At 56.6% G+C, this 56,283-nt stretch carries 54 protein-coding genes, 1 tRNA gene and 1 pseudogene (2 of these 56 only partly in view); 20 read left to right on the forward strand and 36 right to left on the reverse strand.

Annotated features, from left to right (window positions below; all coding sequences use genetic code 11):
* From G392_RS0100585 to hemW, 9 genes are all read left to right on the forward strand, one after another.
* Positions 1–69: the 3' portion of an ATP-binding protein gene (locus tag G392_RS0100585; RefSeq protein ID WP_027008649.1), read on the forward strand. Its footprint begins 1,551 nt before the window's first position; only the last 69 of its 1,620 coding nucleotides appear in the window; its start codon lies off the left edge, out of view; the stop codon is at positions 67–69.
* Positions 66–1,592, forward strand: coding sequence for a sigma-54-dependent transcriptional regulator (locus tag G392_RS0100590; protein ID WP_027008650.1), 1,527 nt, complete (start codon positions 66–68; stop codon positions 1,590–1,592). The genes G392_RS0100585 and G392_RS0100590 overlap by 4 nt, the downstream gene beginning before the upstream one ends.
* Positions 1,593–1,719: 127 nt before the next feature.
* A complete protein-coding gene (locus tag G392_RS11670) occupies positions 1,720–2,493 on the forward strand; it encodes a transporter substrate-binding domain-containing protein (RefSeq protein ID WP_051255494.1) in 774 nt (257 codons plus the stop codon).
* 29 nt (positions 2,494–2,522) lie between these two features.
* Complete coding sequence (purB, locus tag G392_RS0100600) at positions 2,523–3,893, forward strand: adenylosuccinate lyase (RefSeq protein WP_027008651.1); 1,371 nt, start codon at positions 2,523–2,525, stop codon at positions 3,891–3,893.
* 106 nt (positions 3,894–3,999) lie between these two features.
* Positions 4,000–5,034 (forward strand): phosphoribosylformylglycinamidine cyclo-ligase, encoded by a 1,035-nt coding sequence (purM, locus tag G392_RS0100605; protein WP_027008652.1) that lies wholly within the window; start codon positions 4,000–4,002, stop codon positions 5,032–5,034.
* A 188-nt stretch (positions 5,035–5,222) separates the two neighbouring features.
* Positions 5,223–5,681, forward strand: coding sequence for a chorismate--pyruvate lyase family protein (locus G392_RS11675; protein ID WP_034334180.1), 459 nt, complete (start codon positions 5,223–5,225; stop codon positions 5,679–5,681).
* Entirely contained in the window at positions 5,678–6,187 is a 510-nt protein-coding gene (locus tag G392_RS0100615; protein WP_027008653.1) for a DUF2199 domain-containing protein, read from the forward strand. Before G392_RS11675 ends, G392_RS0100615 begins: the two co-directional genes overlap by 4 nt.
* Positions 6,188–6,255: 68 nt before the next feature.
* A complete protein-coding gene (locus tag G392_RS0100620) occupies positions 6,256–6,591 on the forward strand; it encodes a YbaB/EbfC family nucleoid-associated protein (RefSeq protein WP_027008654.1) in 336 nt (111 codons plus the stop codon).
* A gap of 65 nt (positions 6,592–6,656) precedes the next feature.
* A complete protein-coding gene (hemW, locus tag G392_RS0100625) occupies positions 6,657–7,811 on the forward strand; it encodes a radical SAM family heme chaperone HemW (protein ID WP_027008655.1) in 1,155 nt (384 codons plus the stop codon).
* A gap of 201 nt (positions 7,812–8,012) precedes the next feature.
* Here the strand turns inward: hemW and dnaX are convergent, their stop codons facing one another.
* Positions 8,013–10,094, reverse strand: coding sequence for a DNA polymerase III subunit gamma/tau (gene dnaX / locus G392_RS0100630; protein WP_027008656.1), 2,082 nt, complete (start codon positions 10,092–10,094; stop codon positions 8,013–8,015).
* A gap of 103 nt (positions 10,095–10,197) precedes the next feature.
* Here dnaX and G392_RS13455 point away from each other — a divergent pair, with 103 nt between their 5' ends.
* Positions 10,198–10,374, forward strand: a complete 177-nt coding sequence (locus tag G392_RS13455) for a transferrin-binding protein-like solute binding protein (protein ID WP_156900744.1) — start codon at positions 10,198–10,200, stop codon at positions 10,372–10,374.
* Positions 10,375–10,452: 78 nt separating this feature from the next.
* On the opposite strand, the gene G392_RS11680 is transcribed toward G392_RS13455, so the two are convergent.
* The 3 genes from G392_RS11680 to G392_RS0100650 form a co-directional block, all read right to left on the reverse strand.
* Positions 10,453–10,929, reverse strand: a complete 477-nt coding sequence (locus G392_RS11680; protein WP_034334181.1) for a DUF4112 domain-containing protein — start codon at positions 10,927–10,929, stop codon at positions 10,453–10,455.
* A gap of 165 nt (positions 10,930–11,094) precedes the next feature.
* Complete coding sequence (locus G392_RS0100645; protein WP_027008658.1) at positions 11,095–11,727, reverse strand: hypothetical protein; 633 nt, start codon at positions 11,725–11,727, stop codon at positions 11,095–11,097.
* Positions 11,724–13,430, reverse strand: a complete 1,707-nt coding sequence (locus G392_RS0100650) for a biotin--[acetyl-CoA-carboxylase] ligase (protein ID WP_027008659.1) — start codon at positions 13,428–13,430, stop codon at positions 11,724–11,726. Before G392_RS0100650 ends, G392_RS0100645 begins: the two co-directional genes overlap by 4 nt.
* Before the next feature lie 183 nt (positions 13,431–13,613).
* Between G392_RS0100650 and truB the strand changes: the two genes are divergently transcribed.
* Positions 13,614–14,525 (forward strand): tRNA pseudouridine(55) synthase TruB, encoded by a 912-nt coding sequence (gene truB, locus G392_RS0100660; protein ID WP_027008660.1) that lies wholly within the window; start codon positions 13,614–13,616, stop codon positions 14,523–14,525.
* Positions 14,526–14,641: 116 nt separating this feature from the next.
* On the opposite strand, the gene G392_RS0100665 is transcribed toward truB, so the two are convergent.
* The 12 genes from G392_RS0100665 to G392_RS0100725 form a co-directional block, all read right to left on the reverse strand.
* The gene (locus G392_RS0100665) at positions 14,642–15,136 is read right to left on the reverse strand and encodes an Lrp/AsnC family transcriptional regulator (protein ID WP_027008661.1); all 495 of its coding nucleotides are present in this window, start codon (positions 15,134–15,136) and stop codon (positions 14,642–14,644) included.
* A gap of 28 nt (positions 15,137–15,164) precedes the next feature.
* Complete coding sequence (locus tag G392_RS0100670; protein ID WP_034334104.1) at positions 15,165–15,797, reverse strand: transglycosylase SLT domain-containing protein; 633 nt, start codon at positions 15,795–15,797, stop codon at positions 15,165–15,167.
* A gap of 142 nt (positions 15,798–15,939) precedes the next feature.
* Positions 15,940–16,470 (reverse strand): inorganic diphosphatase, encoded by a 531-nt coding sequence (locus G392_RS0100675; protein WP_027008663.1) that lies wholly within the window; start codon positions 16,468–16,470, stop codon positions 15,940–15,942.
* Positions 16,471–16,861: 391 nt separating this feature from the next.
* On the reverse strand, positions 16,862–17,626 hold the full coding sequence (locus G392_RS0100680; protein WP_027008664.1) for a TatD family hydrolase: 765 nt from the start codon (positions 17,624–17,626) through the stop codon (positions 16,862–16,864).
* Between the two features lie 185 nt (positions 17,627–17,811).
* Positions 17,812–18,393, reverse strand: a complete 582-nt coding sequence (gene metW / locus G392_RS0100685; RefSeq protein ID WP_027008665.1) for a methionine biosynthesis protein MetW — start codon at positions 18,391–18,393, stop codon at positions 17,812–17,814.
* Positions 18,394–18,855: 462 nt separating this feature from the next.
* Positions 18,856–20,550, reverse strand: coding sequence for an exodeoxyribonuclease V subunit alpha (gene recD / locus G392_RS0100690; RefSeq protein ID WP_245571895.1), 1,695 nt, complete (start codon positions 20,548–20,550; stop codon positions 18,856–18,858).
* A 4-nt stretch (positions 20,551–20,554) separates the two neighbouring features.
* Complete coding sequence (locus G392_RS0100695; RefSeq protein ID WP_027008667.1) at positions 20,555–21,313, reverse strand: formylglycine-generating enzyme family protein; 759 nt, start codon at positions 21,311–21,313, stop codon at positions 20,555–20,557.
* On the reverse strand, positions 21,303–22,049 hold the full coding sequence (gene rlmB, locus G392_RS0100700; protein WP_027008668.1) for a 23S rRNA (guanosine(2251)-2'-O)-methyltransferase RlmB: 747 nt from the start codon (positions 22,047–22,049) through the stop codon (positions 21,303–21,305). The genes G392_RS0100695 and rlmB overlap by 11 nt, the downstream gene beginning before the upstream one ends.
* Before the next feature lie 33 nt (positions 22,050–22,082).
* Entirely contained in the window at positions 22,083–22,481 is a 399-nt protein-coding gene (acpS, locus tag G392_RS0100705) for a holo-ACP synthase (protein ID WP_027008669.1), read from the reverse strand.
* A gap of 176 nt (positions 22,482–22,657) precedes the next feature.
* A complete protein-coding gene (locus tag G392_RS0100715) occupies positions 22,658–23,389 on the reverse strand; it encodes a pyridoxine 5'-phosphate synthase (protein WP_027008670.1) in 732 nt (243 codons plus the stop codon).
* Positions 23,390–23,422: 33 nt separating this feature from the next.
* Positions 23,423–23,929: a GAF domain-containing protein gene (locus G392_RS0100720; protein WP_027008671.1), complete on the reverse strand. Its 507-nt coding sequence runs from the start codon at positions 23,927–23,929 to the stop codon at positions 23,423–23,425.
* Between the two features lie 187 nt (positions 23,930–24,116).
* A complete protein-coding gene (locus G392_RS0100725) occupies positions 24,117–25,052 on the reverse strand; it encodes a Dyp-type peroxidase (protein ID WP_027008672.1) in 936 nt (311 codons plus the stop codon).
* Positions 25,053–25,237: 185 nt separating this feature from the next.
* Between G392_RS0100725 and ubiB the strand changes: the two genes are divergently transcribed.
* Positions 25,238–26,749 carry a ubiquinone biosynthesis regulatory protein kinase UbiB gene (gene ubiB / locus G392_RS0100730; protein ID WP_027008673.1) on the forward strand — a complete coding sequence of 504 codons (1,512 nt, stop codon included), beginning with the start codon at positions 25,238–25,240 and terminating at the stop codon, positions 26,747–26,749.
* A gap of 245 nt (positions 26,750–26,994) precedes the next feature.
* On the opposite strand, the gene purF is transcribed toward ubiB, so the two are convergent.
* From purF to plsY, 5 genes and pseudogenes are all read right to left on the reverse strand, one after another.
* Positions 26,995–28,458, reverse strand: coding sequence for an amidophosphoribosyltransferase (gene purF / locus G392_RS11685; RefSeq protein WP_034334184.1), 1,464 nt, complete (start codon positions 28,456–28,458; stop codon positions 26,995–26,997).
* A gap of 27 nt (positions 28,459–28,485) precedes the next feature.
* Positions 28,486–29,055, reverse strand: a complete 570-nt coding sequence (locus tag G392_RS11690) for a CvpA family protein (protein ID WP_051255497.1) — start codon at positions 29,053–29,055, stop codon at positions 28,486–28,488.
* A 7-nt stretch (positions 29,056–29,062) separates the two neighbouring features.
* On the reverse strand, positions 29,063–30,235 hold the full coding sequence (locus tag G392_RS12940) for an SPOR domain-containing protein (protein ID WP_027008674.1): 1,173 nt from the start codon (positions 30,233–30,235) through the stop codon (positions 29,063–29,065).
* 256 nt (positions 30,236–30,491) lie between these two features.
* Positions 30,492–31,790 (reverse strand): bifunctional tetrahydrofolate synthase/dihydrofolate synthase, encoded by a 1,299-nt coding sequence (gene folC, locus G392_RS0100750; RefSeq protein WP_027008675.1) that lies wholly within the window; start codon positions 31,788–31,790, stop codon positions 30,492–30,494.
* Positions 31,791–32,385: 595 nt separating this feature from the next.
* Positions 32,386–32,988, reverse strand: a pseudogene (gene plsY / locus G392_RS11700) (glycerol-3-phosphate 1-O-acyltransferase PlsY); the annotation flags it as partial.
* A 62-nt stretch (positions 32,989–33,050) separates the two neighbouring features.
* Here plsY and G392_RS0100760 point away from each other — a divergent pair.
* On the forward strand, positions 33,051–33,428 hold the full coding sequence (locus G392_RS0100760; protein WP_027008676.1) for a dihydroneopterin aldolase: 378 nt from the start codon (positions 33,051–33,053) through the stop codon (positions 33,426–33,428).
* 115 nt (positions 33,429–33,543) lie between these two features.
* Here the strand turns inward: G392_RS0100760 and G392_RS0100765 are convergent, their stop codons facing one another.
* From G392_RS0100765 to rfbA, 11 genes are all read right to left on the reverse strand, one after another.
* Positions 33,544–34,362, reverse strand: a complete 819-nt coding sequence (locus tag G392_RS0100765; protein ID WP_027008677.1) for a c-type cytochrome — start codon at positions 34,360–34,362, stop codon at positions 33,544–33,546.
* A 187-nt stretch (positions 34,363–34,549) separates the two neighbouring features.
* Positions 34,550–35,536 (reverse strand): DNA cytosine methyltransferase, encoded by a 987-nt coding sequence (locus G392_RS0100770; RefSeq protein WP_027008678.1) that lies wholly within the window; start codon positions 35,534–35,536, stop codon positions 34,550–34,552.
* Positions 35,537–35,540: 4 nt separating this feature from the next.
* Positions 35,541–36,383: an NgoPII family restriction endonuclease gene (locus tag G392_RS0100775; RefSeq protein ID WP_027008679.1), complete on the reverse strand. Its 843-nt coding sequence runs from the start codon at positions 36,381–36,383 to the stop codon at positions 35,541–35,543.
* Positions 36,384–36,467: 84 nt separating this feature from the next.
* Positions 36,468–39,053 (reverse strand): bifunctional aconitate hydratase 2/2-methylisocitrate dehydratase, encoded by a 2,586-nt coding sequence (gene acnB / locus G392_RS0100780; protein WP_027008680.1) that lies wholly within the window; start codon positions 39,051–39,053, stop codon positions 36,468–36,470.
* Positions 39,054–39,254: 201 nt separating this feature from the next.
* Positions 39,255–39,617, reverse strand: a complete 363-nt coding sequence (locus G392_RS0100785; RefSeq protein WP_156900746.1) for a hypothetical protein — start codon at positions 39,615–39,617, stop codon at positions 39,255–39,257.
* A 170-nt stretch (positions 39,618–39,787) separates the two neighbouring features.
* On the reverse strand, positions 39,788–40,606 hold the full coding sequence (locus G392_RS0100790) for a hypothetical protein (protein ID WP_027008682.1): 819 nt from the start codon (positions 40,604–40,606) through the stop codon (positions 39,788–39,790).
* Between the two features lie 17 nt (positions 40,607–40,623).
* The gene (locus tag G392_RS11705) at positions 40,624–41,043 is read right to left on the reverse strand and encodes a hypothetical protein (protein WP_156900747.1); all 420 of its coding nucleotides are present in this window, start codon (positions 41,041–41,043) and stop codon (positions 40,624–40,626) included.
* A 152-nt stretch (positions 41,044–41,195) separates the two neighbouring features.
* Positions 41,196–42,461, reverse strand: coding sequence for an alpha-hydroxy acid oxidase (locus tag G392_RS0100800; protein WP_027008683.1), 1,266 nt, complete (start codon positions 42,459–42,461; stop codon positions 41,196–41,198).
* Between the two features lie 91 nt (positions 42,462–42,552).
* Positions 42,553–43,098 (reverse strand): dTDP-4-dehydrorhamnose 3,5-epimerase, encoded by a 546-nt coding sequence (rfbC, locus tag G392_RS0100805; RefSeq protein ID WP_027008684.1) that lies wholly within the window; start codon positions 43,096–43,098, stop codon positions 42,553–42,555.
* The gene (gene rfbD / locus G392_RS0100810) at positions 43,098–43,985 is read right to left on the reverse strand and encodes a dTDP-4-dehydrorhamnose reductase (RefSeq protein ID WP_245571896.1); all 888 of its coding nucleotides are present in this window, start codon (positions 43,983–43,985) and stop codon (positions 43,098–43,100) included. Before rfbD ends, rfbC begins: the two co-directional genes overlap by 1 nt.
* On the reverse strand, positions 43,982–44,860 hold the full coding sequence (gene rfbA / locus G392_RS0100815; protein ID WP_027008686.1) for a glucose-1-phosphate thymidylyltransferase RfbA: 879 nt from the start codon (positions 44,858–44,860) through the stop codon (positions 43,982–43,984). Before rfbA ends, rfbD begins: the two co-directional genes overlap by 4 nt.
* A 109-nt stretch (positions 44,861–44,969) precedes the next feature.
* On the opposite strand from rfbA, the gene rluD reads away from it, so the two are divergent.
* The gene (gene rluD / locus G392_RS0100820; RefSeq protein WP_027008687.1) at positions 44,970–46,049 is read left to right on the forward strand and encodes a 23S rRNA pseudouridine(1911/1915/1917) synthase RluD; all 1,080 of its coding nucleotides are present in this window, start codon (positions 44,970–44,972) and stop codon (positions 46,047–46,049) included.
* Between the two features lie 189 nt (positions 46,050–46,238).
* On the opposite strand, the gene folD is transcribed toward rluD, so the two are convergent.
* The 4 genes from folD to G392_RS0100840 all read right to left on the reverse strand — a co-directional run bounded on the left by folD (position 46,239) and on the right by G392_RS0100840 (position 50,117).
* The gene (gene folD, locus G392_RS0100825; protein ID WP_027008688.1) at positions 46,239–47,090 is read right to left on the reverse strand and encodes a bifunctional methylenetetrahydrofolate dehydrogenase/methenyltetrahydrofolate cyclohydrolase FolD; all 852 of its coding nucleotides are present in this window, start codon (positions 47,088–47,090) and stop codon (positions 46,239–46,241) included.
* A 67-nt stretch (positions 47,091–47,157) separates the two neighbouring features.
* Positions 47,158–48,060: a recombination-associated protein RdgC gene (locus G392_RS0100830; RefSeq protein ID WP_027008689.1), complete on the reverse strand. Its 903-nt coding sequence runs from the start codon at positions 48,058–48,060 to the stop codon at positions 47,158–47,160.
* 29 nt (positions 48,061–48,089) lie between these two features.
* Positions 48,090–49,205: a tRNA guanosine(34) transglycosylase Tgt gene (tgt, locus tag G392_RS0100835; RefSeq protein WP_027008690.1), complete on the reverse strand. Its 1,116-nt coding sequence runs from the start codon at positions 49,203–49,205 to the stop codon at positions 48,090–48,092.
* 132 nt (positions 49,206–49,337) lie between these two features.
* Positions 49,338–50,117: an NADPH-dependent F420 reductase gene (locus G392_RS0100840; RefSeq protein WP_027008691.1), complete on the reverse strand. Its 780-nt coding sequence runs from the start codon at positions 50,115–50,117 to the stop codon at positions 49,338–49,340.
* Positions 50,118–50,247: 130 nt separating this feature from the next.
* Here G392_RS0100840 and G392_RS0100845 point away from each other — a divergent pair, with 130 nt between their 5' ends.
* From G392_RS0100845 to G392_RS0100875, 6 genes are all read left to right on the forward strand, one after another.
* Complete coding sequence (locus tag G392_RS0100845; protein ID WP_027008692.1) at positions 50,248–50,601, forward strand: winged helix-turn-helix transcriptional regulator; 354 nt, start codon at positions 50,248–50,250, stop codon at positions 50,599–50,601.
* A 68-nt stretch (positions 50,602–50,669) separates the two neighbouring features.
* Positions 50,670–50,746: transfer RNA gene (locus G392_RS0100850), tRNA-Val, on the forward strand.
* A 115-nt stretch (positions 50,747–50,861) separates the two neighbouring features.
* On the forward strand, positions 50,862–52,763 hold the full coding sequence (gene thrS / locus G392_RS0100855) for a threonine--tRNA ligase (protein ID WP_027008693.1): 1,902 nt from the start codon (positions 50,862–50,864) through the stop codon (positions 52,761–52,763).
* Between the two features lie 14 nt (positions 52,764–52,777).
* Positions 52,778–53,008 carry a hypothetical protein gene (locus G392_RS0100860; protein ID WP_027008694.1) on the forward strand — a complete coding sequence of 77 codons (231 nt, stop codon included), beginning with the start codon at positions 52,778–52,780 and terminating at the stop codon, positions 53,006–53,008.
* Between the two features lie 726 nt (positions 53,009–53,734).
* Positions 53,735–55,375, forward strand: a complete 1,641-nt coding sequence (locus G392_RS0100870) for a site-specific DNA-methyltransferase (protein WP_245571903.1) — start codon at positions 53,735–53,737, stop codon at positions 55,373–55,375.
* 17 nt (positions 55,376–55,392) lie between these two features.
* Positions 55,393–56,283 carry the 5' end (the start) of a restriction endonuclease gene (locus tag G392_RS0100875; RefSeq protein ID WP_027008696.1) on the forward strand. 1,704 nt of this gene lie beyond the right edge of the window, so 891 of the gene's 2,595 nt are visible here — the first part of the coding sequence; its start codon is at positions 55,393–55,395; its stop codon lies beyond the right edge, outside the window.

Here is a 56,283-nt window from a genome sequence, read left to right on the forward strand (position 1 = left end):
AAGGGCGATTTGCGCTATCTGCCCGAGAAAAAAGCCTTTGAACTGATTTTACCGAAAGCAGAATCATGACCCGACACAGTTTGAACCGCCCCGTTTTGGTGGTGGACGATGAAGCCGATATCCGCGATTTGATGGAAATGACCCTGATGAAGATGGGTTTGGACGTGGACACCGCCGAAGGCGTTGCCATTGCCAAGAAAAAATTGGACGAAAACAAATATTCGCTGGTGCTCACCGATATGCGTATGCCGGACGGCTCGGGCTTGGAGGTGGTGGAGCACATTACCGAAGGCGGACACGATACGCCCGTTGCCGTCATCACCGCCTTCGGCAATGCCGACCAAGCGGTGCAGGCTTTGAAAATCGGTGCGTTTGATTATCTGCAAAAGCCGATTACGCTGGCGCAGTTGCGCACGCTGGTGAAGTCGGCGGTGCGCGTGCAGGACGAAAACAACCGTCCGCTTGCCGCCGCGCCCGCACCGCCGCCCGTTGCCGATGCGCCGCCGCCGCGCCAAGCCGCCGCGCCGTCTGCCCCGCCCGTTTTTTCCGAGCAAAGCCGCATCGATGTGTTTGTCGAACCCGCCGCCGATGCCGCCGCGCACGGTTTGAAACACGAATACGACATTCCGCGCATTTTGGGCAAGTCGCAGCAGATTGAGGAAGCGCGCCGTTTAATTCGCAAGCTGGCGCAAACGCAAGTGCCGGTGTACATTTCCGGCGAAAGCGGTTCGGGCAAGGAGCAGGCGGCGCGGAGCATTCACGAGCTGTCCGAGCGGCGCGACAAGCCGTTTATCGCGGTAAACTGCGGCGCGATTCCGGAAAACCTGATGGAAAGCGAGTTTTTCGGTTACAAAAAAGGCAGCTTCACCGGCGCCGACCAAGACCGTTTGGGCTTTTTCCAGCACGCGCACGGCGGCACGCTGTTTTTGGACGAAGTGGCGGATTTGCCGCTTGCCATGCAGGTGAAGCTGCTGCGCGCCATTCAGGAAAAGACGGTGCGGCGCATCGGCGACGCGCAGGAAGTGAAAGTGGACGTGCGGATTGTTTCCGCCACCCACAAAAACCTTGCCGCGCTGGTGCAGGAGGGCAGTTTCCGCCAAGACCTGTTTTACCGCCTGAACGTGGTGTCGCTGCACATGCCGCCCTTGCGCGAAATGCACGAGGATTTGGAACAATTGATTGTGTATCTGCTGAAAAAACACCACGGCGGGCAGGGCGTGAAAATGACCGCCGCCGCCCGCGACGCGCTGCTGCACTACAACTATCCGGGCAACTTCCGCGAGCTGGAAAACATCTTGGAACGCGCCGTTGCCCTTGCCGCCAACAACGTGATTGACGTGGAAGATTTGCAAATCCACAGCGAGCCGGTGAGCTTGGCGGGCGAACACATCATCGCCGAAGAGCCCAATGCCGCACTGCCCGGCTTCCAAATGGGTCATACCCAGCTTCAAGACTATCTGGACGATGTGGAACGGCAGATTCTGCAACAGGCGCTCACCTACACCCGCTACAACCGCACCCAAGCGGCGAAAGTATTGGGCATCAGCTTCCGCAGCATGCGCTACCGGCTCGACCGCCTGTCCATCGAATAGGCGCAGATGAAGCGGATTGGCAACACCGTTGTGCCAATCGGCGGCGTTTTTGCGCCAACACAATGCCCGCCGCCGCGTTTGGCGCGATAATGCTACGGTTCGCATTTGAAAAAAGGAAACCGAAACCATGCGCCGGCATTTTTTCCTGCTGCTTTTGCCCCTGTTGGGCGCGTGCGGCGCGGGCGACAACGGTCAAACCGCTTCGCAAGCGTCCGCACTGCCCGAATACCGCGTGTTTACCGAACAATCCTACCCGCCGTTTATCATGCACGGCGGCAGCGAAACAAGCGGCTTCGAATACGACCTGCTCAACGCCATTGCCGCCAAACAGGGCTTCACCCTGAACTACACCCCGCATTTGTGGGCGGGGCTGTTCGACACCCTTGATGCGGGCAAGTCCGACATCTTGAGCGCGGGCATCACCATCACCGAAGCACGGAAAGAAAAAATGTCGTTTTCCGAGCCGTATTTTGAAACCGAATCCGCCCTGCTGGTGGGCAAAGACAGCCAAATCAAAAGCTTTGCCGACATGATGGGCAAAAAAATCGCCGTCAAAGAAGGCACTTCGCAAGACCAAACCGTCAAGCAATACCAAAAAGGCGTGGGTGAACCCGTGTATGTCGCCACCACTTGGTTCACCATTCGCGAAACCATGGCGGGCAATACCGATGCCGCATTGGGCGACTGGGGCGTGATGCGCTACTACACCAAACAACACGGCAAAGAATACGGCATCAGCGTGGTGCGCGACCCGAAAGCCGAAAAAGAACTGCTCGGCTTTGCCGTAAAAAAAGACAATACCCAACTGCAAAGCAAACTGAATCGGGGCTTGGCACAACTGAAGGCGGACGGCAGCTATGATAAAATCTACCAAAAATGGTTCGGCGATGCCGAAAAATAATTTCTCCAACCCGATAAAGTTGTTATCCCATGATTCACCCCCTTACCGCCCTTTGCCCGCTTGACGGCCGCTACGCCGCCGCCACCGAAACCCTGCGCCCCGTGTTTTCCGAATACGGCCTCATCAAAGCCCGCGTGCGCGTGGAACTGTCGTGGCTCAACGCCCTTGCCGCCGCGCCGCAAATCGCCGAAGTGCCGCCGTTTTCCGCCGCCACCCAAGCCGAAATCGCCGCCGTGATGCGCGACTTTAACGAAGACGATGCCGCCGCCGTCAAAGCCATCGAAGCCACCACCAACCACGACGTGAAAGCGGTGGAATACTGGCTCAAACAGCGTTTTGCCGACAACGCCGAAATTGCCCGTGCCGCCGAATTTATCCACTTCGCCTGCACCAGCGAAGACATCAACAACCTGTCGCACGCGCTGATGCTGCGCGAAGCACGGGACGCGGTGTTGCTGCCCAAGCTGGCGGAAATCACCGCCAAACTGCGCGACATGGCGCACGCCCTTGCCGAAGTGCCGATGATGAGCCGCACGCACGGCCAGCCCGCCACCCCCACCACGCTGGGCAAAGAGATTGCCAATGTGCTGCACCGTTTACAACGCCAAATCAAACAGTTGGAAAGCCAAGAGTTTTTGGGCAAAATCAACGGCGCGGTCGGCAATTACAACGCCCATTTGTGCGCCTATCCCGATTTTGACTGGGAAACGCATTGCCGCGACTTTGTGGAACAGGCTTTGGGCTTGACCTTCAATCCCTACACCATTCAGATTGAACCGCATGATTATATGGCGGAATTATTCCAAACCCTCAGCCGTATCAACACGATTTTGATTGATTTCAACCGCGATGTGTGGGGCTATATTTCGTTGGGCTATTTCAAACAGAAAGTCAAAGCGGGCGAAGTCGGCTCGTCCACCATGCCGCACAAAGTCAATCCGATTGATTTTGAAAATTCCGAAGGCAATCTGGGCGTTGCCAATGCTTTGCTTGGCTTTTTGGCGGAAAAACTGCCCGTGTCGCGTTGGCAGCGCGATTTGACCGACAGCACCGTGCTGCGGAATATGGGCGTGGCGGCGGGCTACACCCTGCTCGGCTGGACGGCGCACCTGCGCGGTTTGAACAAATTGGAAGCCAATCCCGCCGCGCTCGCCGCCGATTTGGACGCGACTTGGGAATTGCTTGCCGAGCCGATTCAAACGGTGATGCGCCGCTACGGTGTGCCGCAGGCGTATGAGCAGTTGAAAGCCCTGACGCGCGGCAAAGACGGCATCACGCCCGAATCCCTGCGCGAATTTGTGCAAACGCTCGCCGTGCCCGATGAAGCGAAAACCGCGCTGCTGGCGCTCACGCCCGCCGCTTACACGGGCAAGGCGGCGGCGTTGGCGAAACGGATTTAGACAAATTTCCGCCGATTCCGTATAATTGGCAAATTTTTCTGCTGCCTGAACCGCCCCGCGCGTTTCAGGCAGCGTGCGTAACAAAGCCTTTCAGGAAAGCCCCACCATGAAGCAACCCCTCAGCTACCGCGATGCCGGCGTGGACATTGCCGCAGGCGACCAACTGGTTGAAAACATCAAACCTTTTGCCAAACGCACCATGCGCCCCGAAGTGTTGGGCGATTTGGGCGGTTTCGGCGCGCTGGTGGAAATCAGCCGCAAATACCGCAATCCCGTGCTGGTGAGCGGCACGGACGGCGTCGGCACCAAACTCAAGCTCGCCTTTGCGTGGGACAAACACGACACGGTCGGCATCGATTTGGTGGCGATGAGCGTGAACGATATTTTGGTTCAGGGTGCGGAACCGTTGTTTTTCTTGGACTATTTCGCTTGTGGCAAACTGGACGTGGCACGCGCCACCGATGTGATAAAAGGCATCGCGGCGGGTTGCGAACAGTCCGGCTGCGCCCTGATTGGTGGAGAAACCGCCGAAATGCCCGGCATGTATCCCGAAGGCGAATACGATTTGGCGGGCTTTGCCGTGGGCGTGGTGGAAAAAGACCAAGTGATTAACGGACGCAACATCGCGGCGGGCGACGTGGTGCTGGGCTTGGCATCGGACGGCGCACACGCCAACGGTTACTCCTTGATTCGCAAAATCCTTGACCGCGCCAAGCCCGATTTGGACGCGCCGTTTGACGGCGGCAAAACCCTGCGCGAAGCCGTCATCGCGCCGACCCGCCTGTATGCCAAACCGGTTTTGCAGGTATTGAAAAAGTTTGAAATCAAAGGCATGGCGCACATTACCGGCGGCGGCATCACCGAAAACCTGCCGCGCGTGCTGCCTGAAAACCTCATGGCGCAAATTGATGCCGCCGCGTGGGAAATGCCCAAATTATTCCAATGGTTGCAACAGCAGGGGCAGGTGGACACGCAGGAAATGTACCGCACCTTTAATTGCGGCATCGGACTGATTGCGGTGGTGTCGCCCGAAGTGGCGGAACAGGTCGCCGCACTGTTTGCCGAATTGGGCGAAACCGTGTACCGCTTGGGCGCAATCCGCGAGCGCAACGGCAGCGAACATCAAACGCAGATTGTTTAAAATACAATTGGTTAATTAAAAAATCACGCCCGTCATTCCCGTGCAGGCGGGAATCCGATTAGGAACAAAACTATTGTTGATGAAACATCAGTTTGTTCGTCTTGAAAATGGATTCCCGCCTGCGCGGGAATGACGGCGGTTTCTATAACGGCTTGATGCGAATCTTGATAATGGATTACCCGAAACCTATGATTTGGCAAACGGACATTCCGCCGTGCGCCGCCGCTTTGCGCCGCATTGCCGTGCAGCAGTCGCTGACGCGGGCATTGGGCGAAGTGGCGGCGTTTTCGGTGCGGCTGCGGCATTTGGGCGCGGCAAACGGCGTGCCGCCGCATTTTGCCGATTGGCGTTTGCCCGCACAAAGCTTTGTCCGCGAAGTGGATTTGTGTTTGAACGGCGCGGCGGTGGGTTGGGCGCAAAGCCTGTGCGCGGCGGATTCGGCATGGCGGGCGGTGCTGGATTGCGGCAACACTTCGTTGGGCGCGAAGCTGTTTGGCGGCGGCGCGGCGTGGCGGCGCAGCGAATTGGCGTTTACCGCCGGTGCGGACGGCTTTATCTTGATGCGCCGCTCGCGTTTTACGGCGGAAAACGGCGATGAGTTATATTTGGCAGAAGGGTTTTTGCCGAATATCTTGGATTTTCTATGACTTATCTTTGCAGTGCTTGCGGGGAAACGCATGAAGATTGGCCGGCATTGGTGTTTGCGCAGCCCGACCCTTACCGTTGGCTGGGTGATGCGGAAAAAACGTCATTCCAAGCCGAATGCGACCGCAATACCTGCCGCATCGCCTATCCGCAGCAAACCGAATGCTTTATCCGCACCGTGCTGGTGTTGCCCGTGCAAGGTCATGATGTTACGCTGGAATACGGCGCTTGGTTGTCCGTTAGCGAACAAAATTACCACGATTACCGCGAGCATTTTAACGATAACGACCATTGTGCGGCGTATGTCGGCTATTTGGCGAATGCCTTGCCCGATTATCTGCAAACCTATGATGTGATTGCCAAAGCGCACACGCAGGGCGGCGGCTTGCGCCCCTTGCTGGAATTAAAGCCCGACCCAGACCACCCGCTTGTGCGTGATTTTTATCACGGCATCTCGTTTGCCGAAGCGCAACGGCGCGTGGACAAAATATTGGGTGCGCGGCGGTAAAACAGGTTATAATTGCCGATTTCTCAGGCTGCCTGAACGGGCGGCGTAACAGATTGAAAGGAATATTCATGTTTGGAAAAGCGGGATTGGGCGGGCTGATGCAGCAGGCGCAAAAAATGCAGGAAAACATCAAAAAAGCCCAAGCGGAATTGGCGCAAACCGAAGTGGTCGGCGAGGCGGGCAACGGCTTGGTAAAAATCACGGGAACGTGCAACCATGCCGTTCGTGCCGTGCATATCAGCCCCGATTTGATTGCCGAAGCCGCCGATGATGCGGAAATGTTGGAAGATTTGGTGCTGGCGGCGCTCACCGAGCTGCACGACAAGGCGGAAGCCACCACCGCCGAGCGCATGTCGCAATTTACGCGCGGGCTGCCGCCGGGCATGGGCGACTTTTTCAAATAATCCCGTTGTTTGGCAAACGGTATCGGGCAGATGCTGCGCGATGCCGTTTTTGTTTTGGAATCAAGATGCTGTTACTTTCTGACCTGCCGCCGCTTTCGCTCTACGTCCACATTCCATGGTGCGTGCAAAAATGTCCGTATTGCGATTTCAACTCGCACCGCCAACCCGCCGCTTTGGACGAAAACGCCTATATCGATGCCCTACTGATTGATTTGCAACAGGAATTGCCGCATATTTGGGGGCGCAGCGTGGACACCGTGTTTATCGGCGGCGGCACGCCCAGCCTGTTTCAGGCAGCCTCGATAAACCGATTATTGAGCGGAATCCGCGCCTTAATCAAACTCAATCCCGAAGCGGAAATCACACTGGAAGCCAATCCGGGAACGTTTGAAATTGAAAAATTTCAAGGCTTTAAAGAAGCAGGCATCAACCGCCTTTCCGTTGGCATTCAAAGTTTTGACGACAACAAACTGCGCGCGCTCGGGCGCATTCACTCCGCCGCCGAAGCCCGCACCGCCCTGCACACCGCCACGCATATTTTTGCACGGGTAAACGCCGATTTGATGTACGCGCTACCGCAACAAACGCCCGCGCAAGCCGTTCAAGATATTGAAATCGCGGCAGATTGCGGCGTTTCCCACATCAGCGCCTATCATCTGACTTTGGAGCCGAACACCGCTTTCGCCCACCGTCCACCGCAGGGTTTGCCGGTGGACGATGCCGCGCAGGACATTGAAGAAGCCGTTCACAATGCCTTGTTCAAAAAAGGATTTCAGGCATACGAAACCAGCGCGTTTGCGAAACACCCAAACCAACGCGCCCGCCACAATCTGAATTATTGGCAGTTTGGCGACTACATCGGCATCGGCGCGGGCGCACACGGCAAAATTTCCCACCACAACCGCATCGAGCGCACCGTCCGCAGCCGCCACCCGCAGGATTATTTGCGCGCCATGCACGGCAACCCCGCCGATGCCGTTGTCCGCCGCGACATTGCCAAAGCGGATTTGGCGGGCGAATTTATGATGAACGCGCTGCGCCTGCACGAAGGCGTGCCGTCTGCGTGGCTGCCCGAGCGCACGGGTGTTTCCGTTGCTGCCGTTGCCCGCGCCATTCAAACCGCGCAGCAAAAAGGTTTGTTGGACGGCGACCCGCGTTTTTTCCGCGCCACCGAATTGGGGCGGCGGTTTTTGAATGATTTGATTGGGCTGTTTTTATGAAATTTGTTTTCTGAAAATCAATGCAATATGAAAACGCCGCATCGTCATTCCCGCGCAGGCGGGAATCCAAGTCAAGGCACAACAAGCCTTGATAAAACATCGCTTGCCAAACATCGGGCGGTAGATTCCCGCCTGCGCGGGAATGACGGCGTTTTTGTATTATGCTGATTTTCAGCATAAAAGTTTAAATGATAACGCGCCCTAATCCCGCAAACACAGGCTTTCGGTGCGCCAGCGTGCCGAAAAGGTGTGCATGATGGTGCGTGCTGCCGCATCGTTTTCCAACAATTGCCGCGCCGTTTCGCGCCGTTCCGCCAAAATCCGCTCCCGCCGCAGAAACGGCGTTTCCCCGCAGTCATCGTGCCATTCGGTCAGGCAAACGCGCAGGTCTGTGCCGTATGCCTGCTGTAGAGCCTGTGCGATGCGCCCGATGTATTCCCGATTGTCCGCGTCTTTGGTTTTTTCAGACATCACCGCCAAAGTCAGCGTGTGTTGTTCCAGCGATACCCATGCCAGATGTTGCAACAGCATTTGCGCTGCCGCCACCTGTTTGCCGATGTGCGCCACAATGTCAAACCACGATTCGCGCTCAAGCGGGGGCGGGGCGCGTTCGGTATCGGGCACATCATCATGGTTGGTGTGTTGCGCTTGGGGTGGTTCGGGCAATGCGCCATCGTGCGGCATCATGCTGTGCGGAACGGTGTCGCCGTCATTGTCATCATACGGACGGGGCAAAATATATGCGTCATCGGGTGCATCATGGTTGGCGTGCTGCGCTTGGGGCGGTGCGGGCAATGCGCCATCGTGCGGCATCATGTCGTGCGGAACGGTGTCGCCGTCATCGTCATCATACGGACGGGGCAGGACGTATTCGTCATCGGGCGCATGGTTGTGCGGGGGTTCGGGCAAAACGGCGTGCTCGGCAGACGGTGTGTGCGGTGGGGGTGGGGCGGGGGCTTCGTCTTCGTCCCATGGCGGCGGGGCATCGTCCGCAGGGGCGGGCGGCGGTGCGGTTGCGCCCGATGTGTGCGGCACACGGCGGATTTCCTGCGGGCGCGGCGGCGGCAAATCTTGCGGGCGGAATTGTTTGCGCGGCACGGTGTCGGCGGACGGTGCAAGCCGTGCCGATACGGGCGGCGGCGCGGTGCGGAACGCCGTGTTTTCAATGTGTCCGTCCGCAGGCGTGTCTGCCGCCGCAAACGGCGCAAACGCCAACATCCGCAACAAAGTCATCAGCCAGCCCGCATATTCATCGGGCGCGAGCGGCAAATCCTGCCTTCCGTGCAAAGCGCATTGATAATAAAGCTGAATTTGCTCAGGGTGAAACCGCGCCGCCAAGCGTGCCAACTGCGCCTGTTCGGGATTGCCCTCTAGCGCGGCGGGAACGTGCCGAATCAGCGCCAGCTCCTGCAGCAGCAACGCCAATTCCGCCAGCACAGGCTCAAAGCCCGCCGCATACGCGCCCATTTCCCTTGCCAAAGCAATCAATTGCCCGCCGTCCTGTTCCGCCAGCGCGTCCAACAAAGCATAAAGCTTCCGGCGGTCGATGCTGCCCGTCATTTGGCGCACGTCCCGTTCGCGCACCGCGCCCGCACCCATGGCAATGGCTTGGTCGAGCAAACTCAAAGCATCGCGCATCGAACCGGCGGCGGCGCGGGCAAGCAGGTGCAAAGCGGGCGTTTCGTACGGCGTGCCTTCGCAATCCAGCACATGTGCCAAATGCGTTGCCACCTGTTGCGGCGTCATATTGTGCAGCACAAATTGCAGGCAACGGCTCAACACGGTAACGGGGACTTTTTGCGGATCGGTGGTGGCGAGAATGAATTTGACGTGCGGCGGCGGCTCTTCCAGCGTTTTGAGCATGGCATTAAACGCGCTTTTCGACAACATATGCACTTCGTCAATGATATAGACTTTGTATTTGCCCGAAGTGGGGGCGTATTGGGCGTTTTCCAGCACTTCGCGGATGTTGTCGATGCCCGTATTGGAAGCGGCGTCGATTTCCAGCAGGTCGGGGAAACGGTTTTGGTCGATGGCGCTACAGCTTGCACATTGTCCGCAGGGTTCGCCCTGCTGCGGCTCGGTGCAGTTGAAGGCTTTGGCGAGAATGCGGGCGATGGTGGTTTTGCCCACGCCGCGCGTGCCGGTGAGCAGATAGGCATGGTGCAAACGCCCTTTGGCAAGCGCATTTTGCAGGGCTTGGACGATGTGTTCCTGCCCGACCAAATCGGCAAAGGTTTTCGGTCGCCATTTGCGGGCAAGGGCTTGATAGGCGGAAGTCATGGGCGCGGAGCAAAAAACGGAAACGGCGCATTTTACCATTGTTTGGCACGCTTTCCGCAGCGTGGCAAAATCTGTCGAACGAATACTTTATATTTGCGCCCGAATGCGCCAACATGTAGTTTCAGATTTTGATTTTTCGCAGCAGGGCGGGCAGGTGATTGACGGGGCGTTTTTCGGTAAGGACGCGGCGGAACTGGCGGGCGTGTTCTACAAAAACAAAGACAATGCCAATACCGTAGGCGATTTTCTGGGCGCGTTTGGCGCAAACAAACAACAATAGCATTGATGTTGCGGGCGTGTGGTGATGATGCGCCCGCAAGCAATCCCCGAACTTCGGTTCGGGGATTTTTGCGTGGTTTCAAAACCATGCGGCAAGGGTGTGCCACAGGTGGGTGCTGGCTGCCCATGCCAGTTTTGCCAAGCAATACGCGGCAATCAGCAGCAGCACGATGAGCAGGGCGGAAGTCAGGGCGCGGCGGTTGATGTGGCGCAGGGTGGCGGGGTCGCCCGCCGCGTAGCCGTCTATCAGGGCAAGGTTGCGTTTGTTGTCTTTGTAGAAAAAGTCGAGAATGGCGCCGACAAACGGAATCATGCCGATAACGGTGTCTTTCAGTCCGTTGCACAAGACCACGAGTGTGAGCCGCCATGAGCGCAGTTTGACGGCGGCAACGTAGAGATAGGCAAGGTTGAAGCTTTGCCCGACCGTGTCGCCGACAACGGGAAACAGTCCGATGATGCCGTCCAAACGGTAGTCGTCCAGATAGCGGCTGATGTGTTTGCAGGCGCGGTAGCTGCGGCTGCGGGCAAGCTCGGGGTGGCGGGGGTGTGGGGGCATGGTTGGGTTGAAAAAGGGGAATGCCGTCATTTCCGCGAATGCGGGAATCCACTGTGCCATGCTTGGCAAGCGATGTTTTATCAAGATTTGCTTGAGTTTATTGTTGGATTCCCGCCTGCGCGGGAATGACGGTACGGTGTTTTATCGGTTCAATGAGGATACGCCCTAGTGGTTGCAGGGGGTGCGGCTGAGTTGTCCGTAGCGTCCGACCACGCCTTGAATTGCGCCGGCTTCTTGGTCGTTTACCGACATGAACAATACGTTCATGCGGGCGGAGCTTTGTCCTTCGCCTTCACCGCCGCCTTGTACCACTTGGCGGCTGGCGGCGTGCGGGTATTTGCGCAGCAGCCCTTTGATGCGGTGGTAGTCGTCTTCGGGAATGCTCACGCGGGCGGAGCAGGCTTTGTATTGGACGCGGGGCGTGCCCAAGCGTTCGACCGGTTCGCTGCCGCTTCCTTGTATGCTGATGTTGCGGACGGCGGTTTTGGCGGGTTTGTCGGCTTGGGCGCGTGTGGTATTTTTGCCACTTTGTTGGGCTTGGGCGGCGGTTTGGCGTTTGCCCTGCGGCTGGACGTGTGTGCTGTTGCCGTTGCCGGTGATGGCGCGGACGGCGCTGGCGTTTTGCAAATCGCCGGTGTTGATGATGATTTGCGGGGGCGATACGACAACGGGTTGTTGTGGGGCGGCGCTTTGCTGTGGTGCGGGTTCGGGCAGGTATTGCTTGAATACTTTGTTGCCGATGATGGCGGCAAAAACGATGATGTTGAGCATTACCAAAATATAGAACAGGTGTCTCATGCTTGTCCAATCCAGTTGAGAAGTCCGAAAACCACTAAATTATCTACAATTTTAACGCTGTTGTCTAAAGTAAATTGTTCGGGCAGGGCGCGGGCGACTTTGGCTGCGCCGCCGCCGGTGATGATGACATCTACCGCTTCGCCGCCGCAACGCGCCTGCAAACGGCTGTGCATCAGCATCAGCGAGCCGCACACTGCGTCCATCATGCCGCCCGCCAGCGCGTTGGCGGTGGTGGTGGGAAAAGGAAACAGTTTGCCGGGGGCGCGGTTGAGGTTGGCGGTTTTCAGGGCGAGCGATTCTTTCATCAGGTGGAAGCCGGGCATAATCGTGCCGCCGAGATAGTGGTTGTCGGCGGTGAGCGCGTCCACCGTTACCGCCGTGCCGCAGCTGACCACCACGCAGGCGTTGCTGCTGAAGCGGCGGCTGCCGAGTATGTTGAACCATCTGTCGGCACCGTGTTCAAGCGGGCTTTGGTAGTGGTTGTAGATGCCCAAGCCGCGTTTCATCGAGCCGAGCCATTCGATGCGTACATGCGGCAGTTGCGCCGCCACCATTGCCTGTTTCGCCGTGCCGCACACCGCCGCGCCCACCACGCGCTCGATGCCGCCGCCGTATTGCAGCCATTCTTGGTTGAGCGCGTCCAAATTGCGATAGGGGGCTTGGTTGGTGGCGGTGATGTGGCCGTTTTCCACCCACGCCCATTTCAGGCGGCTGTTGCCGCCGTCCAGCAGCAGATAACGCACGGGCGCGGGCGCATCGCCGTTTTCAAGCTGTTCGGGCAGGCGCAGGCTGGTTTCGCCGCTTGCCACGCTGATTTCGCCCTGTTCGGTAAGCAGTTGCAGCGTGCCGTCCGCCGCCACGCCGAGTACACGCCCTTCGTGGCGGATTTCGCCTTCGTGCAGAATGGCGACTTCGCGTCCTTGGTCGCGGTGCGCGGTTTGGTAGGCTGCCTGAAAGGGGGCGAAACCGTGTCCGTCAAACTGCGGCAGACTTTGGTGCAGGCGGTTCAACACCGCGTCCAAAAGCTGGGCGGGCAGGATTTTGGCGGCGCACACCGACTGCACGGAAGCGGCGTGTTCCACCGTTTTCGGCAGCACGAAATTGATGCCGATGCCGATAACGGCGTGGATTTGTTCATCGCGGCGCACGGTTTCAATCAAAATGCCGCCCAGCTTGTCCAAGCCCGACACCAAATCGTTCGGCCATTTGATTTGCACAGGGCAGCCCAGCGACACCAAAGCATCGCGGCACGCCAACGCCGTTACCAATGCCAACGCGCCCAATTCCGCCCGTTCGCGTCCGAAGGTGTAGCCGATGCTGAACATCAGGCATTCGCCCGCACGGCTTTCCCAGCCGCGCCCCTGCCGTCCGCGTCCGGCGGTTTGGTGGTGGGCGACCACCACGCGGCGGTGGACGGCTTCGCCGCGTTTGACCGCGTCCAGCAAAACGTCGTTGCTGGAGGTGGTTTCGCGCAGCACGTCCAAGCGGAAATGCGGGTGGCTGTGGTCTTCGGGCAGCAGCGCGAGCGGGCGCACCAACTGCCAGAAGCCGTCTTTTTGGCGCAGCAGTCCGCGAATGTGCGGCGGGGTTTGCTGCCACAGCGCGTTGAGGTGTTGGGGTTGGCGTTGGGTGGCGTGCGCCAGCTCGGTGATGTGGTGGGGCCGGTTGTCGGCAAGAATGGTGAGAAGCGAATGCAGGGGCATGGGATACAACAATAGCAAAAAATCTGAAACCCCTTATTTTAACCGATTTTGGCGCATTCGGGCGCGGTGCGTGTGCAGCTATGTTTGGCAAACGCGCCGATTTGTTCAACAATACACATTTTTGGAAACCGCGCAGCATGTTTTTTGCGTACGCGGCGGGGTTTCAAACCGGAAAGGAACACGATGAATCCCAAACCGCCCAAACGCCGCATCAACGGCGTGCTGCTGCTGGACAAGCCTGTGGGCATCAGCAGCAACGCCGCCCTGCAACGCGCCCGTTGGCTCTACCGCGCCGAAAAAGCGGGGCATACCGGCGTGCTTGACCCTTTGGCAAGCGGGCTGCTGCCCGTCTGTTTCGGCGAAGCCGCCAAATTCGCCCAATACCTGCTGGACGCCGACAAAGCCTACACCGCCGCCCTGCGTTTCGGTGCGGCAACGGCAACCGGCGATGCCGAAGGCGAAATCGTCGCCACCGCCCGCAGCAATATTGACCGCGCCGAATTTCAAGCAGCCTGCGCCGCGCTGACGGGGCGTATCCGCCAAGTGCCGCCGATGTTTTCCGCGCTCAAACATCAGGGCAAACCGCTTTACGAATACGCCCGGCAAGGCATCGTGATTGAACGCAAAGCGCGGGAAATTGAGATTTACCAAATTGATATTCAAGAATTTTCCCCGCCCGATGCCGTGATTGGCGTGCATTGCGGCAAGGGAACGTATATCCGCACGCTGGCGGAAGATTTGGCGAAACAAACGGACACTTTCGCCTATCTCACCGCGCTGCGCCGCACCGCTACCGCCGGTTTTTCCGTCCGTCAGGCGTACACTTTGGACGCGCTCGCCGCTTTGGACGAAACGGCGCGTGATGCGTTGCTGCTGCCCTGCGATGCTTTGGTGGCGCACCTGCCGCGCATTGATGTGGACGACACGGCGGCAGACGATTTGCGTTGCGGGCGTTTGGCGGTATGGACGGGCGCAGCCCCGCCGCACACGCCTTTGCGGACGTATGATACGGCGGGGCGGTTTGTCGGCTTGGCTGCATATGCGCCCGAACGCGGCTGCCTGAAAGCCGTGCGGCTGATGTCTGCCAACGGATAGGGCGTGCCGCCAATTAACCGAAAAAAACCTGTGCCGTCATTCCTGCATTCGCGGGAATGACGGCAGTTTTTACACTGCTTTGATTTTCAATGTAAGAATTTAAATGATGACGCGCCCTATGCGCCCGAATGGTTGGGTTGCAAATGCGCCAAAGGCAGCGCGGTGGTGTTTTTGATTTCCTTCAGCACGAAGCTCGAACGCGCATCTGCCACGCAGGTGTGCGACAGCAGCACGTCCAGCACAAAATGCGAAAACGCCGCCATGTCGGTAAAAAACGCGTGCAGCAGATAATCCGTTTCGCCCGTCAGCGCGTAGCAGCTCAACACCTGCTGCCAGCCTTGCACGGCACGGGCAAACGTTTCCCGCGCTTCGGGCGCTTTGTTGATGGCAACGCGGATAAACACCTGCAAGCCCAAATCCAAACGCACGGGCGAGAGCAATGCGGCATAACGGCGGATAATCCCCGATTCTTCAAGCTGCTTGAGGCGGCGCAAACACGGTGAGGGCGAAAGCGCGACGCGGTCGGACAATTCCACATTGCTCAAACGCCCGTTTTCCTGCAACACTTGCAGGATTTTCAAATCGGTTTTGTCTAAAGTGATGTGTGCCATCGGTGTGTTCCTTAACCTTAAAGGGGGTTTATACGCCCGTGTCGCGTTGCGGCGACCATTGCCAGTTGTTTTTCCATGCGCCAATCACGGCGTTGGGGTATTTGTCGCTGCCCAAGCTGCCGTTGTAGCGGGCCAGGGCGCGGCGCATGTTGCCGTTTTCCAAGTTGTTGTAGTGGCGCAAGATGGTGCAGCCGTAGCGCAGGTTGGTGCGCATGTCGAACAGGTTGTGGTCTTTGGTGCCGATGTATTTTTGCCAAAACGGCATCACTTGCATCAGCCCTTTCGCGCCCACGTTGCTGACGGCGTATTGGCGGAAATTGCTTTCCACTTCAATCAGTCCCAAAATCAGTTGTACGTCCAAATCGGCGCGGGTGGCTTCGTATTGAATCATGGTGAGCATGCGCCGCCGTTCCCATTCGCCCGCAGGCGGAAAGCGTGCCAAGCGTGCGGACATGTCGTTGAGCCAGCGTTGGGCATCAACGGCGCGGGGAAACACCAAGCGCGGCGGGCTGGCATGCTCGACCGAGCCGCGCATGACGCTGGCAACGTCGTCCGACAGGGTTTCTTCGCGCTGTGCGCCCGCCGGCAGCAGTGCGGGCGCAAGCAGTGCCGCACCGCCCGCCAAGAAGCGGCGGCGCGACAAATCGGGAAAAAACTTCATCAAAATTCCTTTTGGGTGTGAAAGCGCGCTGTTTACGGCAATAAAACCGGCCGGTATCCGGTCGGGGCGCAACCCTGTCCGAATCAGGGCTGCGCTTGATGTGCCGCCCTGCGCGTTGAAGCGCGGGCGTGCGGCGGTGCAATCAGCGTTGCTGCCAACGGGTTTGCGATTCGCGAATCACGGCTTTGGCTTCGTCAATGTTGCCCCAGTGCGTTACTTGGGTGGTGCCGGCTTTTTTCAGGTCTTTGTAGTGGTTGAAGTGAAATTCGATTTGTTTGATAAGCTGCGGCGGCAGGTCGTCCAGCGTTTGCACGGCGTTGCCCGTGTGGCGGTCATCGGCGGGCACGACCACGATTTTGTCGTCCACTTCGCCGTCATCGACAAATTTCATCACGCCGATAATCCGCGCTTCCAAAAAAATGCCGGTGGGCAGGGGCGTGTCGGTGATGATGAGCGCGTCCAGCTCGTCGCCGTCTTCGTCCAGTGTTTGCGGGATAAAGCCGTAGTTGGTGGGCTTGGCGAAAAGCTGCGGTTCGACGCGGTCGAGCTGCATCACCGCCAGTTTGCGGTTCCACTCGATTTTGTGGTTGGAGCCTTGCGGGATTTCCACCACCACGTTAATCACGCCGCCGTCCACGTCGCCCGCGTCAAGAATTTGATTGAAATCTGCCATGTGTTGTTCCTTTGTTGCAACAAAAACAGCCATTTTACGATGTTTCCGTAGCCGCGCCAATCTTTTGGCGGCGGGGCGGGTGGCGGCGGGCAGGGGATTTAGTCAGGGGTTTGTTTTGATGTTGGTTTTTTAAGGTGTCGCCGCACTTCGTCCAACACGCCCTATGGCGTGTCGTCAATTAGCCGAAAAAACGCTGCACCGTCATTCCCGCGCCGGCGGGAATCCACATTGAAGCACGACAAACCTTGATAAAACATGGCTTGCCAAGCATCAGCCAGTGGCTTCCCACCTGCGCGGGAATGACGGCGTTTTTGTATTATTTTGATTTACAGGAGAAAAGTTTAATTGATGACACACCTTCGGCATCATGCCGTGCTTTCGGTTTGTGCCATTATGTGCTGATTTCGTTGAAATTGGCTTCGGTTTGTGCGGCGATTTCCGCCAATGTGCAGCCGCGCAGCCGCGCCAACGCTTCCGCCACACGGCGCACATTGGCGGGGGTGTTGATTTGCCCGTGCAGCATAAACGGGCTGTCGGTTTCCAGCAGCAGCGCGGACGGCGGCAGCGCGGCGGCGGTGCGGTGCAGTTTTTTGGCGTTCGGATTGAGCAGCAGCATGCCGATGCCGATTTTAAAGCCTTGTTTCAGCAAGATTTGTTCGGTTTCCAAGCTGCCTGAAAAGGCGTGGGCAATGCCGCCCTGCGTAAAGCCCGTACGCCGGATTTGGCGGAACACGGCTTCGGCGGCGCGGACTTGGTGCAGGATAATCGGGCGGCGGTGTTGTTGTGCCAAATCCAGTTGTGCGGCAAACAGTTGCGTTTGCGTGTCGCGCTCGGCGGCGGTGGCGGCGCGGTGGAAATCCAAGCCGGTTTCGCCGACCCACAGCGCAGGTTCGCGGCGCAAATAATCGTCCAAATCCGCCAAATCATCGGGCGCGTGGACAAACCAAGGGTGCAAGCCCAGTGCGGCAAGCGCGGTTTCGGGCAGCCGCGCCAGTTGGCACACTCTGTCCCAGTCGCGGCGGCGGACGGCAGGCACGGCAAAACGGCACACGCCCGCGCGTTTGGCTTCGGCAAGGATTTCAGGCAGCCTGAAAAACAAGTCGTCTTCCGCAAGGTGGCAATGGCTGTCGGTAAAACGGGGGGTGTGCGGTGTCATCATGGTGTTGAAACATTTTTAAAACCGTCATTCCCGCGCAGGCGGGAAGCCAAAACACATTCAAACAAACTTTGATAAAACATTGTCCGCAGGTCATCGTGTCGTGGATTCCCGCATGCGCGGGCATGACGGTGCTGTTTATATTTAACTGATTTTCAATATAAAAAATTGAATGATGATACGCCCTAACCGACACGGTAAAACGCCAAACTGCCCAATAAATTAGGCAAACGATTGACGCGCTTGCCGCCGCGCATCACCGCGCGTTCCAAAATACGGACGTTGTTGCGGGCGCACAGGCGTTCAAAGTCGTGCAGGGTGCAAAGATGAATGTTCGGCGTGTCGTACCAATGGTGCGGCATGCGCTCGCTCACGGGCATGCGCCCGCCCAGCAGGATTTGCAAGCGGTTGTGCCAATAGCCAAAATTGGGAAAGCTGACAACGGCTTGCTTGGCGATGCGGGTGAGTTCGCGCAAGATGGCTTGGGTGTTGTGCATGGCTTGCAGGGTTTGGCTCAGCACCAATACGTCAAAACTTTGGTCGGCAAACGCGCCCAAGCCGCGTTCCAAATCCGCTTGAATGACGTTTACGCCGCGCTCGATGGCGGCTTGCACGCTGTCGGCATCAATTTCCACGCCGTAGCCGGTGCAGTGTTTGTGCCGTGTGAGCGCGGACAGCAGCTCGCCTTTGCCGCAGCCCAAGTCCAAAACGTGGCTGTGTTCGGGAATCCAGTCGTAAATCAGTTGTAAGTCGTCGCGCAGGGTCATGATGGGCATGGGGGCAAAAGCGCGTATTGTTGAATAAATTTGCGCGTTTGCCAAATTTTTGTGGTTTTCGGGCGTGTCGTCAATTAACCGAACACACACTGCGCCGTCGTGCCCGCGCAGGCGGGAAGCCACATTGAAGCACGACAAACTTTGATAAAACGTCGTTTGCCAAGCATCGGGCGTGGATTCCCGCATTCGCGGGAATGACGGTGTTTTTTTATATTAAACTGATTGTTAAGTTTAAAATTTAAATGATGACACACGCTAGGGCGTGTCATCAATTGACCGAAAAATCTCTGCACCGTCATTCCCGCGAATGCGGGAATCCAAGTCAAAGCACGACAAGCCTTGATAAAACATCACTTGCCAAACATCGGGCAGTGGATTCCCGCATTCGCGGGAATGACGACAGCGTTTATATTCCGTTGATTTTCAATGAAATAATTTAAATGATGACACACGCTAGGCGGGGTCGGGGTGCAGGTAGCTGCCCAAATTGCTGCGGCGCGGGTGGGCGCGGGCAAGGGCGCGGCGGAAGCTTTCTTCGCTGCCCCAGTAGGAAAAGGCGGTGGTGGCGCGGGTGATGGCGGTGTAAAGCAGGGCGCGGGTGAAGTCGTCGCCGTCTGCGGGCAGCAGCCAAACGTCGCGGTATTCCGAGCCTTGACTTTTGTGGACGGTGATGGCGAAGGCGGTTTCGTGGGCGGGCAGGCGGTTGAGCGGCAGGCGGCGCAGTCCGTGTGCGCCGGCAAACCATGCCGCCAGTCCGTTTTCGTGGGGCAGCACCAGCCCGATGTCGCCGTTGGCGAGGGCGGTGGCGGGGTCGTTGCGGGTAATCAGCAGGATTTGTCCGGCAAACCATTCGGAGGGGCGGCGTCCGTGCCGGCGCAGCAGGTCGAGGCAGGCTTGGTTGAAGGCGGCGGCATCGCGGCGGCGGGCGGCCAGCACGACGGTATCGGTGTGGCGGGCAAATGCGGCGCCGATGTCGCCCGCGTCCACCGCTTGCCAATAGGCGTGTTGGGCGCGGTAAAACGCTTCTGCCTGTTGTGCGGGCGTGCCGTGCCGTTGCTGCAAGTGGTTGGGGAAACGCGCAAACTGTTGCCATGCGGTATCGGCGTCGCCCGATGCGCTTGCCCGCGCCAAGCAGCCGATGGCGCTGTCGCTGCCGAAACGGTGGCTGATGTGCAGTCGGGCGTGGCGGGCGAACAGGACGTTTTCCCGCCAAGCTGCGGGCAGCAGGGCGTGCAGGGTGCGGGCAGTGTCGGGGTCGGGTGGGTCGGTGTCGGCGGCCAGCACGTTCAGCACCGCGCCCGCGCCAACGGGGGGAAGCTGTTGGCTGTCGCCCAGCAGAATCACGCGGCAATGGTCGGGCAGGGCGCACAGCAGTTGCCAAAACAGGTGGTTGTCTATCATCGAGGCTTCGTCTGCCACCAAGATGTCCACTGCCAAACGGTTGCGGGCGTGGTGGAACGGGGTCATGTGCGGTGGGCGCAGCCGCAGCAGGCGGTGAATGGTTTGGCTTTCCAGTCCGCGCAGGAAGGCGGCGGTGTCGGCGTCCAAGCCGGTGATGCCGTCAATGGCGCGGTGCAGGGCTTGCGACATCCGCGCCGCCGCTTTGCCGGTGGGCGCGGCAAGGGCAACGGACGGACGGCGCGTGGCTTCGGCGCACAGCAGCGCGAGCAATTTGGCGATGGTGGTGGTTTTGCCCGTGCCGGGCCCGCCGCCAATCAAAACAAAGCGTTGGCACAGGGTCAGTGCCGCCGCCGCTTGCTGGTCGCGGGCATGTTCGCCGTCAAACCACTGTTGCAGTTTGGCGGCGGCAAGCGCATCGGCGGGGCGTTCGTCTGCCCGAATGGGTGTGGACAAACGGTTGATTTCGTTTGCTAAGTCGCGTTCGAGCTGCCATTGTCGCGCCAAAAACAATTTGCGCCCCTGCAAAACCAAAGGCGATGCGCCGTTGTGTCCGACCAAAGGCGCGGCAGAGGCGGCGGCTTCGCGTTCGGCTGCCGACAGCCACACAAAGGCATGACCGTCTGCCAAAGCGTGCAACAGGCGCGGCAGCAGGGGGGCAACCGTTGCCGCCGCTTCGGGGGCGTGGCGGCGGAACAGGTCGAGCAGATGGGTGGCGGGGGCGTGCGGGTCGGAATCGGGCGTCATCATGATGTTATGGTTTGGCGGCGGCGGCACAACGGAAACCCAAGGCGGGCAGGGAAGAATAGGCTTGCAAACGCGTTCGCAAATGATGGCGCATCAACGCGCCGTAGTCGGTAGAATCCGCCAGCGCGGCAGCCGGCACGCCGCAAAAATCGCCGCCGCGATGTCCGCTCGCATCGGCAATCAGCAGCGCGTTGTTAAAATCTTCCGTCCACTCCCAAATCAAGCCGTGCAGGTCGTGAATCCCCCACGCATTGGCACGCCCCTGCCCCACGGGGCGCAACACCCGTTGTTCGCCCGCGTGATACCAATCGGCAAACAAACGGCGGTACGCCGCTTGGCGCGTGCCGTTTTTGGCGGTGGCGGAAGCGCGCGCGGCGTATTCCCATTCGGCGGTGGTCGGCAAACGTTTGCCCTGCGCTTGGCAATAAGCATGGGCGGCGAACCACGATACCTGCGTAACCGGTTTGTCGGCATCGGCACGCGCCGGCGCACCGCCGCGCCAATGGCGCAAATAACGTTCCGCATCGGCTTGACGCGCATCGGCACGCCCGCGCTGCCACTGCGGGTGTCGGCGCACGAACGCGGCAAATTCGGCATTGGTAACGGGATACTTGTCCAAACGGAACGCCGCCACCCGCACCGTTTGCGTTTTTGCCGCCACATACGGCGACGACACCCGCGCCGCCGGCAAGGACACCATCGGCGCGGCAAACGCGGCGGCGGACACGCCGCACGCCCACAGCCCCAGCAGCCGTTTACCCGCCATTGCCGCCCCGTTGTCGCCGCGTTTCCGCCAACACCATGCCCGCGCTCACGGAAATATTCAAACTCTGCACCGTGCCGAACATCGGAATCGACACCAGCGCATCGCAATGTTCGCGCGTAAGACGGCGCATGCCCGCGCCCTCGCTGCCCATCACCCACGCCACGCTGTGCGGAATGCCGTAGCCGAACAAATCCGCTTCGCCGCCCACGTCCGCACCGACAATCCAAATGCCGTATTCTTTCAACTCGCGCAGCGTCCGCACCAAATTGGTTACGGTAATATACGGCACGCTTTCCGCCGCGCCGCACGCCACCTTGCTGACGGTGGCGTTCAAGCCCGCGCTTTTGTCTTTCGGCGCAATCACGGCATGCACGCCCATCGCATCGGCGGTACGCAAACACGCGCCCAGATTGTGCGGGTCGGTGATGCCGTCCAACACCAGCAAAAGCGGCGGTTCGCGCAGATTGTCCAACACGTCTTCCAAATGAACGTGGTTTTTGGACGCGTCTACAAACCCTGCCACGCCCTGATGCCGCGCCCCTTTGCACAGCGTGTTCAGACGGTCGGCATCGGCAAAATGCAAACGCACGTTTTCGGCGGCGGCTTTTTCCAGCACCTCGCGGGTACGCGCATCTTGTTTTCCTTCTAAAACATAAAGTTCCATAATGGATTTCGGGTTTTGCCACAGGCGGGCATTGACGGCGTGGAAGCCGTAAATCAGGCGTTGGTTGGACATGACGGAATAAAATGATTGAATGGAGAAATTTTTTCAGGCAACTTCGGCAACGGCAAACGCGCTCACATAGCGTTCCTCATCGCTCAAGCTCAAATGCACTTTGGCAATGTTTTTATCGGCAAGCCATTGTTTTAATTCATCTGCGCAGAGAAATTCAGGCTTGCCCAAATCGTTATGCCCGATGCTGATATTGTGGAAATTCACCGGCTCGCGCAAACCCGTGCCGACCGCTTTGGCAAAGGCTTCTTTGGCGGCGAAGCGTTTGGCGAGAAAGCGCACGGCATCATCGCGGTTTTTCGGCGAGAATTTGTCGGCAAATTCCAGCGATTCGATGCGGCTCAAAATGCGGCGCGGCAGGGCTTCGCCGTATTTTTTGTACAGTTTTTCCACGCGCCTGACGGCGAGAATGTCGTTGCCGATTCCGTAAATCATGGTTTTTTCTCCTGAATAAAAAAGTTATCGGGCTGCAACTGCACCGTCATTCCCGCGCAGGCGGGAATCCAAAACACATTCAAACAAATATTGATGAAACACACTTGCCGCGCATCGGGCAATGGATTCCCGCCTGCGCGGGAATGACGGCATTTGATTTTCAATAACGGCACACGTTAATAAGCCGTTTGGCGGGCGCGGAACATCGCCTCCTTCATCTGGCGGACGGCTTCAGGCAGCCCGACAAACAAAGCCTGCGCCACCAGCCAATGCCCGATGTTCAGCTCGACAATATCGGCGATGCGGGCAACCGGCGCAACATTGTGAATCGTCAGCCCGTGTCCCGCGTTCACGGTCATGCCCAAGCTGTGGGCGAAAGCGGCGGCTTCGCGGATACGCGCCAGTTCCGCCTGCTGCTGCTTGCGGTCGGGCGCATCGGCGTACGTGCCGGTATGGATTTCAATCACCCGTGCGCCGACATCGTGGGCGGCTTGGATTTGCGCGTGGTCGGCGGCGACAAACAGGGAAACGCGAATGCCCGCCTCATGCAGCTTGGCAACGTAATACGCGGTTTTTTCTTGCAAAGACAACACGTCCAAACCACCTTCGGTGGTCAGTTCCTCGCGCCGTTCGGGCACAAGGCACACGTCTTCGGGCGCAACGTTCAAGGCGTTGTCCAACATTTCCGGGGTCATCGCCATTTCCAAATTCATGCGCGTTTTGATGGCGTTTTTCAGCGCAAAAACATCGGCATCACGAATATGGCGGCGGTCTTCGCGCAGGTGCAGGGTAATCAAATCCGCGCCGTGCGTTTCGGCGGTGAGCGCGGCTTCAAGCGGGCTGGGATAGGTCGTGCCGCGTGCATTGCGGACGGTGGCGATGTGGTCGATGTTCACGCCGAGCAGCATGGTGGTGTTCCTTTGATTTTAGGGCAATATTGTTTACAAGGGCAGGGCGGTGCGTTCGCCAATCAGGGCGCACAGGCGTTCCAGCCACAGCGCATCGGTGCGGTCGAAGGCGGCAAGCTGTTCCGAATCCACGTCCAGCACGCCGGCAATCTGCCCGTTGCGGTGGCGCACAGGCACGACGATTTCCGAGCGTGCGCGGGACGAACAGGCGATGTGGTCGGGGTGGGCGGCAACGTCGTCCACCAACACGGTTTGCCCGAGCGACCATGCCTGTCCGCACACGCCGCGCCCTTTGGCGATGCGGGTACAGGCGGGCGGGCCTTGAAACGGCGCGAGCAGTAATTCGGTTTGTGCCTGATTGCACAGGTAAAATCCAACCCACAGCCAATCAAACGATTCTTTGAGCATGGCGCAGACGTTGCCCAAAGCGGCGTTCAGCAGCGCCGGTTCGGGGTCGAGCATGGCGGCGATTTGCGGCAACAGTTCGGCATAGCGCTGCGCTTTGGGCATGTCGGCGGCTAAACATGGGGGTTCGTGCATCGGGGTTTCCTTCGATGGCGTGATTATTTAAGTTTTCTGCTGAAAATCAGTGCAATATGGAAATGCGCCGTCATTCCCGCGCAGGCGGGAATCCACTGTTTGATGACCTGCAAGCCATATTTTATCAAGGTCTCTCGTGCTTCGACTTGGATTCCCGCCTGAGCGGGAATGACGGCGCAGTGGTTTTTCAGTCAGTTGATGATGTGCTTTGGTTTTGCAGGTTGTGCAGACGTTCGACCGATGGCACGAAGTAGTACGCGCCCGATACGGCACGGGTGAGGCGGTGCAGCAGCAGGTCGGTGCGTTGGTCGGCGCTGTCGCCGAACATGCTCAACAGTTGCTGTTCGATGTTGTGCAAACGGGCGCAGTAGGCGATGAACATCAGCCCGTGTTCGCCCGAAACTTTGCCGAAGGGCAGGCTGCGGCGGACGATTTTCAGCCCGACGCCGTTTTCTTTGAGATTGACGCGGGCGATGTGGGCTTCGGGGTGAAGCTGTTCGCCTTCAAATTCGATGTCGTCTGCTTTGCTGCGCCCGACGGCTTCTTCTTGCTGTGCCAAATCGAAGCCGTTCCATTGGTGCAGGTCGTGGCGGTATTTTTGCACAACGGCGTAGCTGCCGCCGGCATCGGGGGCGTCGCCGCCAATCACGCCGACCGTGCGGATGTCGTCTGTTTCCTGCGGGTTTTCCGTGCCGTCGATGAAGCCGTCCAAGCCGCGCTCTTGGTGGCGGCGGAAGCCGTGTTCTTCGCTGCGGACGACAAGGGCATCGCCGAAGGCGTCGAGTACGGCTTGGGCAAGGGTGTAGTTGTTGTCGTGGTTGAGCGATTGAATGTGGATGAGCAGGTCGTGTTGGGTGGCGGGGGCAAGACCGTTGCCCAAGGGGGTGAAGTTTTTCAATTCCGCGCCTTCGGCGGGGCGGTTCAGGCTGTGCCAAAAATCCGCACCAAAGCCGATGCTCATGCCCAAGCGGTTGTCGGGAAATTGGTTTTGCAGGCGTTTAAGGGCGTTTAGGGCGGTGCGGACGGCGGTTTGCACGGCTTGGGGGCGGACGATGTCGGCTTCGATGAAGATGCCGGCGGTGCAGTGGTCGGGAATGATGGCGGTTTGCGGGGTGTGGTTCATGGTGGTGTTCCCAAATTCAAGATGGTCGGACAGGCGGGAATTTTAGCAAATTTCAACAAGCAGGGGGAAACGGCGGTGCAAAAGCGGTGGGAAACCGTTTTGCCGTCTTGCCCGCATTGGCGATATAATCGCCGTTTCCGCCCCGATGGGGCGGGACTTGCGCCGTTTTCCACCGAAAGCAAATGATGAAATCACTCGCCCGTGCCGCCGTCATCGGCAAAACCGTGTACCGTTATGCGCTGATGCCGCTTGCCGGTGCGGGGGTGCGCCACCGTACCATGCGCCGACTGCTCGCCCGCCTGCCGCAATCGTCCGAATACGCCGCCGAAACCGCGCCCGTGCGCCTGCGTTTGGCATTGGAAAGTTTGGGGCCGATTTTCGTGAAGCTCGGACAAGTGCTGTCCACCCGCCCCGACCTGCTGCCACCCGACTACGCCCGCGAACTGGCGAAACTGCAAGACCGCGTGCCGCCGTTTGATGCGGATTTGGCGCGGCGGCAGATTGAAACCTCGCTGGGCAAACCGTTGGCGCAACTGTATGCCGAATTTGACCCGCAGCCCGTGTCCGCCGCATCGGTGGCGCAGGTGCACCGTGCCGTGCTGCACTCGGGCGAAACCGTTGCCGTCAAAGTGCTGCGCCCGAATCTCACTCCCGTGATTGAACAGGATTTGGCACTGATGCGCTTTGCCGCCGGCTGGCTGGAACGCCTGTTTGCGGACGGCAAACGCCTGAAACCGCGCGAAGTCGTTGCCGAATTTGACAAACACCTGCATGACGAACTGGACTTGCTGCGCGAAGCCGCCAACGCCAGCCAACTGCGGCGCAACTTTTCAGGCAGCGAGCAACTGATTGTCCCCAAAGTTTATTTTGACCTGTGCAGCCGCGATGTTTTAACGATGGAATGGATGGACGGCATTCCCGTGTCCGACATTGCCGCACTCACCGCACAAGGCACGGATTTGTCCAAACTGGCGCGTTACGGCGTGGAGATTTTCTTTACCCAAGTGTTCCGGCACGGTTTTTTTCATGCCGACATGCACCCCGGCAATATTTTGGTTTCGTCTGACGGGCGTTACATCGCCTTGGATTTCGGCATTGTCGGCAGCCTCACCGACTACGACAAACGCTATCTCGCCATCAATTTTCTCGCCTTTTTCAACCGCGATTACCACCGTGTCGCCACCGCCCACATTGAAAGCGGCTGGGTGCCGCCCGACACCCGCGCCGAAGACTTGGAAGCGGCGGTGCGTGCCGTGTGCGAACCTTTTTTCAACAAACCTTTGGCGGAAATTTCTTTCGGATTGGTGCTGATGCGCCTGTTTGAAACCAGCCGCCGTTTTAATGTGGAAATCCAGCCGCAACTGGTGCTGCTGCAAAAAACCTTGTTGAATATTGAGGGCTTGGGACGGCAGCTCGACCCGCAACTGGATTTGTGGGACACCGCCAAACCGTTTTTGGTCAAATGGATGGACGAACAAATCGGGCCGCGCGCGTTTTGGCGCAATCTGAAACACGAATCGGCGGATTGGGCGGACATTCTGCCCGCCCTGCCGCGCAAGCTGAACGCGCTGGTGGACGAAGCGCGGCAGCAGGAAATGCGCCAAGCCTATCTTGCCCTGATTCGCAGCCAGCAGAAGCAAAATTGGATTTTGTGCGCGATGGCACTGATTTTGCTGATGATGTTGATATTCAAATAAAACACGCCGTCATGTCCGAACGCACAGACATGACGGCGTAGGGCGTGTCATCAATTTACCGAAAAACCTCTGCTGCACCGTCATTCCCGCGTAGGCGGGAATCCAAATCGAAGCACGACAAACCTTGATAAAACATCGCGTTCCAAACATCGCGCAATGGATTTCCGCATTCGCGGGAATGACGGCGTTTTTGTATTGTACTGATTTATAGCAGAAAAGTTTAATTGATGACGCGCCCTGGTGTTTCAACGGCTGTTGGCGAGTGCCAGCAAATACCGGTCGTCAATGTCGCCGGTCAGGTAGCAGCCGCTAAAGCAGGAATTATCAAAACCTTCAATCGCGGGATTCAAGTCGCGCACCACCCGTTCCAAATCGTCCAAATTTTGAAACACGCAGGCATCGGCGCTGATTTCGCGGGCGATTTCGTCTGCGCTGCGCCCGTTGGCAATCAATTCGGCGCGGGTGGGCATGTCGATGCCGTACACGTTAGGATAACGCACTTCGGGCGCGGCGGAAGCGAAAAAGATTTTGTTTGCGCCCGATGCGCGTACCATTTCGACAATCTCGCGGCTGGTCGTGCCGCGCACGATGGAATCATCAACCAACAGCACGTTTTTGTTTTGAAATTCGCTGGGAATCGGGTTGAGCTTTTGGCGCACCGATTTTTTGCGCGTGGCCTGTCCGGGCATGATGAAGGTGCGCCCGATGTAGCGGTTTTTAATCAGCCCTTCGCGGTAGGGTTTGCCCAAGTGGTGCGCCAGCTCCATGGCAACGGGGCGGCTGGTGTCGGGAATGGGCATCACCACGTCGATTTCGTCCGGATTGATGCGGTGTTTGACGGTGTCGGCAAGGGCAATGCCCATGTTGGCGCGTGCCTGATACACGGACACGCCGTCAATCACGGCATCGGGGCGGGCGAAATAGACGTATTCGAACAGGCAGGGCATCAGGCGGGCGGTTTCGGCGCAGTGGCGGCTGTGCAGTTGTCCGTCAAAGGTGATGAACACGGCTTCGCCGGGGGCGATGTCGCGCACCAAGTCGAACGACAGGCTGTTGAACACGACGTTTTCGGAGGCAACGGCGTAGGCGGTTTGTCCGTTTTGTTCGGCTTTGCCCAGTGTGAGCGGACGGATGCCGTTGGGGTCGCGGAAGGCGAGCATGCCGTAGCCGGCAATCAGGGCAACCACGGCGTAGGCGCCGCGCACGCGTTTGTGTACTTGGGCAACGGCGTCAAAAATGTGGTCGATGCTCAGGTGGAAGGGGGTGCTGCTGCGGGAAACGGTGTGGCGCAGTTCGTGGGCAAATACGTTGAGCAGCACTTCCGAGTCGGATTGGGTATTGACGTGGCGCAGGTATTCGCGGTAAACGGTGTCGTACAGTTCGGCGGTGTTGGTGAGGTTGCCGTTGTGCGCCAGTACGATGCCGAAGGGGGAGCTGACGTAAAACGGTTGGGCTTCGGCGCTGCTTTTGGCATTGCCGGCGGTGGGGTAGCGCACGTGGGCGATGCCGGCGTTGCCGATGAGGTCGCGCATATTGCGGGTGCGGAACACTTCGCGCACCATGCCTTTGCCTTTGTGCATGTGGAAGCGGTTGCCTTCGGCGGTTACGATGCCGGCGGCGTCTTGACCGCGATGCTGCAACATTTGCAGACCGTCGTAGAGCAGTTGATTGACGGGTTCGTGTGCTACTAATCCGAATACGCCACACATAGGGGTAAAACTCCAAAGGGTTGTGAATCAGGGGGTGAGCTTGTCCACCGGCGGGGCGCGGCGGCTGCGCGGCGCGGGGTCGGGCAGGTCGGGCAGTTCGCGGGCGGGGAAGTGGACTTGGTCGGCAAAGACGTCGGGCAGTACGGGTACGCCCGCTTTGACCAGATTTTCAAAAAATTCGGAAGTGGCGGCGTTTTGCCAGTCGTCCGACTGGGGCAGTTTGCTGAACGAGCACATCAGCACCGCCAAGCACACGAACAATGTGCCTTTGAGCGTGCCCAGTACGCCGCCGAGCATGCGGTTGATGTTGGTGAGTTTGGCTTTGCTGATGGCGGAGTTGAGGGCGAAACGCAAAAAGTGCTGAAACAGGCGCACGGTGATGAACACCAGCACAAAGGCGCACATCACCGCCATTTGGCGCGGCTGCATCATGGTCAGAATGCTGTCGGCAACGGTTGCCGCGCTCATCCGCGCCACCAGCAGCGAGACAATCCAGCCGAAAAAGTCAAACAGTTCGGAAACGAGTCCGCGTGATGTGGAAATCATCAGGCAAACGATAATCGTGCCGACGGCGAGCATGTCGAACAGGGTAAACATGGTGCGCCTATTTGCCGACAATGACGCCGTTCATGCCTTGGTTTTTGATGCGCTCCAATGCGTTTTTGGCTTCGTTTTGGTTGGCAAAAGTGCCGGTGCGGACGCGGTAAACCGTGCCTTTGGCGGTTTGGACTTCTTCCAAGCGCGAGTTGTAGTTGATGCTTTTGAGCTGTTGTTGGACGCGTTGGGCGTGGTTTTTGTCCATGAATGCGCCTGCCTGAATGGTTACGCGGCGGTTGCCGGTGTCGGCGGCGGTTTTGCTTGTGTTTTTGTCGGTGCGGGTGTCGGCGGCGGTGCGTTTGTTGTTGTCGGTTTTGTCGGCGGTTTTGTTTTTGTTTTGTTTTTCCAGTTTGGCGCGTTCGGCGGCGCGTTGTTTGTCGGCGGCAAGCTGGGCTTCGCGGGCTTTGGCGGCGGTGGCGCTTTCTTTGGCGTTGCGCTCGGCTTCGGCTTTGGCGGTGAGGGCTTGGGCTTTTTTGCGGCGTTGTTCTTCTTCGCGCTCTTTGGCTTTGTCGGCGGCGGCGCGTTTGGGGTCTTTTTTCGGTGCGGTATCGGCGGCGGTTTTGTCGGCGGGTTTGTTGCCGGCGGCGGTTTGTTCTTTGGCGGCTTGTTCGGCGCGTTCGGCTTCCTGTTTGCGCTGTTGTGCCAAGCGTTGGGCTTTGGCGCGTTGCTGGCGTGCTTCCAAGGCGGCTTTTTCTTCAGGAGAAAGGGGGGCGGCGGCTTGGATTTTTTTGGTCATGCGGATGGGGGCGTTTTGGCTGTCGTCAATATGGTTGACGGCTTGGGCGGCTGCCGATGCTTTGTTGTCGGGATAGAGAATTTCGGCGGTAACGGCATGGGGCGGGGCTTGGCGGGTTTCCGGCGCGAGTGCGGGGGCGGCGGGCGTGCCGCTTTGCTGCGATGCGGCGGCAAACAGCCCGCCGGCAATCAGCACCAATGCGCCCGCGCCAATCAGGCGGCGGCGGTTTTTGCGTTTGAACGATTCGTATTCTTCAATCACGTAATCGCTGCCGCTTTCGGCTTTGCTGCTGCCGAGCGGCACGGTGGGGGCGGTGGCGGGTGCGGCTTCCACCACGCCTTCGTCTGCCGTTTCGGGCATGGGGGCGTTGGGGTGGGCGGCGGCGACGTCGTATTCTTGTTCTTCGCCGGCTGATGGCGTGTGGTGTGTTGGTTTCATCATCATTCCTTATTCGGTTTGAAACCCCGCCGGTGGTGGCGGACGCGGTGGCGGTTCGGGTTGGCGGGGGAAACCCCTGCTGGCTCGGGGCGTGTCGTTATTTGCTTATGCGGCGGTATTTTCAGCCCAAATCCGCACCTGCCGCGTTGAAAATCCTTGCAAGGTGTCCAACCTTCGTGCGGATTTTTGCTTGAAAAACCGCTTCGCAAAGCAATTGATGACACGCTTTGGGGGTGTGCGGCAGGGCGGGTGCAAACGCGGTTCAGCGTGCGGGCGGGCAGCAGACGGCGGCGGCTTCGGCAACGGTGTGGAACGAGCCGAACACAACGATTCTATCATTTTCCGCCGCGTCTGATAAGGCGGCGCGGCAGGCGGCGGCGATATCGGGAAAACTTGTGTTGCAAATCACACCGTGTTCGGCAAGTTTGGCGTTCAAATCGGGCAAAGGCAGCGCGCGCGGCACGTTCAAAGGCGCGGTGTACCATTGGTCAAACTGGTCTTTTACCGCTTCAATCACCCCGTCGATGTCTTTGTCTGCCAAAATGCTGAACACGGCGGTGCGCTTGGCGGCAAAGGGCAGGGCGAGCAGGTTTTGGCGCAGGGCGCGGGCGGCGTGGGGATTGTGCGCCACGTCCAACACCGTGAGCGGGCGGCCGGGCAGCACTTGGAAACGGGCGGGGTTTTCGGCGGTGAGCAGCCCGCGTTTAATTGCGCCGATGTCCACCGGCAAGCGGTCGTTCAAACACTCAATCGCGGCAAGGGCGCAGGCGGCGTTGCGGATTTGGCAACTGCCGCGCAGCGCGGGCGTGGGCAGGGCGTGGCGTTTGCGCGGCGCGAAGCTGCCCGAAAGCGGCGCGAAACGGAACGACCATTGCAGACTGTCCAACACGCTGTGGTCAAAATCCTGTTTCGCCAGCAGCAGGGGCGCACCGGTGGCGCGGGCGTGTTCGCGCAAACGTGCGGGCGGCGGCGTGTGGCCGCAGACGGCGGGCTTGCCCTTGCGGAAAATCCCTGCTTTTTCAAAGGCGATGTCTTCGATATTGTCGCCCAAATACGCCTGATGGTCGATGTCCACCGCCGTGATGACGGCGCAATCGGCATCAAAGGCGTTTACCGCGTCCAAACGCCCGCCCAAGCCGACTTCCAAAATCATCACGTCCACCTGCTCGCGCATGAAAATATCCACCGCCGCCAGCGTGTTAAACTCAAAATAAGTCAGCGAGGTGTCGCCACGCGCCGCTTCAATCCGTTCAAAACTTTCCACAATGGCGCGGTCGGACACGGGGCGGCAGTTGAGCGCGATGCGCTCGTTGAAACGCAGCAGGTGCGGGCTGGTGAGCGTGCCGGTTTTGTAGCCCGCTTCGCGGTAGATTTTGGACAAAAACGCGCACACCGAGCCTTTGCCGTTGGTGCCCGCCACCGCGATGACGGGGCAAGTGGGGCGCAAGTTCATGATTTCTTTAACGCGGCTGATGCGTTCCAGCCCCATGTCAATCAATCCGCCGGTGTGGGCGGTTTCCAAATGGGCGAGCCATTGTGTCAGGGTTTGGCTGTGGTTCATCACAATTCCTTTCGTTGGCAAGGTTGCAATCCCGCCGTGGGGCGGAGGGGATTGGGGCGCGTCATTATTTAAATTTTTTATACTGAAAATCAGCATAATACAAAAATGCCGTCATTTCCGCGCAGGTGGGAATCCACTGCCTGATGCTTGTTTTGCTTTAACTTGAATTTCCGACTGCGCGGGAGTGGCGGCACAGGGTTTTATCGGCTCAATGATGACGCACCCCAATGCGCGTTATCAATGTCATGCAGACCAATTCGGGCTGCCTGAACCTGTGGAAATTCAGACAGCCCGTAGGATTGGGCGGCGGCTTGCGCGTCATGGTCGGGCGCGTGTGCCGGCCGCACCGTTATCCCGCCTGTGCGGGCGCGGAGAGAAAGCGCATTCAGTCTGCTTTGGCGGCTTGCTTGCCGGCTTCGGCGGTTTTGCCGTTTTCGTCTGCGGCGGCTTCGGCAGGCGCGGCGGCTTCGTTGGCAGATGCGTTTTCTTCGGTTTGTTCATCAGCCTGTTTGTCGGCTTGGTCTGCGCTTGGCGCCGTTTCGGGGGCTTGGGCATCGGTTTGCGCGGTGTTGGCGGCGAGCGGTTGCGCCGGTTCGCCAATCAGCAACTCCTTGCCCTCACGCAAACGGCGGATGTTGTCTTTGTGGCGGTACAGCACCAGTGCCGCAATCAGCATCAAAGCCCAACCCATTTTCGGGTGGTGCGGCTCGATGATGAAAAACAAAAACGGCGCACAGCTTGCCGCCACCAAAGCCGCCAGCGAAGATTTTTTAAACTTATAGGCAATCACCAACCAAATGCCCAACGCCCAAAAAGTCGTCCAGCACGACATGCCCAGCATCACGCCCAACGACGTTGCCACGCCCTTGCCGCCCTGAAAATTGAAAAACAGGGGATACAAATGCCCCAGCACCACCGCGATGGCGGCAACGGCGACAATACCGTCGCCCATATCGAAAGCGGCACGGAAGCCGTAGGCAATCCACACCGCCAACAAACCTTTGAGCGCATCGCCCGCCAGCGTGTATGCCGCCGCATCTTTGCGGCCGCTACGCAGCATATTGCTTGCGCCCGGATTGCCCGAACCGTAGGTACGCGGGTCGTCCATGCCCAGCCAGCGCGACACGATGATGGCGGTGGAAAACGAGCCCAGCACATAGGCAGCCGCAGCCATCACGGGAATCAGCAGAAAACTCATGTCATTTACTCCGAAGTTTTGGTTTACAATAGCAGCATGCTATTTTAACGGAACTTAACGCGATGGACAAAATTTTCCTGCACGGCATGCAGGCGCAAACCCTGATTGGCGTGTACGAATGGGAACGGCAAAACAAGCAAACCATTGTTTTTGATTTGGATATCGGTATTGAAACCCCGCAAGTGCCAACAGACGACATCGGCACAACCGTCCACTACGGCGATGTGTGCGCCCGCGTGCGTGCCGACGTGGCGGCGCGTGATTTTTTGCTACTGGAAAGTCTGGCGGAGCATGTGGCGCGTTTTCTGTTTGAATCGTTTGACAAAATCGTGTGGCTGCGTTTGCGCCTGTGCAAGCCCGGTATTTTGCCCGACGTGCGGGAAGTGGGCGTGGAAATCGAGCGCAGCCGTCCCGCCCCGTTGGGACGTGTCAGTGATTGACCGAGAAAACACTGTGCGGGAATAACGGCATGAAATTTAAATCATGGCCACGCCCGCGCCGGAAAATAAAAAGCGTATCCGCCCAATCGCCGATACGCTTTTTGTTGTGTCGGAATCAGAGCTTGCCGCCCGCTTCCTGAACCATATACCGCACCACTGCCTGCACCTGCTCATCGCTCAACTGTGCCGCGCCGCCTTTGGCGGGCATCACCCCGCCTTTGGGGTTGGTAAAGCCTTCAATCGCGTGTTTGAACAACACGTCTTTGCCCTGCTTGATGCGCGGCGCCCAATCGTCTTTATTGCCCAACTTCGGCGCGAACGGCACGGCGGAAGTCGCGCCATGACAAGCGGCGCAGGAAGTTTGGAAAATGTCTTGCGCGGCTGCGGCATCGGTTTGCGCCGCAGGTGCGGAAGCCGCATCAGAAGCCGCGCCTTCACCCGCCTGTACCGGCGGCTCGGTGAAACTGCCGCCCGATTGGTTGGCCATATACGCCACCGCACGCGCCACTTCGTCATCGGTCAGGCTCTTGTCGCCGCCTTTGGCGGGCATGTCGCCCTGACCCTTAAAGCCGTTCACGGCATTGTTTACCAAAGTATTGAAACCTTTGGCAATGCGCGAAGACCATTCGCCGTTGTTGCCCAATTTGGGCGCATAGGCCACGGTTTTGTCCGCGCCGTGGCATTGAATACACACTTTGTTGAACACCTGTTCGCCGGTGCGTTGTCCGGGCGGCGTGCCGTCGCCCATTTTGATGTTGCCCGCAGGCATGATGCGGGTTTTGACGGCTTCTTTGCCCGCATCGGCAACATCGGCGACAAAATAGCCGCTCGTTGCCAATTTAACCAATAGAAACAATACGGAAACTAAAATCACCAAGCCACTGATGGCGGTGAACAGGGCAGAACCCTTTTGTTTGTGTTGGGAAGAATGCATTTGGAACGTCCTTGCCGTTTTGGTATGGGTGGTTTGTGGTTGTGCTGTTCAAATTAACACAAATTTGCCGAATTATACTGAAATCGGGGTGGCTTTCCAATTCCAAAATTTGGTTTGGGTCAAAAAACATGATGATGTCGGGCAGAGACTTGTGGGATGGCTTCAAGCAATCCGCTAAAGTGTTTTGTCATAAATTTTGTTTAATTGCCTGTGCAATTTCAAATGCCAAGTTAACCGGCACGGCATTGCCAATCATCTTATACGCGTCATTCAAACTTTTATAAATAAAAATGAAATCATCGGGAAAGCCTTGGATTCTGGCTATTTCCCGTACACTCATGCGGCGGTATAAATTTTCTTGCCCCTGAATGAAGCGATAAGCATTTGTACCGATTTTTTCCATTTTGGGGGCATTGGGATGAAGCTGGCACTGTCTGCCCGATGCTTGTACGGTAAAGCCTTGTTCGTGCCATGCTTTGACACGGTTGCGGCTCATGAAAATTGGCGAAAAGCTGCCTGTAAAATATTCGTGATGATTGACTGCTTTGGGATTGGTTTGGTTGTTTGCCAGTGCAGGTACGGCAGAATCCTTTAAATCCCAAAGAATGTCTTTCAGTGTGATTTTATTTTGATTATCAACCGTAGAGCCTGTCGGGAATTGAAAAGTAATCTTCAGGTCTTTTCTAAAACCGATGTAAAATACACGTTTGCGCTCTTGTGCGACACCGTAATCTTTGGCATTGGCCATATTTAGGGTAAGGTCGTACCCGCATTCGTCAAACATGCCCAAGATGTTTTGTACTGCCTGACTGTGTCGGCGTGCAAGCATGCCGCTGACATTTTCTGCCAAAAAAAACTTGGGCTGCTTGCTTTTCAAAATACGGATGTAATCAAAAAACAATTGTCCGCGGGCATCGTCAATCCCGCGCAATGCTCCTGCTTCCGACCATGATTGGCAAGGCGGGCCGCCGATAATGCCGTCAACATCATCCGGAAAAGCCGATTCCGGAATATGGCGGATGTCGCCTTCAATCAATCGCGTGTGGGGGTGATTGGCTTTGAAAGTCGCCCAAATGCTTTTATCGTATTCGTTGGCAACGACAATATCAAATCCCGCCCGCCGAAAGCCCAAATCCAGTCCGCCACAGCCGCTAAATAAACTAATCACTTTCATATCGTTATCTACTGTAAACAATTAATTTGGCATTTTTTAATTCGGCGGGATTGTTGGGATTTTGAATTTGAACATCACGGATGGTTAAATTGTTGTCCTGTATATCCAGCAAATCCTGTCGGTTGGTCAAGGTTTGCCATTTTTGTTCGTTGATGATGCACATAAAATTAAAACTTTTATTGAAATCTCTCTGATAAACATAATCAAAGACCTTCCACGGATTGGCAATGCCCCACATGCCGCGCACCCGCAAGTAGGTAATACCCAAGGGGTCAATGCGGTTGATGCGTCCTAATTCATTTGTGCTGGCAAATTCTACGCCCGAAATGCTTTCAACGCCTTGTTTAATAGTGGATTTGATGCGTGCATAGCATGCTTCGTCGGCGCAATAATCTTCGCCGTACACCATGCACAGGTGTTTGAGTTTGCTTCTATCGTTTACCACACCGACTGCGTAAATCAAATCTTTTTGTGTCCAGTTTTCGGCGTTTTTACAATCTGTGGCAATCATGCTGCTGTCGGCAAACAGTTTGGCTTTCGGATGGCTGCTGTTTAAAGCCAAATCGGCATTGGGGCTTTGAATTTTTTTGACTTCAACCGCATCGCCGTTGCGTAACATTATGTCGGGCGGATTATTGTTGTTGCCGCAATAGGAAAATGCTTGACTGTGGCGTTGTATGCGTTCATTTTTTGTTGGGCAATCTAGGCTGTCTGCAAACAAATCTTTGATGTATTGTTCCAAGGCATAACCGGCTTGATTGGCGCGGTTGCTGTTGTGGTCGTCATGATAAACCAAGTGTGTAACCGGATGGCGGATAAGGGTGATGATGGCATCGATGATGTTCATTTCATGCGCTTTGCGGATGTGTTGTTTGTAACGGATACAGGCTACCTGAAATGCTTTCAGGCAGCCTGCTTTTTATTTACGTGCTTACACGTTCACTTTTTCGGCCACTTCGTTGTAGCTGTCAATTTCGTTAAAGTTCATGTAACGGTAAATCTGCTCGCCCTGCTCGTTGATGATGCCGATGTTGGCATGGTATTCCTCAACGGTGGGGATTTTACCCAGCTTGGAGCAAATCGCTGCCAGTTCCGCCGAACCGAGATACACAAAAGTGTTTTTGCCCAAACGGTTGGGGAAGTTGCGCGTGGAGGTGGACATCACGGTTGCGCCCTCGCGCACTTGTGCTTGGTTGCCCATACACAGCGAGCAGCCCGGCATTTCCATGCGCGCGCCCGCACGTCCGAGCACGCCGTAGTGTCCTTCATCGGAAAGCTGTTTCGCGTCCATTTTGGTCGGCGGGGCAATCCACAGGCGCACGGGGGTGTCGGTTTTGCCTTCCAGCAATTTGGACGCGGCGCGGAAGTGGCCGATGTTGGTCATGCACGAGCCGATGAACACTTCGTCAATCACGGTGCCGGAACGCTCGGACATGAAGCACACGTCATCAGGGTCGTTGGGGCAGGCGATAATCGGTTCTTTGATGTCGTCCATATTGATTTCAATCACGGCGGCGTATTCGGCATCGGCATCGGCTTCCATCAACTGCGGGTTGGCGAGCCACGCTTCCATGCCTTTGATGCGGCGTTCCAGCGTGCGCGCGTCTTGGTAGCCGTCCGCAATCATGTTTTTCATCAACACGATATTGGATTTCAGATACTCGATAATCGGCTCTTGGTTGAGTTTGACGGTACAGCCGGCGGCGGAGCGTTCGGCGGAAGCGTCCGACAGTTCAAACGCTTGTTCCACTTTCAAATCGGGCAGACCTTCGATTTCCAAAATGCGGCCGGAGAAGATGTTTTTCTTGCCCGCTTTGGCAACGGTGAGCAAGCCTTGTTTGATGGCGTAAAGCGGAATGGCGTTCACCAAATCGCGCAGGGTTACGCCCGGTTGCAGGCTGCCTGAAAAACGCACCAGCACCGATTCGGGCATGTCAAGCGGCATCACGCCCGTGGCGGCAGCAAACGCCACCAAGCCCGAACCGGCGGGGAAGGAGATGCCGAGCGGGAAACGGGTGTGCGAGTCGCCGCCCGTGCCGACCGTGTCGGGCAGCAGCAAGCGGTTCAGCCACGAGTGAATCACGCCGTCGCCGGGGCGCAGGGAAACGCCGCCGCGCGTGGCGATAAATTCGGGCAGCTCTTTGTGGGTTTTCACGTCCACCGGTTTCGGGTAAGCGGCGGTGTGGCAGAATGACTGCATCACCAAGTCGGCAGAAAAGCCCAAGCACGCCAAGTCTTTGAGTTCGTCCCGCGTCATCGGGCCGGTGGTGTCTTGCGAGCCGACCGTGGTCATGCGCGGTTCGCAGTAAGTGCCAGGGCGCACGCCTTGACCTTCAGGCAGCCCGCAGGCACGGCCGACCATTTTTTGTGCCAAGGTAAAGCCTGCTTTGCTTTCGGCAGGAGCTTGCGGCAAGCGGAACACTTCGGAGGCGGGCAAACCCAAAGCCTCACGCGCTTTGGCGGTCAAACCGCGACCGATAATCAGATTGATGCGGCCGCCCGCTTGCACTTCGTCCAGCAACACGGGCGATTTGAGCGCAAATTCGGCAACGGTTTCGCCGTTTTTCACGATTTTGCCTTCATAAGGCAGAATGTCCACCACATCGCCCATTTGCAGCGCGGACACGTCCACTTCAATCGGCAACGCGCCCGAATCTTCCTGCGTATTGAAGAAAATCGGCGCGATTTTGCCGCCCAAACACACGCCGCCGTAGCGTTTGTTCGGCACATAAGGAATGTCCAAACCGGTGTGCCAAATCACGGAATTGGTGGCGGATTTGCGTGAAGAACCCGTACCGACCACATCGCCCACATACGCAACGGGGTGGCCTTTGGCTTTCAGTTCTTCCAACAATTTAATCGGGCCCACTTCGCCGGGCTTGTCGGGGTTGATGCCCTCGCGCGGGTTTTTCAGCATCGCCAGCGCGTGCAGGGGAATGTCGGGGCGCGACCACGCATCGGGTGCGGGCGACAAATCGTCGGTATTGGTTTCGCCGTCCACTTTGAACACGGTAACGGTGATTTTTTCCGGCACTTTTTCGCGGGAGGTAAACCACTCCGCGTCCGCCCAAGACTGCAACACGGCTTTGGCGTGGGCGTTGCCTTTGTCGGCTTTTTCCTTCACATCGTGAAAAGCATCAAACATCAGCAGCGTGTGTTTCAGCCCTTCGGCGGCAACGGGGGCGAGCTGTTCGTTGTCCAGCAATTCAATCAGGGGGTGGATGTTGTAACCGCCCAGCATCGTGCCGAGCAGTTTGGTGGCGAATTCGGGCGACACGAGCGGGCTTTGCGCCGAACCTTCGGCAACGGCGGCCAAAAACGATGCTTTCACTTTGGAAGCGTCGTCCACGCCGGGCGGAATGCGGTTGGCGAGCAAATCCACAAGAAATTCGCCTTCGCCTGCGGGCGGGTTTTTCAGCAGCTCCACCAAATCGGCGGTTTGCTGCGCGGTGAGGGGCAGGGCGGGGATACCGAGTGCTTCGCGCTCGGCGGCGGCTTTGCGATAGGCTTCTAACATTTCTGGTTCCTTGTTTGACAAAGTGTTTTTCTTTTGGGAGGGGAGGGCTGGTGTCCGTTGGCATCAACCGTAACCGCGTAAGGCGGTTCAGCCCAATCATAACCTAATTTTACAAAATGGGGAATGCTTGCAACACAGGTTTTCAGGCAGCCTGAAAAATGAAAAACCCGTTACCGTCAAAGTAGCGGGTGGGGATAGGAATTATTGTGCATGGCGTTTCTTAATAATATGGTATTTGCCGCGTTTTTCTTTGGAAACGGAAGCACATAAATTGTCATCGCATTTGTAAATGTCTGCCGCATTGATGAGTCGGGTGAGTTCGGCATCGGGTTTGTATTTGTCAACGATTTTCTTGTAATACATCGTGATGCCCGCCAATGCACAGCAAGACAGGATTAAAGCGACAACCGCCAATATTTGGGCTTTGAACAACAGCTTTTTGTTGGCTGCCGTGATTTCGCCCAACTGCGTCCGTACTTCCGTTGCCTGTTGTACCAATTGCCGGTTTGCCTGCTCAATCTGTTGCCAGTATTCCTGAAGCGATTGTTTCAAATTTTCGTTCACTTCCTTTTGAACGGTCTGTGTCAGGATCTGTTTTTGCTCCGTTACTGATGCCAGCAATTGTTTTTCCGTATTATTTAATGTGGTTTGGCAATGCGTTTGGAACAGCCGTAAAAATTCAGCGAAATCATCAAGAGTTGGCGTATTGTCCTGCATAGTGATACTCCTGCTGATTAACCGATGCTGCGTGGTTTGATACGTTGTGCTTGGCTTTCCTGCTCCTGCTGCGCCTGTTGCTGCTGTGCCAGTTGTTGTTCGGCAGCGTCAAGTTGTGAGATTCGTTCTGCCAAGCGCGAAGTTTGGGGCGATTGCGTGGCATTTTGCACAAAGGCAGCAAAATTTTCGGGTGTCCAATTATTATTGTTTGTTTTGTCTATATTTGTTTCATTTGTATTCTCACTTAATCGGATATTGGAAATGGTATCTAAAATCTTTTGTTTATTGGGATCGGGATCCCTTGGGATAAGGTTTGGATTTAAGGTGTTGCCGGATCCCGGAGCAAGATGTTCACCGAACCATAAATCATCTAGCTTTGGTTCGGGTAAGTTGGCTTCACGCAGAATGGTATCTGCCAACGTATTTGAGTTTTGAATCAAGAAGTCATAAGGGTAGATATTATTCTTACTTCTTGCGTTTTGAACCATTTCCGTCCATTTTTGGGATAAATCCGGTGCTTCTATAATTAATTCACGAAATTGTTTTTGTGGTGAGAATAGCATATTTTGATTATTTTCATACCACGTATTTTGATTTTCTATGTGGTCATCATTTTCTTCATTATATTTCCAGCCATTGTCGCCAGTTTCCAAACCACTTTTCACGGTTAAGTAGCCTAATGGTAGACCTTTGTCGGGCGAGGCTTTTCCAGTCCAGCCGCTAATCGTGTATTGCTCTCCCTGTTTATTTGTGTAAAGTATGAATTTGTGATAGTAATCAACATCGGCAACCGAACCTATATGCCTGTAGCCAACTTCAATTTTCTCGTTTTCCATTTATGTAATTCCTTGTGTTATTGACGGAAATAATAGTTTGCAATGATTAAAGCCAGTTTTTCATTCTTTTCGTCAAATATTAACCGGATACTGATGCCGGGGTTGGGGGCAAGTGGCGGCATATTGCCTTTATAACCCGTATAAATAATACGGTGTTCAAAAATATAATCTTGATTCATGTTTTTCAGTAATTGTTTGACTTCTTCTTTGGATGATCCGATGGGAATATATTTGTTTACAATATGCGCTACATCAAGATATTCACTTGGGGGCATGAAGCTCCGAGTTGCCAAGATTTCTTGAATCATGGGGTTGGGTGTTTGCATGTGTTTTGCCTTTTTATGGATAAATGGAGTGGAGGATGATGGGTTTAAGGGCAGACAACCGTTGCCTAATAACAAGGCGGTTAATCCGCAAAGAATGATTGATGGTTTCATTAATTTTTGCCTTGTAGATAGTTAAATATAGTTAAGCTGCATGGTAGTATATTGTTATTAAGATGGGAATGCTTGCCGCACATATTTTCAGGCAGGCTGAAAAACCAAAAACCTTGTTTCCAAAACAGAAACAAGGTTTTTTATTCAGTGTCTTACCACATCGTACCGAAACGCAGCGATGCGCGCGGCCAGCCGTACAGCTCGTCATAAATACGGCGACGTTTTTGCAATTCGCTTTCCTCGCGCTCGTATTCGGAAATCGGATACGTGCCTTTAATCAGGATTTCGCGCCCCACATTTTGAATGTCGCGGTGCCCCGTAAACGCCATGGTAACGTCCATTTCCTTATACAGGATTTCCAAAGCGCGGCGCACGCCCTCCTCGCCGTATGCGCCCAAACCGTACAGAAACGCCCGTCCAATCATCACTCCGCGCGCGCCCAACGCCCACGCTTTCAAAATGTCCTGACCACTGCGGATACCGCTATCCAGCCACACTTCGGTTTGGCTGCCCACCGCGCTGACGATGTCGGGCAGGGCGCGAATGGACGACAATGCGCCGTCCAACTGGCGGCCGCCGTGATTGGACACCACAATCGCGTCCGCGCCGTGCAGCACCGCCATACGCGCGTCTTCCGCGTCCATAATGCCTTTGATGATGATTTTGCCGCCCCACAAATCTTTAATCCGCGCCACATCGTCCCAGCTCAGGCTCGGGTCAAACTGTTCCGCCGTCCAAGACGACAGCGAAGACAAGTCGCCCACGTTTTGCGCGTGTCCGACAATATTGCGGAAGGTGTGCCGTTCGGTGTTGAGCATTTTCATGCACCATTCGGGTTTCAATGCCAAATTGAGCAAATTCGGCAAAGTGGGTTTCGGCGGCGCGGACAGTCCGTTTTTAATGTCTTTGTGGCGTTGTCCGAGTACCTGCAAATCGGCGGTCAGCACCAGCGCGGAGCATTTGGCATCGCGGGCGCGGCGAATCAGGTTTTCCATAAAGGCGCGGTCGCGCATCACATACAGTTGGAACCAAAACGGCGCGGTGGTGTTTTGCGCCACGTCTTCAATCGAGCAGATGGACATGGTGGACAGGGTAAACGGTACGCCGAATTTTTCGGCGGCGCGGGCAGCGAGAATTTCGCCGTCCGCGCACATCATGCCGGTGAAGCCGGTGGGGGCAATCGCCAACGGCATTTTGACATCGTGTCCGATGAGTTGGGTGGCTAGCGAGCGCCCTTCCATGTTGGTGAGCACTTTTTGGCGCAGCTTGATGGGGGCGAAGTCGGTGGTGTTTTCGTGGTAGGTCGATTGCGTCCAAGAGCCGGAGTCCACATAGTCGTAAAACATTTTCGGCACTTTGCGCTTGGCAACGCGGCGCAAATCTTCGATACAGGTCATTTTGCTCAAATCGGTTCTCATCGTTGTTCCTTGTTCGGTGTGTACCCTGCCCCAAACGGTGCAAATTCGGCATTATAACCCGCATGATGGGGTTTTCCAATGTTTTTGGGGCTTAGGGGAAGCGGGGGGCGGCGGCGAAGGGCAGCCCTGCGGCATCGTTGGGGGAGAGCAGGGGCGGGGTGGTGGACAGTTGCCAGTCCACCGCCAAATCGGGGTCGTTCCACGCGATGGTGTGCTGGGCTTCGGGGCGGTAGTAGGCGGTGCAACGGTAGTGGCAGCGTGCTTGGCGCGACAGGGTGTAAAAGCCGTGTGCGAATCCTGCGGGCAGCCACAGGCGGCGGCGGTTGCGTGCCGATAAAACCGTGCCGAACCATTGTCCGAAGGTGGGCGAGCTGCGGCGCATGTCCACCGCCACGTCAAAAATTTCGCCCTGTACGGCTTCTATCAATTTGCCTTGCGGGTGGGGCAGTTGGTAATGCAGTCCGCGCAGCACGCCGCGCCGCGATACGGAGCAGTTGTCCTGCACAAAATGCACGGGGGCGACGTGTTCGGCAAACCAGTCGGCGTGGAAGGTTTCCATAAACCAGCCGCGCCGGTCGCGGTGGGGGTGGGGTTGCAGCAGCAGCAGGTCGGGCAGGGGGGTGGGGGTGATGGTCATCATGTGCGGGAAATCCAGTCGGGCAGGCGTGCCAGTGCGTTTTGCCAATCGGAGGGGGCGATGCCGAAGGTGCGGGTGATTTTGCCGCAGTCCAAGCGGGAATGGGGCGGGCGCGGGGCTGGGGTCGGGTAGTCGGCGGCGCGGACGGGGCGCAGTTCGGGCGGTTTGGAGAGCAGGCCGTGCCGCAGGGCGTGGCGGCAGGCGTGTCGGGCAAAGTCGTGCCAATGGGTGTGGGGGGCGCCGCAGTAGTGGTAGGTGCCGTAGGGCAGCGTGTCGGGGTTGGCGGCGGCGCGTTGTGCCAAATCCGCCAACACGGCGGCAAGGTCATCGGCAAAGGTGGGTGCGCCGAAGCGGTCGGCAACGATGTCTGCGCCGCCGTGTGTGCGGGCTTTGTCCAGTATGGTGCGGACGAAGTGGCGGGTGTGTCCGCCGAATACCCATGCGGTGCGGAGAATCAGGTGGCGCGGGCAGTGGCGGATAATGTGTTGTTCGCCCGCGAGTTTGCTTGCGCCGTAGTGATTGACGGGATTGGGCGGGTCGTCTTCGCGGTAGGGGGCGTTTTTTTGTCCGTCAAACACATAGTCGGTAGAGAGGTGCAGCAGGGTGGCGCCAACGGCATGTGCGGCTTCGGCAAGGTGCGCCGCGCCGTGTGCATTGACGGCAAAGGCGGCGGCGGGACGGCGTTCGGCGGCATCGACATCGGTGTGGGCGGCGGTGTTGATGATGACGTGCGGACGCACGGCGGCGGCGGTACGCAACACGGCGGCGCGGTCGCGGATGTCGGTGTCGCGGCGGGCAGTGGCGGTCAGCGCGGCGCGACCGTGCAGGGCAAGCGCGGTCAAACGTCCGATTTGTCCGTTTGCGCCCGTCAGCCACACCCGCATCATGACGGTGATTTTCCCTGTGCCAATTGCGCCAGATACGCGCCGTAAGCCGTATTGGCGTGGCGTGCGGCGGCTTGCGCCAATTGCGCCCGCGTCAGCCAGCCCTGCCGCCACGCGATTTCTTCCAAACATGCAATCAGGCGTTGTTCGGCGTGCTGCACCGTGCGGACGAAATCCGATGCCCGATGCAGACTTTCCGGCGTGCCTGCGTCCAGCCACACGAAACCGCGCCCCAAACGGCACACCCGCAGCTTGCCACGTGCCAAATACAGGCGGTTCAAATCGGTGATTTCCCGCTCGCCCCGCGCCGAAAGCGGCAAAGTTTGCGCCCAGCGCACCGCGTTCGGGTCATAACAATACAGCCCCGCCACCGCCCAATCCGAAACCGGATTGGCGGGTTTTTCCTGCAAAGTGCAGGGTGCGCCGTCCGCATCAAACGCCACCACACCGAAACGCTGCGGGTCGGCAACCTGCTTGGCAAACACCGTCGCCCCGTCCGTTTGCGCCGCCGCCTGCTGCAAAACCCCGCTCAAACCCGCCCCGTAAAACACATTGTCGCCCAACACCAGCCACACCGCTTCCCCCGCACAAAAATCCGCCGCCAACGCCAAAGCATGCGCCAAACCCTGCGGCTGTTGCTGCACCGCATAATCCAACGCCATGCCCCACTGCGCCCCCGTGCCGAGCAAACGGCGGAACGCGGCAAGGTCATCGGGCGCACACACCAGCAACACCTCGCGCACCCCCGCCAGCATCAACACCGAAAGCGGATAATAAACCATCGGCTTATCGTACACGGGCAACAAATGCTTGGACACGCCCCGCGTGGTCGGAAACAAGCGCGACCCCGTCCCGCCCGCCAACACAATTCCTTTCACACCCTTCCTTTCCGTTCGCGCAAAACCGCGCATTGTACCACCCGCCGCCGATTGAACGCCCGCCGATTTTCCCGTATCATGCGCCCCTTTGTTTGCAATTGTATTTTCAATGGAAATCATCAATGCCGGCGACGAAGCCGAATTTGGCGGCGGCGAAACCCTGAACCTGCGCGTGCCGGTGGACTTGGCGGGGCAACGCTTGGACGCGGCACTGGCGCAAATGCTGCCCGACTACTCGCGCAGCCGCCTGAGCGCATGGATAAAAGACAGCGCCGTATTGTTGGACGACGCCCCCGCCGCCCCCAAACACAAACTCATCGGCGGCGAACGCATCACTGTCAAACCGCCGGACGACCCCGCCGCCACCGCCTTCGCCCCCGAAGCGATGGACTTGAACATCGTGTACGAAGACGACACCGTGCTGGTGTTGGACAAACCTGCCGGCTTGGTCGTCCACCCTGCGGCGGGCAACTGGTCGGGCACCCTGCTGAACGGACTGCTTGCCCACTGCCCCGCGCTGGCGCAGATTCCGCGTGCGGGCATCGTCCACCGCTTGGACAAAGACACCACAGGGCTGATGGTGGTCGCCAAAACCCTGCCCGCGCAAAACCACTTGGTCAAACAACTGCAAACGCGCAGCGTCAAACGCATCTACCGCGCCGTGGCAGACGGCATCGTCCCGTTTGACGGCAAAATCGAAACCCAAATCGGGCGCGACCCGCACAACCGCACCAAAATGGCAGTCGTCAAATTCGGCGGCAAAGACGCGCTCACCCACATCAAAGTATTGGAACGCTATCGGACGCACAGCTACATCGAATGCGCCTTGGCAACGGGGCGCACCCACCAAATCCGCGTGCATCTGCGCGAAGCGCGGCACCCCCTGGCGGGCGACCCCGTGTACGGCAATCCGCGCCACGCCTGTTCCGATGCCGTGAAAACCGCCGTCCGCGCTTTGGCACGTCAGGCACTGCATGCCTACCGCCTGAGTTTCGTCCACCCGCAAAGCGGCGACACCGTGCAATTTGAAGCGGCGATGCCCGATGACATATACCATCTGTTATCGGTATTGCGCCACGAAAGCGGCATGGATTCACCGTTCGGACGCGTGCCTGCCGATGATGATGACGACTGGGACGGCGACGACGAACACGGCGTGGAAGTGCTGTATGTGCGCGAGCCGTGTTAGGGTGTGTCATCAATTAAACTTTTCTGCTATCAATCAGCACAATAAAAAACGCCGTCATGCCCGCGAATGCGGGAATCCATCGCACGATGTTTGTTTTCCGTGCCTCGATTTGGATTCCCGCCTGCGCGGGAATGACGGCATCTTTTTATTGTTCTGATTTTAATCGGCAAATTCCGGTAATCACACGCCCTAATCGCGGTTTTGCGCCGCTTGCAGGGTGTTTTCCAACAAACCCGCAATCGTCATCGGCCCGACCCCGCCCGGCACGGGGGTAATCATCGCCGCACGTTGTTTCGCCGCATCAAAATCCACATCACCGCACAAGCTGCCGTCCGCCAAACGGTTGATGCCCACATCAACCACCACCGCACCTTCGCGAATCCAGTCGCCGCAAATCAGCTTGGGCTTGCCCACCGCCGCCACCACAATATCTGCCGCCGCCACTTCCGCCGCCAAGTTGCGGGTAAAACGGTGGCAAACGGTAACGGTGGCGCCCGCCAGCATCATTTCCAGCGCGAGCGGCCGTCCGACAATATTCGATGCCCCGACAATCACCACTTTTTGACCTTTTGGGTCAATACCGTAGGCAGTGAGCAGGGTCATGATGCCTTTGGGGGTGCAGGGGCGCAGCAGGGGTTTGCGTACCGCCAAACGCCCGACATTGTAGGGGTGGAAACCGTCCACATCCTTATCGGGGCGGATGCGCTCGAGAATGTTCTGGCTGTTGATTTGCGCGGGCAGGGGCAGTTGCACCAAAATGCCGTCCACCGCAGGATTGTCGTTGAGTTCGTCAATCAAATCCAATAATTGTGCTTCGGACGTGTCGGCGGGCAGTTCGTAGGAAAACGATTCGAAACCCACTTGCCGGCAGGCATGGTTTTTGTTGCGGACGTATACCGCGCTGGCAGGGTCGTCGCCGACCAGCACCACCGCCAAACCGGGTACGCGCAAGCTGGCGGCGCGGCGGGCGGCAACGGCATCGGCAACGGCGTTTAAACATTGTTGGGAAACGGCTTTTCCATCGATGATTTGTGCAGACATGGTTTCGTGTTCTCGTCAAACGGGCAAAGGGCGTTATTCTACGCGAAATTGCCGCAGCGTGGCGGATTCAGCGCGTGTGCCAGCCGCCCAGATGCGCCACCAGCTCCGAAAGCAGTTCCGACAAATTCCGCGCCATCAGAATTTGCGCAGCAAACGCCGAGCTTGCCGCGTCCGTGCCGTATTGTTCGGCTTCTTCCTGAATCACATCAAGGTATTGCACGCGCTTGAGCGTGAAATCCGCCGTTAAGATAAAGGCAATTTGTCCGCGCCACACCAAGCCCAGTTGGGTAACGCTTTTGCCGTTTCTCACATGCTGCACCACTTCATCGGCGGTCAAATCCTGTTTCGCCACTTTCACCACCGCCGCCGCATCGCCCGCGCCGCGCAGTTCGCAATCGCTGTCCAGCTCAAAACTGCCTTCCGCCGCGCCGCGCAACAGCCAATCGGTCATCAGCGAGGTTGGCGATTGCCGCGTGTTCGGCAGCCGTGCTTCCAAGCCGCCCAAGGCTTCGCGCAATTTTGCCAACAAATTTTCCGCCCTGTTTGCCGAAGCGTTGTTCACCAGCAAAAAGCCGCTTCGGGTGTCGCAAACGGCGTGGACGCGGCTGCTGCGGGTAAAGGCGCGGGGCAGCAAATCATCGGTAATCTGCTCTTTAAGCTGCTGTTTTTCCTTGCGCCCGACCGTGCGCCCTTCGTTGTTTTCGATTTCGGCGATTTTTTCGTCCAGCACATCGCGAATCACGCCCGCCGGCAGGACTTTTTCCGATTTTTTCAGGGAGATGCCCCAAGTGCCGTCTGCGGCAAACACGTTTTCCGGCGAAAACGGCTGCGGCGGCGCAAAGCCTTCGCTGAACCAGTCCAGCCCCATCACGGGTTTGAACGCGGCACCCTCCAGCTTGACGGACACGGCTTCGGCATCGGGCAGATTGTCGGGATTAAGCGGGTAAAAGCTGATTTGTTTGAACCACATCGTTTCTTTCCATGTAAAAATAGTATGACTCAATCCGTGCCTTTGGCGCGGTTTTCGTGGAATTGCGCCTGCCAGTCGGCGAACTTGCCCTGCTCGATGGCCTCGCGCATTTCCGCCATAATGGTTTGATAAAAATGCAGATTGTGAATGGTGTTCAGTTGTGCGCCGAGAATTTCGCCCGTTTTGTGCAGGTGGTAAAGATAGGCGCGGCTGAAGTTTTGACAGGCGTAGCAGGTGCAGCTTTCGTCAAGTGGGCGGGTGTCGTGGCGGTGTTTGGTGTTTTTGATTTTGATGTCGCCGAATCGGGTGAACAGCCAGCCGTTGCGGGCGTTGCGGGTGGGCATCACGCAGTCAAACATGTCCACGCCGTATGCCACGCCGTACACCAAATCTTCGGGCGTGCCGACCCCCATCAGGTAATGCGGTTTGTGCGCGGGCAGCATCGGCGCGACCGCGCGGAGCATTCGGTACATTTCCGGCTTGGGTTCGCCCACCGACAGCCCGCCAATCGCCAGTCCGGGAAAATCCATCTCTTCCAAACCGCGCAGGGACTGTTCGCGCAAATCTTCGTACATCGCGCCCTGCACGATGCCGAACAGCGCGTTGGGATTGCGCAGGTCGTCAAACGCTTTTTTGCTGCGTTCCGCCCAGCGCAAACTCATTTCCAGCGACTGCCGCGCCTGTTCGTGCGAAGCGTCGCCCGGTGTGCATTCGTCAAGCTGCATGACGATGTCGGAATTGAGCACCGTTTGGATTTTCATGGAAATTTCGGGCGAGAGAAACAGTTTGTCGCCGTTCACGGGGCTTTTAAAGGTGCAGCCGTCTTCGGTGAGTTTGCGCATTTCTGCCAGCGAAAACACTTGGAAACCGCCCGAATCGGTGAGAATGGGTTTGTCCCAGCCGATAAAGCCGTGCAGCCCGCCGAAACGTTCAATCACGTCCAAGCCGGGGCGCAGCCACAGGTGATAGGTGTTGCCGAGTATGATTTGGGCTTGGATTTCGTGCAGGTTTTGCGGGGTCATGGCTTTGACCGAGCCGTAAGTGCCGACCGGCATGAATACGGGCGTTTCCACCGTGCCGTGATTGAGCGTCAAGGTGCCGCGCCGTGCGTGGCCGTCTGTTTTGCGTAGGGTAAAGGTGAGCATCTGGTTTCCTCATCGTGCGGTTTTCAGACCGGCTGAAAACGGGGAGCGATTATAGCGGGTTTCGCTGCAAAACCAAATGCGCAAAAAACGCCCGACTGTCCATCGGGCGTTGTTCGGGCTGCCTGAAAACGCTTATTTGATTACCGCAAACACTTCCTGATTGAGTGCCGCGATTTTACCGGCATCGTCCGCGTCAAATTGGTCAAACGAAGCGCGTTCCCCAACGTATTCGGCAAGCCGCGCCAACACCCAATCGCGCCGTTGCGGAGCGAGCGGACGGTCATCGGGCGCGGTGTCGGCAAACGCCTGCCGCAGTTGCGCCGCGTCCAGCGTCAGGTTAAACACCGGCGTGCCGGGCTGCAAACGCCAAGAATCCGCCAAGCTGCCCGTTACCGCCGCATCAAAACCGGTTTCGTCCACCAAACGCGCCGCGCGTGCCAAATCATCGGCATTGTCGCCCGCCAATGCCACCGCCATGCGCCCTGCTTCGCCCGCCGCCTTGCCGTCAAACGCCAACTGCCGCGCCCCGATTGCATTCCACGTTTTGACAAAATCCCGTCCCAACTGTTCGCGCAGCCACACGCTTTCGGTTTTGCCCGCTTCAATTTCGTCCACCACGCCGTCCCGATGCGGATAATAATTGGCGGTGCAAATCAACAAAGTTTGTGCAGGCAGCTTGGACAATTCATCGCGCAAATCCTCTACCGCATTGATGGGCGTGGCGAGAATAACGGCTTCCGCACCCTGCAAAACCTGCGGCATATCCAGTGCGCGAACCCCCGTTTCGGCGGCAAAATCCGCCAACGATGCCGCACCGCGCCGATTGCTGACGGCAACGTCATGCCCCGCCGCTTTCAGCTTCTTTGCCAAAGTCTGACCGATATGCCCGCTACCGATAATTGCAATTTTCATCGCTGTTTTCCTTTTTGAAAAGATTGAAAAACACGCAGTATAGGGATAAACTGAACAGATTGAAAGAACAGACTTTTTGGTATCATACTGACCAAACGGTAAGAATTGTGCCGAATAAAGGACATTCATCATGCAACAGAATTGGTGCGGCAGCAGCGAAAGCGAATTGGCGGCATACCGGCAAACGGTGTGCCAAGCCTTGAGAATGTTGGAAGGCAAATGGAAAATCGTGATTATTTTCCGTCTGATGGAAGCGGGGCAGCCCGTGCGCTTTTCCGAACTGGCGCGGCAGATAGACGGCATCAGCCAAAAAATGCTGATTCAACAGCTTAAAAGCTTGGAACAGGACGGATTGTTGCAACGGACGGTGTATCCGCAAGTGCCGCCGCGCGTGGAATACGCTTTAAGCGAATGGGGGTGGGATTTGTCCGATGCCGTCAAAGCATTGATTGTGTGGGAGGAACGCCGTCCGCCATCGGTTTAAGGTTTCAGGCAGCCTGAAAAAATCCCTTGCCAAATCCCGCACGCTTCCCCTATAATTCTGCGCTTCACAGGCACGTAGCTCAGTTGGTTAGAGCACCACCTTGACATGGTGGGGGTCGTTGGTTCGATTCCAATCGTGCCTACCAGTTTATCCCGCACAAGCAAACAACAAAGGTGGTTCATCTTTGTTGTTTCTTTGCATTTGCGGAGCATCTGCGCGTTCAGGCAGCCCGACATTTTACCTTTACCGGAGTTATCCCCATGATTAACATCACTTTGCCGGACGGTTCCGTCCGCCAATTCCCCGCCCCCGTTACCGTTGCCCAAATCGCCGCCGACATCGGCACGGGCTTGGCGAAAGCCACCGTAGCTGGCAAAGTGAACGGCGTGTTGGTGGACGCGTGCGACCCGATTACCGCCGATGCCGCCGTGCAAATCATCACCCCCAAAGACCCCGAAGGCGTGGACATCATCCGCCACTCCTGCGCCCACCTGATTGGACACGCCGTCAAACAGCTCTATCCCGATGCCAAAATGGTCATCGGCCCCGTGATTGAAGACGGCTTCTACTACGACATCGCCACCGACAAACCCTTTACCCCCGAAGACCTTGCCGCCATTGAAACGCGCATGAAAGAACTGATAGCGCAAGACTACGATGTCGTCAAAATCATGACCCCGCGCCCCGAAGTAAGCGACATTTTCAGGCAGCGCGGCGAGGAATACAAACTGCGCCTGATTGACGACATGGGCGAAGACGTGCAAGCGATGGGCATGTATTACCATCAGGAATATGTGGACATGTGTCGCGGCCCGCACGTTCCCAACACCCGTTTTCTCAAACACTTCAAACTCACCAAACTGGCGGGCGCATACTGGCGCGGCGACAGCAACAACGAACAACTGCAACGCATCTACGGCACGGCGTGGGCAAGCAAAGACGATTTGAAAGCCTATATCCAACGCATTGAAGAAGCGGAAAAACGCGACCACCGCAAATTGGGCAGACAATTAGACCTGTTCCACCTGCAAGACGAAGCCCCCGGCATGGTGTTCTGGCACCCGCGCGGCTGGACGTTGTGGCAAACCATCGAGCAATACATGCGCCGCGAACTGGACGCCGCAGGCTACCGTGAAATCAAAACCCCGCAAATTCTCGACAAATCCTTTTGGGAACAATCCGGACACTGGGAAAACTACAAAGACAATATGTTCACCACCCAATCGGAAAAACGCGAATACGCCGTCAAACCGATGAATTGTCCGGGACACGTGCAAGTGTTCAATCACGGCCTGCGTTCCTACCGCGATTTGCCGATGCGTTTGGCGGAATTCGGTTCCTGCCACCGCAACGAACCAAGCGGCGCATTGCACGGCTTGATGCGCGTGCGCGGCTTTGTGCAAGACGATGCACATATTTTCTGCACCGAAGCACAAATTACCCAAGAAGCCAAAGCATTCAACGAATTGGTGATGAAAATCTACCGGAAATTCGGCTTTGAAAACGTGAGCGTGAAACTGTCGCTGCGCCCCGAAAAACGCGCCGGTTCGGACGAAACGTGGGACAAAGCCGAACAAGGCTTGCGCGATGCGCTTACCGCTTGCGGCATCGAGTGGCAGGAATTGCCCGGCGAAGGCGCGTTTTACGGCCCGAAAGTGGAGTACCACATCAAAGACGCATTGGGACGCTCGTGGCAATGCGGCACGATTCAGCTTGATTTCGTGCTGCCTGAAAGATTGGGCGCAGAATACGTTACCGAAGACAACGGCCGCGCCCGCCCCGTGATGCTGCACCGCGCCATTTTGGGTTCGCTGGAACGCTTTATCGGCATTTTGATTGAAGAACACGCGGGTTCCTTCCCGCTTTGGCTCGCGCCCGTACAAATGGTGGTGATGAACATCACCGAAAAACAGGCGGATTACTGCCGCGAAGTCGCCGCCAAACTTCAGGCAGCCGGTTTCCGCGTGGAACTGGATTTGCGTAACGAAAAAATCGGCTACAAAATCCGCGACAACAGCCAATACCGTTACCCCTATCAAATCGTTGTCGGCGAAAAGGAAAAGGAAAACGGTCAAATCGCCGTGCGCCGCAAGGCGGAAGACTTGGGCGCGATGGATGTGGACGAATTTATCGCCAAATTGCAAGATGAATTGAACGGCTGAAATGGAGATTCAAAATGTCGCAATTAAGCCAAACGGTTAATACTGCCGTTCAGCCCTTGTATGTATTCGGCAAATGGATTGTTGTGGCGGGCATGGTGATGCTGGTTTCGTTCGTGCTGACCAAAATACTTGCCAAGCGTTTGGGCATGAACCGAAAACAAAGCCAAGCTTTTGCACAGTTAATCAGTTCTTTAGCGATGTTGGGCGTGTTGCTGATTGGCTTTTCCAAAGCGTTTGGTGCTTGAAACCCGCTTTCAGGCAGCCTGAAAATATTTGAACCCTTATTAAGGAACACGCATCATGCCCACCCCGAAACCCGCAGCCCTGCAACAAGCCTTCCGCGAAAAACGGGTGAAAACCAGTGAAATATAAAGAATGCCGTCATTCCCGCACAGGCGGGAATCCATCGCCCGATGTTTGGCAAACGATGTGTTATCAAGGTTTATTTGAAAGTGTTTTAGATTCCTGCCTGCGCGGGAATGACGGTACAGAGCTTTTCGGTCAATTGATGGCACGCTCTTGTCCGAAACAGCGTAAATTTTTTGGTCTGTTCGTTTTTCATTGACGCAACAAAAAAGCAGCCCGAATTGTTGCAAAACAAGCTGCTTTTTTAAAAAACTTTTTTATTTGAAAACCAATAGGGTGCAAAAATGCCAACCAACCAACCAACCAACCAACCAACCAACCAAATTATACTGAACAATCATAGCATTGTATCTGAAAACCTGAACAAACTCAAACAGATTTTTCCCGAAATCTTTTGCGAAAACCAAATCGATTTTGAGAAACTCAAACTCATCTTGGGCGAAAACAACCTTTGCCACCACAACGAACGCTACCAACTCAACTGGGCGGGCAAAAGCGAAGCCTACCGCGCCCTGCAATCGCCCCCTTTCAACACCCTGATTCCCTGCCGCGCCGACAGCGTGGATTTTGACACCACGCACAACGTCTTTATCGAAGCGGAAAACATGGACGCGCTGAAAATCCTGCAAAAAGCCTATGCAAACAGCGTGAAAATGATTTACATCGACCCGCCCTACAACACGGGCAACGACAGCTTTATCTACCCCGACAAATTCGCCGAAACCCGCGAACAATACGCCAAACGTGTGGGCGACAAAGATGAAAACGGCTACATCAAACGCACGGGCGTGTTTCAAGGCGTATTGCGTAAAAATACCAAAGACAACGGACACTACCACAGCCGTTGGCTTTCCATGATGCTGCCGCGCCTGCATTTGGCAAAAACCCTGTTGCGCGATGACGGGGTGATTTTTATCAGCATTGACGATAACGAACAGGCGCAATTGAAATTGCTTTGTGATGAAGTGTTTGGGGCGGAGAATTTTGTTGGTCAATTTGTATGGGAAAAGAAAAAGAAGCCGTCTTTTTTAGGTACAAATTTGGGTTCAAAGTTTGAATACATTGCATGTTATGCTAAAAGCAAATCTGATACTTCAGCATTTTCTGTTGATTTAACTGAACAAGGAAAAAAATATCCATTTAATAATGCAGGAAATACAGCACAAGATTTAACATTTCCAATGGGAAGTGTGCAATTCACTTCTATGCCAGATGGAGTTGTCAAACCACAAGATATGTCCGATGGTAATATCAAAACCATTTTGAAAACAGAGTTGGTTATTCAAAATGGTATAAATGCTAACGAATTTACGCTTTGGGGAGAATGGAGATATTCTCAAGAAAAACTGAATGAAATCTTTTCCAATAAAGAGAAAATCACAATCAGCAAAATTCCATTCCGCCCAAACCACATCAAAAGCGGTGGAGAAATCAAGAAAATTCATAACTTGCTAACTATTAACCACTATTCTGTTGGCACAAATGAAGATGCCACAGATGAACAAGCAAAATTGTTTGGTTTCAATTACTTCAGTTATGCAAAACCAAGTAATTTAATTAAATTTCTCATTCAATCTATCTCATACGAAGATAGTAGCTCCCTTATCCTTGACTTCTTTTCAGGCAGTGGCACCACAGCCCACGCCGTCATGCAATTAAACGCCGAAGACGGCGGCAAACGCCGTTATATTTGCGTGCAATTGCCCGAAGAAACAGACGAACAATCCGAAGCCCGCAAAGCAGGTTTCACTACCGTTGCCGAAATCGCCAAAGAACGCATCCGCCGCGCAGGAAAATACATTTCAGCCAGCCTGAAAGACGGGCAAAGCGTGGACACGGGCTTTAAAGTGTTCAAACTCGCCGAAAGCGCATTCAAGCAATGGCGCAATCCCGAAAAACGCGATGCGGAAAGTTTGCAAGCGGAATTGGCGTTGTTTCAAAATGTTGTGGACGAAAACGCTTCTTTGGAACAACTGGCTTGCGAATTGGCTTTGCGTTTGGGTTTTCAGCTTACCGACCCGATGCGTTTTGACGATAAGGGCGTGGTGTGGCTGAACAATGAAGCAGGCACGCGCAAAGTGGTGCTGCTGCTGGAAACGTTTTCAGGTAGCCTGACGGATACGGTGTTGGCAGAACAGCCGCAAAAAGTGTTTGCGCTCGACCGCGTGTTTGCGGGAGACGATGCCGCCAAAGCCAATTTCGCCTTGCAGCTTCAAGACGCGGGCATTGAGTTTGAAACCCTGTAAGGCGAAGGGAAAACATCATGCAATTGCAATTTGAACAACTGGATTATCAAAAAGAAGCCATTGGTGCGGTGGCGGATTTGTTTGTCGGCGAACCGAATCATGCCCATCAATTCGAATGGGGCAACGCAGGCGCGTTTGTCGTGTCTGCCAACCGTTTGCATTTGCCGCAGCACGAAATCGGTAAAAACCTGAATGCGGTGCAACGCCGTTTCAGGCAGCCCGAAACCGAAATCGGGCAATACGGCATGAATTTTTCCGTGGAAATGGAAACGGGTACGGGCAAAACCTATGTGTATCTGCACACCATTTTTGAATTGAACCGCCGCTACGGTTGGCAAAAGTTTGTGATTGTCGTGCCAAGTGTGGCGATACGCGAAGGCGTGGTGCAAAGCATACGCGCCACCCGCGAACATTTTGCCAATCGGTTTGACAAACCTGTGGTGAATGCCAATGTTTATGACAGCAAACGTCTGCATATTTTGCGCGGCTTCGCACAAAACCGAAATATTGAAATTTTGGTGATGAATATTGATGCGTTTAAAAAAGACGGCAACGTCATCAACCGCGTCAATGAAAGCGGTGAAGCACCCATCAAACAAATCAGCGACACGCGCCCGATTGTGATGGTGGACGAACCGCAAAATATGGAAACGGAATTGGCAAAACAGGCGATTGAAGCGCTTAATCCATTGTTTGTACTGCGCTATTCCGCCACCCACAAACAGCCTTATCACAAGCTCTACAGCCTGAATCCGATTGAAGCCTATAACAAAAAATTGGTGAAACAGATTGTGGTGCAATCGGTGTTGGCGAAAAACGATGTCAATGGTGCGTATGTGGCGTTGAAGGAAATCGTTTACGGTAAAAACAAGAAACCGTCTGCCAAAGTGGAAATTCATTACCGCGAT

Origin of the sequence: Conchiformibius kuhniae DSM 17694 (genome assembly GCF_000428785.1) — a bacterium.
GTDB classification, from domain to species: domain Bacteria; phylum Pseudomonadota; class Gammaproteobacteria; order Burkholderiales; family Neisseriaceae; genus Conchiformibius; species Conchiformibius kuhniae.

What these genes read in the sequence shown, in the direction of transcription:
- G392_RS0100590 (WP_027008650.1), top strand. Translation starts at nt 66, where the DNA reads ATGACCCGACACAGTTTGAACCGCCCCGTTTTGGTGGTGGACGATGAA.
- G392_RS11670 (WP_051255494.1), top strand. Translation starts at nt 1,720, where the DNA reads ATGCGCCGGCATTTTTTCCTGCTGCTTTTGCCCCTGTTGGGCGCGTGC.
- purB (WP_027008651.1), top strand. Translation starts at nt 2,523, where the DNA reads ATGATTCACCCCCTTACCGCCCTTTGCCCGCTTGACGGCCGCTACGCC.
- purM (WP_027008652.1), top strand. Translation starts at nt 4,000, where the DNA reads ATGAAGCAACCCCTCAGCTACCGCGATGCCGGCGTGGACATTGCCGCA.
- G392_RS11675 (WP_034334180.1), top strand. Translation starts at nt 5,223, where the DNA reads ATGATTTGGCAAACGGACATTCCGCCGTGCGCCGCCGCTTTGCGCCGC.
- G392_RS0100615 (WP_027008653.1), top strand. Translation starts at nt 5,678, where the DNA reads ATGACTTATCTTTGCAGTGCTTGCGGGGAAACGCATGAAGATTGGCCG.
- G392_RS0100620 (WP_027008654.1), top strand. Translation starts at nt 6,256, where the DNA reads ATGTTTGGAAAAGCGGGATTGGGCGGGCTGATGCAGCAGGCGCAAAAA.
- hemW (WP_027008655.1), top strand. Translation starts at nt 6,657, where the DNA reads ATGCTGTTACTTTCTGACCTGCCGCCGCTTTCGCTCTACGTCCACATT.
- dnaX (WP_027008656.1), bottom strand. Translation starts at nt 10,094, where the DNA reads ATGACTTCCGCCTATCAAGCCCTTGCCCGCAAATGGCGACCGAAAACC.
- G392_RS13455 (WP_156900744.1), top strand. Translation starts at nt 10,198, where the DNA reads ATGCGCCAACATGTAGTTTCAGATTTTGATTTTTCGCAGCAGGGCGGG.
- G392_RS11680 (WP_034334181.1), bottom strand. Translation starts at nt 10,929, where the DNA reads ATGCCCCCACACCCCCGCCACCCCGAGCTTGCCCGCAGCCGCAGCTAC.
- G392_RS0100645 (WP_027008658.1), bottom strand. Translation starts at nt 11,727, where the DNA reads ATGAGACACCTGTTCTATATTTTGGTAATGCTCAACATCATCGTTTTT.
- G392_RS0100650 (WP_027008659.1), bottom strand. Translation starts at nt 13,430, where the DNA reads ATGCCCCTGCATTCGCTTCTCACCATTCTTGCCGACAACCGGCCCCAC.
- truB (WP_027008660.1), top strand. Translation starts at nt 13,614, where the DNA reads ATGAATCCCAAACCGCCCAAACGCCGCATCAACGGCGTGCTGCTGCTG.
- G392_RS0100665 (WP_027008661.1), bottom strand. Translation starts at nt 15,136, where the DNA reads ATGGCACACATCACTTTAGACAAAACCGATTTGAAAATCCTGCAAGTG.
- G392_RS0100670 (WP_034334104.1), bottom strand. Translation starts at nt 15,797, where the DNA reads ATGAAGTTTTTTCCCGATTTGTCGCGCCGCCGCTTCTTGGCGGGCGGT.
- G392_RS0100675 (WP_027008663.1), bottom strand. Translation starts at nt 16,470, where the DNA reads ATGGCAGATTTCAATCAAATTCTTGACGCGGGCGACGTGGACGGCGGC.
- G392_RS0100680 (WP_027008664.1), bottom strand. Translation starts at nt 17,626, where the DNA reads ATGACACCGCACACCCCCCGTTTTACCGACAGCCATTGCCACCTTGCG.
- metW (WP_027008665.1), bottom strand. Translation starts at nt 18,393, where the DNA reads ATGACCCTGCGCGACGACTTACAACTGATTTACGACTGGATTCCCGAA.
- recD (WP_245571895.1), bottom strand. Translation starts at nt 20,550, where the DNA reads ATGATGACGCCCGATTCCGACCCGCACGCCCCCGCCACCCATCTGCTC.
- G392_RS0100695 (WP_027008667.1), bottom strand. Translation starts at nt 21,313, where the DNA reads ATGGCGGGTAAACGGCTGCTGGGGCTGTGGGCGTGCGGCGTGTCCGCC.
- rlmB (WP_027008668.1), bottom strand. Translation starts at nt 22,049, where the DNA reads ATGTCCAACCAACGCCTGATTTACGGCTTCCACGCCGTCAATGCCCGC.
- acpS (WP_027008669.1), bottom strand. Translation starts at nt 22,481, where the DNA reads ATGATTTACGGAATCGGCAACGACATTCTCGCCGTCAGGCGCGTGGAA.
- G392_RS0100715 (WP_027008670.1), bottom strand. Translation starts at nt 23,389, where the DNA reads ATGCTGCTCGGCGTGAACATCGACCACATCGCCACCGTCCGCAATGCA.
- G392_RS0100720 (WP_027008671.1), bottom strand. Translation starts at nt 23,929, where the DNA reads ATGCACGAACCCCCATGTTTAGCCGCCGACATGCCCAAAGCGCAGCGC.
- G392_RS0100725 (WP_027008672.1), bottom strand. Translation starts at nt 25,052, where the DNA reads ATGAACCACACCCCGCAAACCGCCATCATTCCCGACCACTGCACCGCC.
- ubiB (WP_027008673.1), top strand. Translation starts at nt 25,238, where the DNA reads ATGAAATCACTCGCCCGTGCCGCCGTCATCGGCAAAACCGTGTACCGT.
- purF (WP_034334184.1), bottom strand. Translation starts at nt 28,458, where the DNA reads ATGTGTGGCGTATTCGGATTAGTAGCACACGAACCCGTCAATCAACTG.
- G392_RS11690 (WP_051255497.1), bottom strand. Translation starts at nt 29,055, where the DNA reads ATGTTTACCCTGTTCGACATGCTCGCCGTCGGCACGATTATCGTTTGC.
- G392_RS12940 (WP_027008674.1), bottom strand. Translation starts at nt 30,235, where the DNA reads ATGATGATGAAACCAACACACCACACGCCATCAGCCGGCGAAGAACAA.
- folC (WP_027008675.1), bottom strand. Translation starts at nt 31,790, where the DNA reads ATGAACCACAGCCAAACCCTGACACAATGGCTCGCCCATTTGGAAACC.
- G392_RS0100760 (WP_027008676.1), top strand. Translation starts at nt 33,051, where the DNA reads ATGGACAAAATTTTCCTGCACGGCATGCAGGCGCAAACCCTGATTGGC.
- G392_RS0100765 (WP_027008677.1), bottom strand. Translation starts at nt 34,362, where the DNA reads ATGCATTCTTCCCAACACAAACAAAAGGGTTCTGCCCTGTTCACCGCC.
- G392_RS0100770 (WP_027008678.1), bottom strand. Translation starts at nt 35,536, where the DNA reads ATGAAAGTGATTAGTTTATTTAGCGGCTGTGGCGGACTGGATTTGGGC.
- G392_RS0100775 (WP_027008679.1), bottom strand. Translation starts at nt 36,383, where the DNA reads ATGAACATCATCGATGCCATCATCACCCTTATCCGCCATCCGGTTACA.
- acnB (WP_027008680.1), bottom strand. Translation starts at nt 39,053, where the DNA reads ATGTTAGAAGCCTATCGCAAAGCCGCCGCCGAGCGCGAAGCACTCGGT.
- G392_RS0100790 (WP_027008682.1), bottom strand. Translation starts at nt 40,606, where the DNA reads ATGGAAAACGAGAAAATTGAAGTTGGCTACAGGCATATAGGTTCGGTT.
- G392_RS11705 (WP_156900747.1), bottom strand. Translation starts at nt 41,043, where the DNA reads ATGAAACCATCAATCATTCTTTGCGGATTAACCGCCTTGTTATTAGGC.
- G392_RS0100800 (WP_027008683.1), bottom strand. Translation starts at nt 42,461, where the DNA reads ATGAGAACCGATTTGAGCAAAATGACCTGTATCGAAGATTTGCGCCGC.
- rfbC (WP_027008684.1), bottom strand. Translation starts at nt 43,098, where the DNA reads ATGACCATCACCCCCACCCCCCTGCCCGACCTGCTGCTGCTGCAACCC.
- rfbD (WP_245571896.1), bottom strand. Translation starts at nt 43,985, where the DNA reads ATGATGCGGGTGTGGCTGACGGGCGCAAACGGACAAATCGGACGTTTG.
- rluD (WP_027008687.1), top strand. Translation starts at nt 44,970, where the DNA reads ATGGAAATCATCAATGCCGGCGACGAAGCCGAATTTGGCGGCGGCGAA.
- folD (WP_027008688.1), bottom strand. Translation starts at nt 47,090, where the DNA reads ATGTCTGCACAAATCATCGATGGAAAAGCCGTTTCCCAACAATGTTTA.
- G392_RS0100830 (WP_027008689.1), bottom strand. Translation starts at nt 48,060, where the DNA reads ATGTGGTTCAAACAAATCAGCTTTTACCCGCTTAATCCCGACAATCTG.
- tgt (WP_027008690.1), bottom strand. Translation starts at nt 49,205, where the DNA reads ATGCTCACCTTTACCCTACGCAAAACAGACGGCCACGCACGGCGCGGC.
- G392_RS0100840 (WP_027008691.1), bottom strand. Translation starts at nt 50,117, where the DNA reads ATGAAAATTGCAATTATCGGTAGCGGGCATATCGGTCAGACTTTGGCA.
- G392_RS0100845 (WP_027008692.1), top strand. Translation starts at nt 50,248, where the DNA reads ATGCAACAGAATTGGTGCGGCAGCAGCGAAAGCGAATTGGCGGCATAC.
- thrS (WP_027008693.1), top strand. Translation starts at nt 50,862, where the DNA reads ATGATTAACATCACTTTGCCGGACGGTTCCGTCCGCCAATTCCCCGCC.
- G392_RS0100860 (WP_027008694.1), top strand. Translation starts at nt 52,778, where the DNA reads ATGTCGCAATTAAGCCAAACGGTTAATACTGCCGTTCAGCCCTTGTAT.
- G392_RS0100870 (WP_245571903.1), top strand. Translation starts at nt 53,735, where the DNA reads ATGGACGCGCTGAAAATCCTGCAAAAAGCCTATGCAAACAGCGTGAAA.